Raw genomic sequence first — 57,671 nt, 5'->3', positions numbered from 1 at the left:
CATACGTATTTGTGATCACAAGCCACAGCCACGTCAAGCGCAGAAACCCGCATGCCGAACCAGTTCAAAACTTATACCGGTGCAAGGTGTTACCATTTGCCCGCAGCCAGTTACGCGGCGCTGCGTAGTCGCCGTAAATCTTTGTCACTTCGGCCCAGAATGCGGGCGAGTGATTCATCTGCGCCAGATGCGCCACCTCATGGGCTGCCACATAATCCAGCACCTCTGGCGGCGCCATGATCAAACGCCATGAATACATCAACCCGCCGTCCGACGTGCACGACCCCCACCGTGACCGTGTATCACGCAGCGACAGCCGCGCATAACTGCGCCCCAACAGCGCTGCGTAGTCATCGCTGGCCCCCGCCAGCCGGTCACGCGCAAGCTCCTTTAAATGCGCGGACAGCCGTTTGCCTGCACGTTCCGGTGGTCCGGGCACGAATATCCCATCGTCGTTAATCTGCACCCGCCGGCCAGTGCCTGATTGAACCGTAAACACTTTGCCCCCCAGAGGCAGCTCTGCACCTATCCGCACCAACACATCTTCGCCACGCGCATCCAAATGCTGGCGAATCCATGTCTCTTTGCTGCGCGCGAAATCCAGCGCTTCACGCTCGGCCAGCCGTTTTGGAATGGTTAATGTCACACGCCCGTCCAGCTGGCTGATGCGCAAGGAAATGCGCTTTGCCTGCGCAGAACGCCGCAATATCAGGGGAATCGGAGGATCTCCGGGGAGGTGCGGGTCAGACATACGATGCTCACGGAGTGGGGTATGGGGCTTTTGGCTGGACAGCATGCCCTGCATATGGCAATTGCGCTGAATCATCTAGACACAACACCAATGATTAAAGGGGAAATACATGCCCAACGAAGAATGGGGAACCAAGCGCCTGTGCCCCACCACGGGCAAGCGTTTCTATGACCTGAACAAAGACCCGATCATTAGCCCATATACGGGTGAGGTCGTAGAAGTTGACCAGTCCAAGTCCCGCATGATTGCAGCCGACGCCGAAGATGCGGCCACGGCAAAAGCAAAAGCATCCAAAGTCACCGAAGATGATGATCTGGTAGATGACGACGATGTAGATGTGGATCTGGACGACGATCTGCTGGACGACGACGAAGACGATGATGATACAGTTCCGCTCGATGAGATCGCGGATGTGGCATCCAACGACGAAGATTGATAAATCAGGTCGGCGGGAGCGTGCTTTTTCGCTTGATCCCGCCGCCGCTTGTGCCTAGTACACGGCGCATCGGCTCTTCGGAGTCGTCCCTTCGTCCCCTTTAGGGACACCAATACACGCTTGCGTGTTTGGGGCATTAGCTCAGCTGGGAGAGCGCCTGCATGGCATGCAGGAGGTCAGCGGTTCGATCCCGCTATGCTCCACCAAGCGCTTTTCGACAAAAGCGCATTTTTCAGGCATTTTCAGTGCGCGGCAAAGATTGCGGTCGGAATCGCACCACGAGAATTTCTCTAGGCTTGATCATAAATTGTTAATGAGGGCGCTGCTGTTAAGGCTGAAGTTTAGACTTTGGCGATACAGGTAGTGCGAATAGCTTTCACGTTAATGACGCCGACACGGACCCATCAGGCGCATAATCAATCCCAGGCTGCAAAATGGCTTAACTTTAGGAGAGCCGCATCACTTCGATCAATTGTATGGTCCCGCTTTTATCGTCTTTACCAGCGCGCTTGAGGCATCAGCACTCATAGTAAAACCTTGAAAGTACACCGGCCGAGATTTGATTCAGAAATAGAAGACTTAAATAGCGTTCGCCGGCAACATTGTAACAACGCTGCCGACGATCCATCTTAGCTTCAAATGGTATCAGACCATGAACATCGAATCTTCGACATAGTCGAAGCCGGACAAGAAGCCGCTGGTTTCGAAAGCCACGCCTGTGACCTCTTCGTTAACGTGCATGACTTCATCACCAAGAGTGGTTTCTTCACTGATCATAAAGCTAGCTGTTGCAGAGGTACCATCGTTGACCAGATCAGTCATACGCAAGTTGGCCGTATCCTTGCCGTTGAAGCTGGCAATCGTAGCGGCGACAATCGGATCCGTGCCGATGTCTGACTGGAATTCGAATTCATCAGCCGTGTGGTTAACAGTCGTGCCTGTGTTAAAGGCCTGACCCATAATACCTGACCAATCAACAATACCATCCTCACTTGACGCATCCACCGCAGCCCAGCCGACTAGCTCACGCGTATGCCATTCGTCGGAAGCCTCGGCTTCCTGGATCGCATATTCAAAGCTGGTCGTGGTAATGTTCTGCGCGCGCAGAACTTCCCAATCGGCGCCATTGTTGGTTTGAACCTGCAGCAGAATGACCGGGATATCATCAAAAGCTGTATCGAAGGTGACAGTGTGGAACTCATTGTTCAGCCCAGTCTCGAACTTGGTTGTACCAACTTGGAGCCTGCTGCCGTCAGCGAGCTCAAAGTTCCCCTCTTCAAAGACCACCAGTGAGACGGCCTCCTTACGGTGGATGTTGTCGTATCCGTCGGGCTCTTCGAGGTACAGGGTCGCACCGGTCGACGTAATTTCCGAGAATTCGACAGTGACGGCTTCGGGGCCGTTTCTGGTTACAGGAGACGCAAACACAACTGCATTCTCGAATGTAGCGCCGCCTTCAAACGCGACCGTTCTTTCGTTGTGATCAAGACCTGTAATTTTCTGAACCGATCCAATGGTCGTCAGCTCAGGTTCCGGCACACCTTCACCAGGATTGGACACAAAGAAGTCGTCGAGCAGGTCAAGCCCTTCGCCCGCTTCAATCGTCGGCCCGACATTCAGATCAGCCGCCACGCCGGTCAGTGTTGCAACCAGTTGACCATCAACAAAGACAGTCAGGTCATCGCCGGAAACGCCTTGGGAAATGACGGCGGCCTGAGCAACAACTTCCGGATTGAAATCAATCAATTGGTCAAAACCAATCAGACCGATCTTATCCGCGCCGACTTCGAAGTCGGAGATCGTGCTGCTTGTAATGATATCAGAAACAGACGTTCCATATGACACAACAAACAGATCGGACCCGGCCCCACCTTCAAAGACGTTGTTGCCAACGCCAACAAGATAATCATCGGCTGCGCTGCCGACCACTGCAGTGCCCGCATCATGGATAGTGATCTCGTCGTAATCAACCAACAGCTCTGCGCTATATACTGTTGCTGGCTTGATGTCCCCTTTGATGTAGACCGCGATGTCAAAGTCATCGCTCAGATTCACACCATTGACCGAAACCGATCCGGCGTTGTCCTGCCAACCGGCGCTAATGTTCAAAGGTGAAATATTCGTTGCCCAGTCCAGCAGGTTAAGCACCGTCTGCGTTTCTGCACCAACTTCATACTTCTGATCGTCTTGTTGAATTGGCGGAGTTTGGCTGGGGTCAAGCGGGATAACAACGCTTGGCAAGTCCTGACCGTACTTGTCCGGCAGCAGGCGCCAGCGAGGCCCGGTAATATATTCAGTTCCATCTTCGTTCAAAACCGGCTCGAACGGCTCCCGATCCATGGTTGTATACCATGCATTTGTATATCCGAGATCCAGATCCTGTGAGGTGGCACCAATCGTGTCCAGAACCGACCCTGTGACCGCTTCTGCCAACATTGTGTCACGAAGAATGGTACCCGCTTCGTAGAGCGTGCCGTCACCAGCATAGTAGGCATCTGTGGACGCCCAAACCGTGCGACCAATGTCACCATTATAGTTTTCGATGACTTCGTACGTTGGCAGCGTACCGATGGCGGACTCGTTCTCGAAATCTTCCGGACGCACCTGATCATTTGGATTGTTCGTTATCGTATGGTGCATGACCAGTTCGGCAGATGAGATCGAGTACAACTTCTTGAGCGACGTCGTGCTGTCTACCTCGTCCCAGTCATCCGGAGTATCCAGTGTCGCTTCGAGACGGACATCATTTGGCCGTTTGATTGTGTTGCCCCAACGGTACAACAATTTACCGTCGTCTTTCATGGTCACCGAATAATCGTCACCATAGGCAATGTCGTAGGCAATCGTACTTTCGTTTGGATTCAGAAGGTCCTTGATATCAAGAACGCCGTCCAAATTCGCATCAGTCACGCCGTATGTTCCGGGATCACCCAGAAGCGTGCTTACCTTCACTTCGTTCCAATCCGGGTTCAGGCTCAGCAGGGTCAAGTCATCATCAAGAGCATAAACGGCAGCGGGATCTTCTGGATACGCCTGATCGGACAGGACATTTTGCATGACGGTGTAGTGTTCTGTCGATGCTTTGACCGTGTTGCCACCAAGACCGGCAAGCCATGTTCCCAAAAGCGCGGGGGTCTTGAATGTGTCAGTCGGAGAGTCAGACACGACGATACCGGCTTGTTCCCCGTTGACGATCAGGTCTCCGACCCAACCTTCCGTATAAAGGCCGTCAATTGTCTTAGCCTCGGCAGAATCGAAATCAGTAACGTTAAAACCGAACTCGCTGTCGATCGGATAAAGCGTGATGCCCTCTTTGGTTACTATCGTCCCGTTTACGCCGGAAAAATCAACGATACCGCCGTCTTCTCCTTGGGTTGCACCTGCGAAGGTGCCCGTGACGTCATCGGTGCTGAAAATGTGGAATGACGAAAAATCAGGATCTGTGTTGAGAGGCTGATCAAAATCAACAGTTGCTGTTGGGTCAATTGGTGTTGCCACTGGAATATTCCTCCTTCGGTGTATTGCGTCGAAAACCAAGAGCAAACTGTGGCCTTCGTACATAATCAAGAATCATGATGTGTTTTTGAAAATGCGTTTTGACATTTGTCAGTTCATCAAAGCATCGGTTCGAAAGCGCGACAATTTGCACCACCTAAAACCGATGTCGCCGGTCATGGGCGATCCGTCAGCTTTGTGAGGCAACTAAAGCTCCGGAGAATTTCCACGCGTATCGGAAGGCTGTTTTGATGGCGCCCCCCCCGCCGCGACACGCGCAGGTAATCAGACCTGAAAAGCGGCCTGATTGACGGTCGTCAATAGAACGGCACCGCCCGCCGTTACATTCAATGCAGCAACAGCGTTTGGGAGAATCCGAGATGAAGATCAACGATGCAATCCACCACACAGCTTATTGGGCAAGCGCAGATACGCCAGTTAGCGACGTCGCCAAGATGATGCACCAAAATGATATCGGGGCAGTTCCAATTGGCAAAGACGACAAGCTGGTCGGAATGATTACAGATCGCGACCTCGCGCTTCGCGTTGTGGCAGAAGGCCGCGACCCATCTGCAACCTCGGCTGAAGAGGTCATGACGAAAGAGATCATCTATTGCCGCACAACTGAAACGGTAGAAGATGCCATCCACCTCATGGATCAGAAACAGATCCGCCGCCTTCCGGTTCTTGACGACAACAAACGGTTTGTAGGGATGCTGAGCCTTGGCGACGTGTCCCATGCTGTCAGTCGTGAGTTGTCCGGCGAACTGCTTCATGCAGTCGCGGACCATCATCTTTAACCCCAATTATTTAGCTTAACCCAGATCAAGAGGATCAACAAAATGTACAAAGATGTTCTGAAACCGCTCGCTATTAGCGTCCTGATGCTTGCTGGCTGCGAAAACCTAACCGCAGATCAACGCACAGTTGTAGGCGTCGCCGGCGGGGCAGCAGCTGGGCTAATCACAGCAGAGGCGCTTGATGCGGATGACAACTGGCGGCTGATCGCGGCACTTGCCGGAGCCGCAGCAGGTACCATTGTTGCGCAAAATTCGGCAACCGACACATGCGCCTATTCCCGCGGCGACGGCACCTACTATCAGGCCGCCTGCCCTTGATGCCTTGCTGAAACAGCAAATACAGCTTGATCCGGCCACCTTTTAAAAGTCGTTCTTGCGGCGATGCAAAGGAAAATCGTCGCAGCGGCACTGCTTGCTGATCAGCTATAGAATTGCCCGGTTGATTTGCACACAGTGGCGTAGGCCACTCGGCTCTTTCAACGGGCGCACGTAACATTGCACTCAAAAGTAGGTGAGATATGGCAAGAGATATGACATGGGCTTTGATAACGAATGGCGTACGCTGCAGCATTTTGCGGAATATGGAAGGTGGGTTTTCCGAGCCCGCGATCGAGATCGAAAGCAAAGCAAAATCAACGCACCTAAGGGACATCGAATCCGACAAGCCTGGGCGCAGCTTTGCGTCGGGCAATACGGGGCATCGTTCGGCGATGGAGCTTGGCTCAGACCCCATTTTCCGCGGCATGCAGGATTTCGCACGGGACATCTTGCATCGCCTTGAGCGCCATTTGCGCGCAGGCGATCTTACCCGCCTAGCAATCTTTGCTTCACCAAAAATGTTGGGAGTTCTGCGAAATGAGATGCCTGACTCTCTAAGCAACATTCTCATTTTTGAAAAAGATATCAATCTTATGAATCTGTCAGAAGCCGACACAAGCGAAGCAGTGCTTAAAGAAATCGGAAAGAGACCTTTGGCATAAGTCCAGGCCACCGACACTCCTTCCAGTTGGTTGCATTCAGCCTCTGCGCAATTCTGTTAAGCAGGAAATTTCACGTACTGCATGCCAGAATTGCGCCACGCGAAGCCGAGGTTTCCAAACCCATATCTGTACCGCAGTTGAAATAGGTCTGCAGTATCATGGCGACATAGCCGGCTTACTTTGTAGGGCTGGCAATCTTGTTCCACCATAGCCCGCCCATAAAACTGCGCCTTACCCGCAAACTCAGACCAATCATCAGAATAAAAACCGAAAACAGGCACCAGACGGCGGGCATTTCGTTTGGGTTGTCAGTCAAAGCCCAAGCCAGCGCAGGCCCGGCCAGCGCATGCATAAGCACAAAGCGCCAAGCCCCATAGGCCAGTGGCAAAATAAAGACCGTCAGCATGTACGTCGGGAATCCCGAATGGATACCAACCGCGTCTTCCACAGGCAGCAGCAGACCCGAGTAAGGGACATTCCATGCGATATGCCAGTTGCCTGAAACGGTGCAAAGATTGTCTGCACACAACGCGCTTCCCGGCAGGCATTTACCTGCGAATTGCCACGGCATCAGTTGCGCGATCATCGTCACTGCTGACAAGCTGCACAGAGCATAAACCCACAGTTTGATGCGTTGTTTTACACCATCGGGGACCAGCTCCATCGCGAAGGCATTGATGAACAAGGGCTGGAACGCGATGTGCAGGTACGACGCCAATGTCACAGCCCGATTTTCAGTGGTGCCACATTGGTCAAGGACCGCATAGCCAGCAACCTGAAGTGCCTCCATCACAGCAAAATAACCGATCGTGAGCCAGATCGCTGTGGGGTCCTTACGATGATAAGAAATAACAGCGGCGGCCGCGCCTATGCCCGTCATTGCAATTGAGACTTCAGAATTCCAACACATGCAACGGGCTCCTTTTCGCTAGTCTAACGTGCCGTGTTGATGCTGGGTTGATCTGCCTCAAAACCGACAGTGGTCGAAGTGCACGACAGCGCTGTACGCACCAGATCAGCCGCTGCGGCTTATACGTCTAGTCACCATCGTGAAGAGCACGTCGTATGCGCCGCAATACTTTTGCACGGGCCTTATCGTCTGCTGCTTGCTCAAACACATCACGGAGCTCGAAGACCAGCTCCGTCAGGTCATTGTGCCAATCCGGCCCGACCATCGCCGCAGGTGGCAACCGTAGATCCTTGGGCGCCTCCAGCGTCGCGCCTTCTCGTTTAGAAAGCACTAGTTCGTCATCAAGATTAGGGATCAGGATATTCTTGTCACTAAAATTCTTTTCAACCAGCTCGGATTTCATTGCCTGCATTTGCGCTTCTTCGCCATGTGTCAGGATGAGTGCTTGGTTAATCGGAAGTCGCTGGACGATCCAGTCAATCAGCTCGGACCCATCGGCGTGTCCGGAATAGGTTTCAATGGTGCGAATACTGGCTTTAACCCGAATTTCCTGTCCGTGGATTTTGACGGACTTTGCACCTTCTTGCAGGATGCGGCCCAATGTGCCGATCGCTTGATATCCAACAAAAAGGACAGTCGCCTTATCCTGCCAAAGCCATCGTTTAAGATGATGCCTGATACGCCCGGCCTCACACATTCCGCTAGCGGCTAGGATAATCGCATTTCCGTTCACTTTGCCAATCTGTTTGCTTTGCTCTGCCGTCGCAGTAGGCCGGATTGCTGGATTGCTTGTAAACCTCGGCGCGGGCCCAAGGTCTTCTAGTTCTCGCGCGTGCCTTTGAAAGACTTTGGTCACACGGATGGCCAACGGCGAATCCAGATAGATCGGAACCTTCGGAATGTCGCCTGAATCTTGAAGCGCGATAAGGTCGGTGATCAGCTCTTGTGTGCGCTCAACAGCGAACACAGGGATCAACAGCATCCCATTGTGTTCCAGTGCACGAGACACCTCCTGCTGCAAAGTGTTTTTGCGCGCCGCAGTTGTGATGTCAGCGCGTTCACGCCCTCCATAGGTGGATTCCGAAATCACATAGTCAAAATCTGACGGGGCAACCGGATCTGGATGAAACAGCTTATTGTCGGGACCGATATCACCGGAGAAAAGCAATCGCAGGGGCGGCCCGTCGGATTGCTCTATTTCCACCTCAATCGAGGACGACCCTAGAATATGCCCCGCGTTCCAAAATCTTGCGCGCACCCCCGGTCCTACCTCTGTCCAGACCTCGTAATCGATAGTCCGGAACAGGGTCAGGCAATCCTCAGCGTCCTGACCTGTGTAAATAGGTTCGACCGCTGGTTTGCCATGACGAAGGTTTCGAAAATTGAGATGATCAACCTCCATTTCCTGAATATAGCCACTGTCGGGCAGCATGAATGTCAGAAGGTCTTTCGTGCCCGCCGTTGCGTAGATTGGCCCCTCAAACCCCAACTTGCTTAACTTTGGCAAAAGCCCTGCATGATCAATATGGGCATGGGTCTGGAGTACAAAATCGATCTTCGCGGGGCTGAAGGGAAACGGACGGTAGTTCAGCTCTTTCAGCGTCTTCGGCCCCTGAAACAGACCGCAATCGATCAAAAATCTGCACTGATCGGTCTGCAGTAGGTAACAGGATCCCGTCACGGTTCGGGCTGCCCCGCAAAATTTGAGTGTCGTGTTGGCCATTTTGAATTTTCTCCTAGCCAACTACAACTTTGGCTTACAAACCCCCCGCAGGGCGGAGCGGATGTAAAACTTGGTAACGTATACGGCCGTTCGGCGATTGATGCGTATCAATCTGCTTTGTGTTCTCGGGATTTCATTCACGCATCGTCCAGCTTGAGCGTCGCGTGTTACCTACGTCAGTGCGCACGAGAGACCGACCTAAGGAGTTGCCCCAAGAATAATGGAACAAGGCTCATGCCCACGATCAAAAACCAAGCATCCCGCGGCAGTATTTTAAGATCAAGCGGTTCCGCGGCGACAGGTAAAAACAATGCCAAAAGCAAAAGGGCACTGCTTAGGCCCAATGCGATCCAGATATAACCATTTCGGGTGACTTCGTTTATAATCAAACCTGATTTGGGGTCACGCATGCTAAAAACGTGCCAAAGCTGCGCGAATGCCAGCGTGTAAAAGGAAACGGTTATGGCCTCTTGAGACGTCAAAACCAGATATTCTAGCGCTATAACAAATGCACCTAACGTGGCGCTGGAAATCAGAAGAGCATGCAGAACAATTGCGATCCAAATGGCGCGCGTCATAATCGGCTTGGACGGATCGCGCGGCGATCTTTCAAGAACCTCCTTCGTGCCTTCACCGGCCCCTAATGCGAACGCCGGAAAAACATCCGTAACAAGGTTCAGGAACAGAATTTGTAGCGGCATGAGCGGCAAGGGAAGGCCAACCATGATAGCTGCTCCCATGACAAGTATTTCGCTTAGGTTGCAAGAAAGAAGATACATCACAAATTTCTGGATGTTGCGAAAGATCACTCTCCCTTCCCGAATGGCTGCGACGATTGAGCTGAATGCGTCATCTCGCAGAACCATCGCAGCCGCTTCGCGTGCAACTTGCGTACCACGCAACCCCATGGCCACCCCGATATCTGCTTGTTTAAGCGCGGGCGCATCATTCACCCCATCACCGGTCATGGCGACGATCTGGCCACTTCTTTGAAAAGCAGTGACCAACTCAAGCTTCTGGGCAGGGCTTACGCGCGCAAAAACATCGGCTTTCTCTAGCTCAATCAGTTGGTCATCAGACAGTTGCGAAATGGGTGGCAGATTGCGCCCCTCTACGACTGTCGCCTCACCATCGGTCAGGCCAACAGCCGTTGCGATGTTCTTCGCGGTCACCACGTGATCGCCGGTCAACATAACGACCCGAATTCCAGCAGACTGGCATTGCGAAATTGCGTTACGCACATCGCTTCGCGGAGGATCGTACAAACCGATAAGTCCGACGAAGGTCAAACCGGAATAGTCTGCGGCGTCCGGTGTTTGCGGATGGCTGGTAGCGACCGCTAAAACGCGCATCCCTCGTGCGGCCATCCCGTTCGTGCGTGAATTCCAGAATGCCCGGTCCTCAGCCGTCATTTCGGCAGGTCCCCCCTCCGCGCAGAGGTGACTGCTGGACGCGGCCAGCACTTCTTCCGGCGCGCCTTTGACCCACATGACATAGCCATCATCTACGCGATGAACCGTCCCCATCAATTTCGATGTTGAGTCAAAAGCGATTTCACGGACACGAGGAAACCGTTCGAGCAATTGGGATTTATCCAGTCCCTCTGCGTGACCGGCTACAAGCAATGCCTGCTCTAGTGGATCACCAATGTATTGCGTTCCGTTTTGGCTCGGCTCTGCGTTGTTACAAAGCATACCAGCCGTCAGAATATCGTTCAGGCATGATTTCTGTTGGTTTCTTTCGTCGGTGGGAATTCCCTCAAGCCGATGTGTCGCACTAGAAACCGAGTACAGAACAGTGCCGCAATCCAGCTCATGTACCTTCATTTTGTTTTCGGTGAGCGTTCCGGTCTTATCGGTCAGAATAACCGTTGTAGCGCCAAGTGTTTCAACCGCAGACAGGCGTTCGATAAGCGCGTTGTGTTTGGCCATCCGCCACATACCACGTGCCAGGGCCATCGTTGCCACAATGGGCAGCCCTTCGGGAATAGCCGCGACCGCAAGGGCAATAGAAGCCTCGACAACAAGCGCAACATCGCCCCCCTGAAGCACACCCAACACGCCCAACAGTGTGACAACGAGAAGGGTAAATCCGATCAATTGACCGGTAAGATTTTGAAGCTGGACCTCTAGGGGAGAATGTTCTGGCGCGGCTTCTTCTACGAGCTTTGAAATCAGCCCCAATTCTGTGTCCAACCCGGTCGCAACGACAACACCGGTGGCACTCCCGCTCGTAATCGAAGTGCCCTTGAACGCCATGCAGGGCCTGTCACCTGGCCCACTGTCCGCAGCCACAGCTGTGATGTCTTTATCCACGGCAACGGATTCTCCGGTCAACGCAGACTCGTCAATTGTTAGGTTTGAACTTGTGACCAACCTTAGGTCAGCCGTAACAATATCACCGCCTTCCAATATGACGATGTCGCCCGGAACTAGCCCCTCTGCCGACAACAAGGATGTCTGGCCATCTCGACAGACACGTGTCGTCAGATTGCCAAGTGTCCGCAACGCTTCCATCGAGCGAGCGGCACGTAGCTCAGTAAAAAATCCGATTGCGCCATTGATAATAAGGACCAAGCCAATGGCCGCCCCTTCTTTCCAATCCCCGACTGCGATGGCTACAGCAGCCGCGCCGATCAACAGCAGGACAACCGCCCCCTCAAATTGGTGCCAGAGTATTTGTGTCAACCTGGCAGGCCGACGGGCAGCAAGTTGATTTGGTCCGAACTTGAGAAGCCGTGCACGCGCTTCGGCTTCCGATAAGCCAGTCTTCAGGTGTGTACCATAGACATCCATAACCTCCTGCGGGCTGGCGGCATGAGGCACGAACACGGAAGCGGACGAGCGCGAAATTTGCCCGGAAACTTGGCCCATCTGAATTCCTTTTTCGACGTAAAAGCAACGACCTGCGAACAGCTTCGTTATGATCAGCTATCTGACTGACATGGAAATTCGAATGAGAATTGATCAATATCAAACGACAGCACTGTGACCCACAGCCCAACCGCCCGCGACTGAACTTTGAGGACGTTTCGAAAACATCCTGCTCGCCACAAAAGAATCCTAAACACTTTTTCGCCTGCTTCCCTAGGTCGAAACAGACCAACCCTGAGCCGACGAAAAGTCAGAGGCGCAGCTTTGCCCGTTTTAAAGACCGAGGATCAATCCAGTAATGTCCGCAAAGCTTCAGCCAGCTCTTTCATGCCATACGGTTTGCGTAGAATCCTATGGTCCGATTTGGCACTGGCTGCATCGCCTAAAACAGGCGTTTTGGCATATCCCGTCGCCAGCAGGATTTTCAAACCCGGTTTCATGGACAATGCCTGCTTTGCCACGTCGAAACCCGTCATACCCCCGGGCATCACAACATCCGACAAAACAAGGTCAATATCATTGCGTTGCTTCAGTATCTCCATTGCCTTCGGCCCATCAGTTGCCGCGATAACATTGTATTTCAAATCGCGAAGTCGGGTGATCGTCAGTCGCAGAACTTTCGGATCGTCCTCAACAACAAGGATGGTCTCGCCTCCTCCGGCAGATGTTTGTTGCAGCTTTGCGTCCGCGTTTGCGTCAGGTCCCGCATTTATAGCAGGCAGGAATAAATTTACCGTCGTTCCCTGCCCCACTTCGCTGTAAATTGCGACGTGCCCGCCTGATTGCTTTGCAAATCCGTAGACCATGCTAAGGCCAAGCCCCGATCCCGCGCCCGGACCTTTTGTCGTAAAGAAGGGTTCAAAGGCTTTTGCCTTTGTGGCGATATCCATCCCGCCCCCTGAATCAGTTACAGACAGGCAGACATATTCGCCGGACCTTACATCGATTTGTGATGCGACATAATCATCATCCAAGACAATGTTACGCGTCTGGATCATCAATGTTCCGCCATCTTCCATGGCATCACGCGCATTCAAAGCCAGATTAAGGATCGCGCTTTCAATCTGGCCGGGGTCTGCCAGTGTTTGTTTCAGGTCGCCAGCCAGATCGGTCTCAATAAAAACATTCTCATTGAACGTGCGTTCAAGGATCGGCAGCATCGTCTTAACAAGTTGGTTTAGTTCAACTCTTTTTGGCTCAAGCGCCTGTTTCTTCGAGAACGAAAGCAGTTGACTTGTAAGAGACGCGCCCAAATTGGACGCTTCGAGCGCCTCATGGATCAGCGTTTGCATCTTTGCATCTTCAGTGCGCATCTCAAGCAGTTCCAGATTTCCGATAACGACGGTCAACAGATTGTTGAAATCATGCGCCAAGCCGCCCGTCAGCTGACCGACCGCTTCCATCTTTTGCGCCCGTCTGAGTTCGGCCTGCCGTCGTCTCTCGGTCGTTAGATCATGAATAATGCCAAGGTAATGGCGGTTACCGTTCAATTCCAGCTCAGAAACCAACAACTGGATCGGAACCAGTTTGCCATCCTTGCGCAGCGCATTCATTTCGCGCCCTATTCCGATAATCTTCTTTTCGCCGGTTCTGTGGTAGTTCCGCAAATACTCGTCATGGCTACTCTTGTCAGGTTCGGGCATGAGCATGCTGACGTTTTGATTAACTACCTCATGGGCCTTAAACCCAAAAAGGTCCTCCGCGCCAGAGTTGAACATGCCAACCACGCCGTTCTCATCGATTGTCAAAATCGCCTCAGGGGTGGCATCAAGAATGGCCGTTAGCCGCGCCTCGCGATCCTGAGAGGCCTTTTGCACAACAAGCGTTTCGGTCACGTCTTCCACAGCAAGCAGTATGCATTCAGAAGTCTCCGGGCATTTGATTATTCTGCGCGCATTCAGCACCATTTCACGCGTGTCGAGATTGGCTGTTTCCAGTGTCAGATAGAAAGCCTCTACTGTAGTTTGCTCCGATAGAATGCCTTCCATCAGTTGACGTAGTCGCGGCACATCCCATTGCCCGCCCTGAATCGAGAACAGATTTTTTCCGATCAAGTCGGCTTCGTCCGTTTCAAACTGGCTTCTGAAGGAGTTGTTAGCCGACATAATTGTAAAGTCGCCATCAAGCACAAGCATTGCTTCACGCACCGTGCTGATGATACTTTCGGCAAATTGCATTGCTGTATTGGTCTTTTGTTGCAATGCCTTAAGATGCGTCACGTCCGAAAAGGTGACCACAACGCCATCAACCTTGCCAGTTTGCGTACGGTAAGGGAGGACACGGCGGACGAACCACTTGCCGCTATCATCCGTGACTTCGCATTCGGATACGGTAAGGGTTTCGAGAACCCCTTCAGCATCCTTAATCAAATGTGGATCCTTAATTCTGCTGGTGATGTCACTGAACGGGCGGCCGATATCGCTGGTAATCAGGTTGAAAAGCTCTCGGGCTGCCGGCGTGAAGCGCATAATCTTGAATTTGGTATCCAGGAACAGCGTCGCAATGCCAGAACTTGCCAGCAGATTGTTCAAATCATTCGATACCCTGCCTTCATCTTCGATCTTCTGTTGAAGTTGCGAATTCAACGTCGTCAACTCTTCGTTGAGCGATTGCAGCTCTTCCTTGGATGTTTCCAGTTCTTCGTTTGTCGATTGGAACTCCTCGTTCATCGACATTGCTTCTTCATTCACCGCTTTCAGCTCTTCCGTAGACTTTTCATAGTCGCTGATTGTGTTGCGCAAATCGGCACGCGTCGTTTCAAGCTCTTGCTCAAGCTGAAGATTGGCTTCTGAACTGGGAGTGGCAGACCCGGGAGCCATCGATGTTGTCGGTTGGTCCGCGAAAGTCACTAAGAACAACTCCACCCCGTCTAGCGTGACTGGATGGACCTGTATTTCCACCAAAATCTTTTCTTTGGCACGCGTGATCGTCGCGCTTTGTTTGGAGCCATCCTCCCCCATTCGCGCCGCACGGATGGCGCCACTAAGACGCGCCCGCAGCCCCTCCCGCGCCATCGCCAGTAGATTGCGGCTGGTCTCGCCTGATGGCACTCTTAGATAATTGTCCGTTGGTCCCTCAAAATAGAGGGCGTTCGACTGTGCATCGATAAGAACGGCAGCGGGCGCATAGTGCTCTATGAGCAGGCTTTGACTCAGCTCCGCTAATTTGTCGCTCCTGGCGCGGAACTGGCCTCTGGCAGGAGCAATTGATGTGTTCGGCAAGCGACGGCGCACCACCGGAAAATCAAAAGCATGACTATGCACATGGCCAATTCGTTTGAAAATTCGGTACTTCTTTGACAGCGGCTCAAATAAGGTGTCATGGTTGTTCGTTGTTTCGGACGAGCCCAAATACAGAATGCCATCGTAGTTAAGTGCAAAATGAAACATCTTGATGACACGCGCCTGAGCATCCGGCGTGAGATATATCAGCAAATTGCGGCACGATATCATATCCAGCTTTGAGAACGGCGCGTCTGACAGAATGTCTTGATTGGCAAAAACAACTGTATCGCGCAGCTCCGACGTGACTCGATAGCTATGGTCTTCCTTGGTGAAAAACCGTTTCAGTCGCGCAGCCGAGACATCTTCGGCAATGGAATCCGAATAGACGCCATTTCGTGCTATTGATAGGGCATGTTCATCAACATCGGAGGCAAAAATCTGAAGCTTCACGTCTTTGCGTAGAGAAGAAATATTCTCAATGATGAGCATAGCTAAAGAATAGGCTTCTTCTCCCGTGGCGCATCCAGGCACCCAAACACGCAGCGGACGCGAAGAGTCATGCGACTTTACAAGCTCTTCCAGGACGTCCTTTTCCAGACACTCCATAGCTTCACTGTCCCTGAAAAAGGATGTCACGCTAATGAGAAGATCAGAACACAAGCAACGTGCTTCTTCCGCCGAGTCCTTCAATAGGGCAAGATAGTCGCCCGAGCTTTCCATGTGCCGCAACGCCATGCGCCGCTCGATCCGGCGTAGCAATGTACCTTCTTTGTAAAGATCAAAATTGATAGCCGAATGGGTCTTTAGAACATTGATTATCTCCGCCAGAGATCCCTTTGCTTTCTCACCTAGAGCTTTCTTAACAAACCCCTTTTGGCTGGAGATATGCTGGACATAGTTGGCAATAATTTCCGGCATCTTGGCAATCGCAACAACGTGATCTGCCGCCAATGTCGCAACTGCGCTGCGCGGCATCCCGTCATGCTCCGCCTCGGACGGTTCCTGCACCAGTACGATACCACCGTTGTCTTTGATCTCACGTATGGCTGCAGATCCATCGCTGCCGGTGCCTGACATGATGACTGCAATAGCATGGTGAGACAAATCTTTGGCCAGAGACCGCAAAAAAACGTCAATTGGCATTCTCGCGCCGCGACGGTCTTTAGGCTCCGATAATTTCAGGACGCCATCGGCGATCTCGATGAATTTATTTGGTGGTATGAAATAGACATGGTTCGCCTGAACCACGCTCTGGTCTTCAGCCAGCACCACGGGCATTTCCGTTCGGTTGGCAAGAATATCAGCCATAAGGCTTTTGTGGTCCGGATCGACGTGATGAACAAAGATGAAGGCCGCACCACTGTCTGCGGGCATGGCATCAAGCAACGTGCTGTATGCTTTCAGGCCTCCAGCAGATGCCCCCACACCAACAACAGGAACTACACCATTTGTTTTCTCGTCTAAGGTCTTTTCGGAGCCTGACAGATCGGCAGACTTGAGCTTTCCTGTTGCAGCAGTGCTCTTCGTGTTTCGCGCCATGTAGTGTCGACTTCCTGCCACAAGGACTATTGTTCTGTTCTGAGCCGCCCGCGGTTTCTGCACCTCAACAGACCTTAGAAGACCGTCTGTGGACACGTTAGTAAAGAAAAACTGACGAAGATCGACTGACAAAGATCAATTTCGTATCGGCGAAACCAGCTATGCTTAGAATCGTATTTTAGCAAATAATATCTACTTTCTGCGCACCCTTCATGGCCATCGCAGCGTCGCTGGGGGTGCGAAATTCAAGCTTCTCGGCCAGTTTATGTGCCTACGAGCGCATAGCTGGCCGAACTGAGCGGTGCAATTTACCCAGAAAATCAACAGTTTTTCAGTAGTTGAGCAACCTAGGGCCAGCAGGTGATCACGCGGTTTCGTGTCTAACAGCCTATCTTGTGTGCTTAGTTTCCGAATGCTGAATTTGATTGATGGCTTCGGTCGGGAATGTCTGCCGATGGTTGGGTGATCATTCTCAGGGGAGGGGCGCGTAGACTTCGACAATTTACCGCAGACATCCAAAAATTTCGGATAAGACAAAACGCCGCTGCGCGGACCAAATAGGTCAAATGGCGAACGCTTGGTGCGCCGATCATGATCTCCTGCGGAGCACGACGGTATCTCAGCTTTCGCCGTTGATATGCCAGACCTCCCGCAGGTCTTTCACGATACCTTTCGGTATCTTCAAATACCGCGCGATCTCTGGATTAGACAGGCCAAGATCCGCGAGCGCTTCAAGACAGCGCTTCGGCGTTGGTCCAAGAGCATGCATGTATTTCTGCGTTTCATAGGTAAGCTCGGCACGTTTGTAAGGAATTTGACACGGCATTGATTGCCCGCCCGGTCCAAGCAGCTGCATGATATCCAGATTGATATGTTTGTCAGTCATAATGAACGCCTCCCCCCTGCTACGGTAGCCTTCATAGCTTGGGACCATTCGTAGGCGACATTATTTCAGCCAGCATTGATCAGGATCAATACCTACGCCAAACAGCATACTTTCAGCAAGATTCTGCTCACCCGAAGGCTTCCCAACCTGCAGTACCGGTCGAAGCGAGCTGCCCGAAAAATTGCGACCTGTTTAGCCCACTGCCAGCAGCTTGGGCGTATGCAAACCGTCGTTCGGTTTTCTCAGATTGATAAATATCAAGAACCCTGCCCTGCCCCAAGATACATTTACTTGGTGCCTCAGGTGGATCGCATGACCCGTCCTGATGGCCCGACCTAAATTACCAGCTTAGCCGTCTGAACATCAGACCGCCACGCACCCCGCGGACAAGAGCTGCGGCACGCAAATCCGGCAGAACGGCCAAGCCTCTACCGAAGATTGCTGTTCGCAAAACATAATTTGAAAATTTCAGGAGTGGAAAATGGAAGACGTTGACAGACTACTAAAAGGCACCGTGGAAGAGCTTGACCGGTTATTGAATGCCAAAAATGTCCTTGGCGACCCGATAGAGCGCGAGGGAGCCACCGTAATCCCGATTGTCAGCTACGGTTTCGGCTTTGGCGCGGGCGGGAATACGGCTCAGAAATCCGGCAATTCAGCAGGCACCGGTGCGGGTGGCGGCATCAAACCATTGGGTGCGATTATCTTCGACAAAGATGGAGCACGGGTGGAATCCGTGAAAGGCACGTTGACCAATATCACCGAAATCGCCGCCGAAGCCGCGACCGTTGTTTTTGACAAAATGGCATCCAGCAAAAACAAAACCAGCGACTGAAGTCATATGGAACTGATGCTCGCGATCCTTTTCTGGTTGGTGATGACAATCGTGACCTTGGTCGTTTTGGCCCTGATCACTCCGGTCCTTGTCAGTGTTCACCTGAACAACTCCTCAAGGCCTTTCTACCGGATCGAAATACGTGCATTTTCCGGGATCGCACCCCGCCTGACCGTAGGCCAAAAGCGTCAAGGCGGGGCTGACAAAAAGTCCGGTCAAAAGCCGCAGCAAGCTAAGAAGCACACAATTTCCAGGCTCAAGCGTGTTGATGGTGCCGCAGTTCGGGCTTTGCCAAAGCTTATCCTAGGTGTTTTGCGTCGCATCCATCTGGTAGAATTGCATATAGACGGCGTTTATGGCCTCGGCGATCCCGCCGAAACCGGGCAGCTCTGCGGTATGTTGATGCCTCTGCAATACGCCAACTCTCTGCCTTCTGTAATGTCGCTGGATCTACGGCCGGATTTCCATCAGCGGACATTGAGGTGCAATATGACCGCAGTGGTCCGCGTCACGGTGGCCGCTCTTTTCGTCCCTGCAGCGGAGTTCGTATGGCGCATTTACGGACCGCGTCGATGACCGTATCGCTAGAGCAGATCATCAAGGTCGGGTCATATTGGGTTGCGATGATATCGGAACGCAAAATCACGGCGGAGCACACAAACGAGGCCGTGTTCGTCTCCGGCTACAAACAGCCGCTCGTGATCTTGCTTAGACACGGCACAGCGATGGCAGCATTTGCACCAGAAGGTCTTCCAGTAACCCGCGAAGAATTAGAAACGCTTTGCCCCGGCGCGTGGGACGCCGCAATGAAGGCCGAGTAACCGCGGGGAAGCAGACGCAGAAAATTCGGCACCTTCAACTTTGAAATAGTGATCGACAGGTCCGAAGCCCATCGCAGTCTGGAGATAATTCCATACCTAGAGCACGAACATGTCAGGCCTTTGGTGATTGACCGACGTCAATGCAGCTTTTCTTAATGTGCATTATGCTCAGGACGGAAATTTACCGGAGAAATCCATGGCTCCCCTATCTGCGCAAACCGATGCACTCTCTGAAAATCACTTTGTCGCAGGCAAGCTCGACGACGTGGCCGATCTTTTGGACAAACAGAACGCTTCGCTCTTTCGCGTTAGGGCGTACCGTGATGCGGCTAGTTATCTACGTGGATTGTCCCATCCCGTCCGGCTTGATTATGAACGCGGGGGAAAACGCGGCTTGGATGAATTGCCGACAATTGGGCAATCCATCGCAGCCACAATCGCCGAAATTTTTGATACTGGGCGCTCAAGCCTGCTAGATAGATTGCGGGGGGCGGCAGACCCTGAAAAGGTACTTCAAACCGTTCCGATGATTGGCCCAGCGCTGGCACACCAAATCCATGATCAACTGGGGATAGAGACGCTGGAAGCGCTGGAAGCTGCTGCGCACGACGGGCGGCTGGCCAACATCAAAGGCTTTGGGCCACGCCGGGTAGAGGGCCTGCGCCACTCGCTATCCGACATGTTGGCGCGCAGACGCCCCCGACATGTATCTGCGGATCAGCAGCGCCCACCCGTTGCGGAAATTCTAGCCGTCGATCAGATTTATCGCAGCACTTTGGACCAACTTCCAACGATCAAGCCACGCAGGTTCAATCCATCGGGCGAAACCCAGCTACCGATCCTGCATACGGAAAGGGACGGATGGCAATTCACTGCGTTATTTTCCAACAGTCCGGCGGCGCACCGTTTCGGAAAGAACCGCGATTGGGTTGTTATCTATTTTGAACGCACCGATCAGCCTGAAGGCCAGGTGACAGTCGTTACCGAGCAAAAAGGCACACTGGAAGGAAAACGCGTTATTCGCGGACAAGAGGTAGCTTGCAAGAGCCATTACGCTACGCAACAGACAGGACAGCAAACCTATGACGAAACATAGGAAATGGATATTGATCGCCTTGGCCTTGGCAGCCTTACTGGCGTTTTGCGCAGTTCCCGTAAGGACATCGGCAGAACCTTACAAAATGCGGCTGGATATATCAGGCGTTCCCGAGATATCCGCAACATTGAAGATGTGCCAGATTTGATCTGATTGCGGAATCCGCCAGTGCCCATGCTGGTATCTTTTGGCTGTGCGCAATGTATTAGACCCGCGCGACACCAACCATATAATTTTCGCCGTACGCCTTGGCGCATTTGGGGCATGTCGTATAGAAAAAGAACACGTCCTTGGCTGTCTTACCCATGGCCTTTGCTGCGATCCGCATGTCATGTTCGAAGTCCTTGGCGCGGCGATACGGCCCTTCAAAAACACGCGTAATGAAATCGCCTGATAGCGTGGTCATTTCTTCGGCGGGAACATCTTTTGGAACGGCGAAAAAATGCTCTGCTTGCCACGCGGACAGATCATGGCTCAGGACGATTTCTGTTGTCGGATCAGCGGCACCAGCGCCCTCTATGTGTTCTTGGACACGGGTAAAAACAGCCCCCATATTCCATGGAACATGCATTGCACTGCGCGTCGTAGCGCGAACAAATTTCTTATCCTCGAAATGCAGCTGCTGGTTGTCCCACCCTTCCGGTTTGAAACGCGGACAACACCCTGTGGTGTTTTCGCTGACGTCGTATTCGGGAAACGCGTTGATCTTCATCCGAGCCACCTCTTTCTGACTTAGGCTGATTGATAGCGGTCAGATTATTCCGGTTTGGATCACTCCAATTGACATCGCTCAATCAGACCAGCGTGCGCATCAGGCACTCTGGTCCGAGAAATCTACAACTTGCCACTCAAATACATAGGGGACTGGAATGGGACTCGTTGATGGACTGACGGTCGTTATCACTGGTGCGGCGGCTGGCATCGGCCGCACGACAGCGCTTTGTTTTGCAGCTGAAGGCGCGCAAGTTGTCGTATCAGATATCGACAGCAACGGCGCCGCCGAAACCGTAGCGCTGATCGAAAAGAAACACGGCAAAGCAACGATGGTGGTCGCGGACGTGTCAAAGCCCGCCGATGTCACAAACCTGATAGATCAAGCTGTTGCTACCTACGGCCAGATAGATTGCGCTGTGAATAACGCCGGTATCGAAGGCAAGATAGCGCCTTTGGCGGAGCAACCGGACGAGAATTTTGATGCGATCATATCGGTCAATCTAAAGGGTACGTTCTTGTGCCTGAGAGCCGAAATCGCCGCGATGCTAAAGACGGGCGGCGGTACGATCGTAAACCTATCGTCGGTGGCAGGATTGATCGGCTTCCCGGGATTATCGCCCTATGTTGCGTCCAAGCACGGCGTGGCAGGCTTAACCAAGAACGCCGCGCTCGAATATGCCAAATCCGGCATCCGTGTAAATGCGGTCTGCCCGGGTGGCATTGATACCCGCATGTTGGATTCTTTGGCCGAACAGGCAACAGGCGGCGCACAATCAACCGGCGAGATGATGGACCCGCTGCATCCCATCGGCCGCATTGGCACGCCGCAAGAGGTAGCCGAACTGATCGTCTGGCTATGCTCACCCCGCGCATCCTTCATGACGGGTGCGGTCATCCCTGTCGATGGCGGGTTTGTAGCCCAATGACCGAAACTACTGCGGCAAAGGACATCATCTCAAAGACCGCAGCCCAACGCGCTGCGGCGAATATGCCCGATTATCAGCAGCGGTATGACAGTTTTAACTGGGCTGATGCGCAAGCGTCGCTCGAATGGTTGCCGAACGGCCACCTCAACATCGCGCATGAGGCGATCGAGCGCCATGTCGCAGTTGGCCATGGCGACCAAATTGCGCTGCGCTGGATCGCCAAATCGAGTGAACGGACCGATTACACCTACGGCGATCTTTCCGAGTTAACCAACCGTTTTGCCAACATTCTTCAAGAGATGGGCCTGAAAAAGGGCGACACGGTCTACACATTATTGGGCCGCGTGCCCGACCTTTACATCGCGGCCCTTGGCACAATGAAAGCGGGCTTTGTTTTTTGCCCGCTCTTTTCAGCATTCGGGCCCGAGCCCATTCAGGCCCGGATGGAGATCGGCGGTGCCAAGGCGCTGATTACATCAACTCGATTATACAAACGAAAAGTCGCAGGTATTCGCGACACGCTGCCCGGTTTGAATAGGGTTCTTACGATTGATGGTGAGACCTCTGGCACGACAGCGCTAAAGCCGCTGATGGATGCCGCATCCAGCACGTTTGCCACTGCGCAAACCGATCAAGAAGATCCGGCGCTGTTGCATTTCACGTCTGGCACAACCGGCAAACCCAAGGGCGTCGTTCATGTGCATCAGGCCGTTGTTGCGCACACCGAAACCGGACGCACTGCATTAGATTTGCGTACCGACGATATCTATTGGTGCACGGCTGATCCCGGATGGGTGACGGGCACATCCTACGGCATCATCGCTCCGCTCACCAATAGATGTACCATGATCGTGGACGAAGCCGAATTCGATGCCGCCCGATGGTACGACATTCTGGAAACCGAAGGTGTCAATGTCTGGTACACGGCCCCCACCGCGATCCGAATGTTGATGAAGGCGGGGACAGAGGTCATTGGTCAGCACCGTTTTCCAGATTTGCGGTTCATGGCAAGCGTCGGTGAGCCGCTGAACCCTGCGACCGTGATCTGGAGCAATCAGGCATTCGGCAAACCATTTCATGACAATTGGTGGCAAACCGAGACCGGCGGCATCATGATCGCCAACTACGCATCCATGGATGTAAAACCGGGATCAATGGGCAAACCGCTGCCCGGAATTACCGCAGACATTGTTGAGGTAGAAGGTGACACCGTCACCGAATTAGCGGCGCCGATGAGCATTGGCGAACTGGCGCTACGGCTCGGTTGGCCGTCGATGATGCGCGCCTACCTGAATGAACAAGCACGCTATAACAAATGCTTTAAGGATGGTTGGTATCTGACCGGTGATCTCGCGATGCAGGACGCTGACGGCTATTTCTGGTTCGTTGGGCGCGCAGATGATCTCATCAAAAGCGCGGGGCATCTGATTGGACCGTTTGAGGTTGAAAGCGCCTTGATGGAACACGGTGCCGTTGCCGAAGTAGCGGTGATCGGTCTGCCAGATGAAACCGCCGGTGAAATCGTGAAAGCCTTCGTTGCGCTGAAACCCGGTCATGAACCCACTGACGATCTGCGTCTTGATCTTCTGGGTCACGCCCGCAAACGGCTGGGACCTGCCGTGGCACCGAAGGAAATCGCGTTCCGCAAAAACCTTCCCAAAACCCGCAGTGGCAAGATCATGCGCCGCCTGTTGAAAGCCCGCGAATTGGGGCTGCCCGAAGGAGATATCTCAACCCTCGAAAGTGATGAGAAATGACAGTGACCCGCGCCAAACCCCGCCTTGATACAGCCCACGTTCGCGATTTGCTCAAGACGATGCTGCGCATTCGCCTGTTTGAGGAAAAATGCGCCGAAAGCTATACGCAGGAAAAGATACGCGGTTTTCTGCATCTGTATGACGGTGAAGAGGCGATTGCGGCTGGAATCATCCCTCTTCTTGAAGCGCAGGACCGTCTGGTCGCGACATACCGCGAACATGGCCATGCATTGACGCGCGGAGTGCCGATGGGGGCAATCATGGCCGAGATGTACGGCAAAGCCGAAGGGTGCGCAGGTGGTCGCGGCGGATCCATGCACCTGTTCAGCAAGGATCACAATTTCTACGGCGGCAATGCCATCGTGGGCGGCGGCATCCCAATGGCAGTCGGGCTGGCTCTCGCCGACAAAATGACTTCAAGCAACGCAGTCACAGCCTGTTTCTTTGGCGAAGGCGCGGTTGCGGAAGGTGAGTTTCACGAAAGTCTTAACCTTGCATCCCTTTGGGATCTTCCAATTCTTTTTGTGTGTGAAAACAACGGTTACGCAATGGGTACCGCCCTTGATATATCTGAGGCGGAAACTGACATTTCCACAAAGGCGCGCAGCTATGCCATACAGTCCGAAGTTGTAGACGGCATGGACGTCGTCGCTGTTGAGGCGGCCGCACGTCGCGCCCTGCAAACGATTGCAGAAACAAACGAGCCATATTTTCTGGAATGCCGAACCTACAGGTTTCGGGCCCATTCGATGTTTGATGCCCAGCTTTACCGCGACAAAGCCGAAGTTGCGGAATGGCGGGATAAGGGCCCGATAGCCAGATTTGAAAGTTGGGCGATCAAAAGCGGAATGATTCAGCCGGCTGATCTGCAGGACATCAGGACCGAGATCTTGGTAGAAATAGACGAGGCGGTCAAATTTGCCGAAGCAGGCACTGATGAGCCGGTAGAGAGCTTGGCGCGCTATGTTATGGCCCCTGACCGCCCTGCTCCTCCTGTCGTGCCCGAACCGGGCCCGATGATCCAGACGACCTACCGCGATGCAGTTAAATCCGCGATCACTGACGCGATGGAGCGCGACGACCGGGTCTTCCTGATGGGAGAGGACGTAGGCCGATATGGCGGCTGCTACGCAGTCAGCAAGGGGTTGCTGGACAGGTTCGGGCCCGTGCGTATCCGCGACACACCATTGTCTGAATCCGGTTTTACAGGCGCGGGCATCGGGGCCGCTATTGCAGGAATGCGCCCGATTGTCGAAGTCATGACAGTTAACTTTTCCCTGCTGGCTCTGGATCAGATCATGAATACCGCCGCTACCTTGCGGCACATGTCTAACAACCAGTTCGGCGTACCTGTGGTGATCCGTATGGCGACTGGTGCAGGCAAACAACTCGCCGCGCAACATTCCCACAGCCTTGAGGGGTGGTATGCCCATATCCCCGGTTTGAGAGTACTGGCCCCTGCCACGCTGGAGGACGCGCGTGGCATGCTGTGGACTGCGCTTGAAGATCCGGATCCAGTCCTGATTTTCGAAAATGTCATGCTGTACAATATGGCAGGTGACATCGCTGAAAACGCGGGCCCCGTCGATATTGACCGCGCCGTCGTACGCCGCGCTGGTGACGATATCACTTTGGTGACTTACGGGGGGTCACTTTTCAAAACTCTGGATGCTGCAGACGTCTTGGCCCAATCCGGCATTTCAGCCGAGGTGATTGACCTGCGCAGCTTGCGCCCTCTTGATATGGACACCATCCGCGCGTCATTGGCGCGCACCCACCGTGTTCTGGTGGTTGATGAAGGCTGGCGCAGTGGCAGCCTGTCTGCGGAAATCGGAATGCGTCTGGCAGAAAAGTCGTTCTTCGAACTGGATGCCCCCATTGGAAGAGTGTGCAGCGCAGAGGTCCCGATCCCCTACGCGCGCCATCTGGAACAGGCCGCGCTGCCACAGCCCGCCACCATCGTGGACGCGGTAAAGCAACTAATGAAGCAAGTCCCATGAAGCCGTTTTTAATGCCTTCGCTGGGTGCAGATATGGAGGATGGAATTATGGTCGAACAGCTTGTCGAACCGGGAAGCCCCGTCAAACGGGGCGATATCATCGCAGCGGTGGAAACCCAAAAAGGGACAATCGAAATCGAGGTGTTTGAAGACGGCATTCTGGACAGTTGGACGGTACCGCTGGGCCGCAAGGTTCCCGTCGGCACACCCATTGCAATGATCCGCGCCAGCGACATTCCGGATCCGCCATCCGAACCGGAAATACAAGAGCCCGCTGATCCGATACAGCAACCGGAAGGTCCGGAGATTCAACCGCCGCCACCGGAAAATGCGCCGCCGATCGAGCCTGAAATTGTGCCTCCTGCGTCAAATCTATCGCCCAGAAGGCCCGAACGAACGCGACAGCGGGTGACACCAGCCGCACGCCGCCGCGCGGCGCAGGCAGCCATTGACCTTAGATCATTTGGCACGGAAAAAATTATCTCACTGCGAGACCTATCGCCACTTGAAGAGTTAGATGAAACCACGCCCATGTCTGCCATGCGACAGGCAATTTCAGACGCAATGTCGCGCTCCAAAAGAGAGATTCCGCACTACTACCTGTCCGACACCATCGATCTGACCGCAGCCGAAGAATTTGTCGCCGTCCAAAATGCCGAACGCCCACCTGACCAGCGACTAGTAGCGGGTGTGCTATTCCTGCGCGCGATTGCACGCGCCGTGAAGAAGTATCCTGAGTTCAATGGCCACTTCACGGATGGCCAGTTCGTTCCTGCGGACGCGCCCCATGTGGGAATGGCTATAAACCTGCGTGGCGGCGGTTTGGTTGCCCCCGCTATTCACGACACTGACACGGGCAGCCTGGATCACCTGATGGTACGATTGCGCGATCTTGTTGAGCGTGTACGCCAAGGCCGGTTTCGTGCCCGTGAACTGTCAGATCCGACCATTACCCTGACAAGCCTTGGTGAGCGCGGCGTCGCTGGTATCACTGGCGTTATTTTCCCACCGCAAGTCGCGATCATCGTTATCGGAACACCAAGCTGGCAGCCCGCTGTGCTTGACGGTGGAGTCATTGCACGCCGGAGCGCTACGATCACATTGGCAGCAGATCACCGGGTCAGTGACGGTCATCGCGGCGCCCGCTTCCTGCGGAATATCATCAGCCAGTTGCAAACGCCGGATACACTATGAGCCCCGCAAATCTGCGCGAAGCCCTCATCAAACATCTTGGCCGGATCGCCCCGGAAATTGACATCGACACAATCGATACAAAGGCTGATCTGCGCGATGAATTCGATATCGACTCCATCGATTTTCTGAATTTGGTCACCGCTTTGGGGCGCGAATTTTCCCTGCCAATGCCCGAGGCGGATTATGATCAGATGCAAAGCTTTGACAGTTTGCTCACCTATCTCGAAAACCATACCGCCTGATCCGGTATGATCTTCGCCCCCGGACGGCAGTCAACTCTGCGCCACAGAATTGAGTTCGGTCAATCGCGTCTATCTAACACCCGATAAACCAACCCAAGATAGGAGAGTTTTGTGGCTGGCATGATCTTTAAGACCGAGGGTGTCACCAAGGTTTATGAAACTGGGGAAGTAAAAATTTTCGCATTGGCAGGTGTTGATCTTGCATTGTACGAAAGTGAATTCACTGTGCTTCTCGGCCCGTCTGGCAGTGGTAAATCAACCTTACTAAATATTCTTGGTGGATTAGATCACGCAACAGATGGAAGGGTCTGGTTTAAAGACATCGAATTGACGAACATGTCTGAGCGCGCGCTGACCAAATTTCGCCGCGACCATGTGGGATTTGTGTTTCAGTTCTATAATCTGATGCCAAGCCTGACCGCGCTCGAGAATGTACAACTGGTGACCGATGTGGCGCCCGACCCCATGCCTGCCGATGAAGCACTGGAAATGGTGGGACTAGGCAAGCGGATGAACCACTTCCCCTCCGAGATGTCCGGCGGAGAACAGCAGCGCGTCGCTATCGCACGTGCCATTGCAAAGCGCCCCCAGATTTTGCTGTGTGATGAACCCACCGGCGCACTCGACAGCAAAACCGGCGTTCAGGTGCTCGAAGTGCTTCGCGATATCAATGAAAAGTTCGGGACCACCACAGTCGTGATCACGCATAATGCCGATATCCAACGGATGGCCCACCGCGTCATCTTTTTCCAAGATGGCAAAATTAGTGAGGTGCGCGTGAACGAAAACCGCCTTGCCCCTGCAGAAATCACATGGTGATCGGGATGCGAGCAATAAACAAAAAACTCCTTAGGGATTTTCGACGGCTCTCACTACAGGCCGTTGCGATTGCTCTCGTCCTTGCCTGTGGCGTTGCTATTCTTTTGACATCGGTCGGGATGCATAAGGCGTTGTCCGAAACGCGCGATGCCTACTATGAGCGCAACCGGTTTGCAGACGTTTTCGCTCAGGCGAAACGCGTACCCTTGTCCTTGCTGCCAGAGATAGAGCGTATCGACGGGGTAATCGGCGTCGAAGCACGCATATCAGGGGCCGCGATCCTCGACATAGCTGGCAGTACGCGCACGGCGGTAGGCCACATCATTTCATACCCTGAATCGTCCGAACCCCTATTGAATGTCCCCGTTCTCGTTTCGGGGCGCCTGCCAGACCCACTCAAGAGCGATGAAGTCCTGGTCAATGCACCTTTCGCAGAAGCCAACAAATTTCAATTGGACGACACGTTCGGGGCCAATATCAACGGCCAGAAACGTGAACTTGTCATCGTTGGAACAGCATTGTCGCCTGAATTTGTTTACACCATCGGACCGGGGGCACTGATGCCCGACAATGAGGCCTTCGGAATAATCTGGATGCCCGAACGTACGGTCGCTGCGGTCTTTGATATGGACGGCGCGTTCAACGATGTGTCGCTTTCACTGGCCGCGGGCATCCAACAGGATGCGGTGATCGACAGGCTTGATATACTCCTAGCGCCCTACGGGGGCTTGGCGGCCTATGGTCGGTCCAATCATCAGTCAGATGCCTTCCTTGATGCGCAATTGAAAGAACTCAAAGGGATGGCGATCGTCCTACCGCCTGTCTTTTTTGCGATCTCGGGGTTTCTGGTCAGCATGGTCATGAGCCGCATCATCACGCTGGAACGCAGCGAGATTGGCCTGTTAAAGGCCGTTGGCTATACGAACGCTGAAATTTGCCTGCATTACCTGATGCTGGCCGCGTTGGTTGCGGTGGTAGGTGTTGTGATTGGCTGGATTACCGGCACGGCACTGGCACGGGCAACGGCTTGGCAATATGCCCAGTTTTTTGATTTTCCTTATGTGATCTTTCAGGTTCCTTATTGGGTTTATGCGGTGGCCGGACTGGCAGGCGTTGCCACGACCAGCTTAGGGGCCGCGCAGGGCGCGCTAAAAGCAGCAACTCTTGCACCAGCAATCGCAATGCAACCCCCGTCCCCACCTAGGTTCAAGCGGACATTCATGGACGATGCCATGGCTCGCATGCGCCTAACACAATCGACCGTGATGATCCTGCGGTCCCTGCTGCGCTGGCCATTGCGCAGCACGTTAACTGCGCTTGGGCTTGCTCTGGCCGTTGCGTCCGTCATTTCAGCAACTTTCATCAGCGATGCGCTGGACGAAATTATCGATTTCGCCTTTCACCAGACAAACCGACAAGACGCGATGCTGCTGTTTGCTGAAGACCTACCCGAGGCTGCGTTAGAAGATGTGCGAAACCTGCCCGGGGTGTTGCAAGCTGAAGGCCAACAGTTTCATGCAGCCAAATTGCGCAATGGTCATCTGGAAAAACGCGTGACGATTGAATCGCGCCACCCTGACAGTAACCTAAGCCGCATTCTGGATACGGATGGCAACACAGTGGATACCCCAGCGGGCGGCATCGTTCTTTCAGAAAGGCTCGCGGAGCAGCTGGGCGCACAGGTAGGTGAACAGATCCAAGTCGAATTCCTGAGCGGCAGGCGTGAAACCGTTCAGGTTGGTGTGACAATGATAGTCGAGTTGCACTTTGGCTTGGGCGCTTACATGGATTTTGAGTATATGAACGCGCTCTTTCGTCAGGCCCCGCGTATATCAGCCGCGAACATCACGCTGGACAAAAGCCAGACAAATGCCCTGCACGCGGCGATCAAGAACACCCCGCGCATCGCGGGATTAGCGGAAATGACCGAGAACCGCAGATCATTTCAAGCTACCATTGAGCAGAACGTCTTTGTCATGAACACCATTTACGTCGTGATTGCTGTGTTGATCACAATTGGCGTCACTTACAACGCGGCGCGCATACAGCTGTCGGAGCGGGCCAGAGAACTGGCAAGCCTACGCATTCTCGGGTTTGGACGGGGCGAAGTATCCTATATTCTGATGGGCGAAATGATGTTGATCGCGGTAATTGCACAACCGTTTGGCTGGCTAATCGGATCATGGATCGCGCAGCTGATGACCAATGCCTTCACCAGTGATCTGTACGCGATACCTTTGATTTTAAAGCCGGCGACTTTCACGAAAGCCAGCCTTGTGGTTCTGATCGCATCAGCTTTATCGCTGCTGATCGTGCAACGTAGACTGGATCGGCTGGATTTGGTGTCGGCCATGAAGACACGGGAGTGACAATGACACATTCAACACGCACGATATCCTTGATCTTACTTGGCATCGCCCTGATTACAGGGCTGACATATGTCAGTTTTCGCACGCAACCTGTGCCGGTTGACGTTGCCACAGTTTCGCGCGGCCCACTTGAAGTCACGATCAATGCTGACGGCCAAACCAAAGTGCGCGATTTGTACGAAGTCGCCGCACCGATTTCAGGAACAGCAATGCGATCACCAGTGCATGAAGGGGATACCGTCTTCGCCGGTGAAACAATCGTTGCAATCTTGCGCCCTTCATCATCGGTCCTTCTGGACGCACGGTCGCAGCTTCAGGCCGAAGCCGCTTTGGACGAAGCAATGGCCGCGCGGGTCGTCGCCGAGGCGGATCTGAAACAGGCGCAAGAAACCAGCACCTACGCACGGTCACAATTTGAACGGACGCGAACGATGGTGGAACGTGGTGTGGCATCAGTCACACGACTGGAGGATGCCAGCCAACAGCTTGCCGTAGCAGATGCGGCGATTGAAGCCGCTCAAGCCCGCATAGATATGGCTGATGGCAAAATTCAACGCGCGCGCGCCAACCTGCTGTTACCCACCGATGGGCGGTTGGCACAAAATGACTGTTGCGTTGAAATAAAGTCCCCCGCCGACGGCATCGTGCTTTCAGTTGCCGCCATAAGCGAACGGCCTGTCACAGCCGGTACGCCGCTTTTGAGTATAGGCGACCCCGAAAAACTGGAGCTCGTCGCCGACATCTTGTCCAATGACGCGGTCCGGCTGCCCTCTGATGCGCTTGCCTATGTTGAACGCTGGGGAGGCGATGCCGTGCTTGAAGCAAAGCTGGACCGGATATACCCGCAGGCCCGAACCAAGGTTTCAGCGCTCGGCATCGAAGAACAGCGCGTCGATGCTTATTTCACCCTGACAAGCGAAAGCGATGCACGTGCAAACCTCAATGACGGGTTTTCTGTATTCCTGCGAATTGTCGAATGGCGCGCGGATGATGTCTTACAAGTCCCACTCAGCGCCGCGTTCCGCAAAGGGCCTGAATGGGCTGTTTTCCTGCTGCAAGACGGCATCGCGGAACTGCGCGTCGTAAGCTTGGGCCGCCGCAATGACAGAATGGTAGAGGTGCTGGCCAACCTGACCGAAGGCGAAAAAGTCGTCACACACCCCAGCGATAAAATCAGCGCGGGGGTCCCGTTGGTAGAACGGAGGCAACCATGACCAAATAAGAAATGGCCCTGAAAAGGGAAAACACGCCGTCGCATTGGTTTTTGAACCAGTTGATAGACTGCCGATTTCACCAGAATAGGTCGACGACAAGAAATAGCTCAGCCCACTCAAAAATGCGGGAAGATCGTTAGCATAGCGCTGGCAGGTCAGATGTTCGAATGACTCTAGTTCGTTTTGCCATCGCTTATCGAAGCTTGGGACGCCTTGCCAATCGCAAGCAGTTTATGGGTCTCGGCCTGATATTGCTTCATCGCCTTCTCCATGAATTCACCCTGAACGCGCTGCACGTCAGCGATGGTTTTACAATTCATGATATCCTGCTGCGTTTTCACGTCTTCTCTAATCCGGTCCACAACGAAGCTTGAGACTTCTGCACGCATGTCATTGATCATTTCAGTCCAGGCAGCGCTCATTTCAATCATGTTACCGAGCAAAGTTTCCTGAACTTTGCCGAACATGCCAAAAGGGTCGCTGCTTTTACTGGGTGTCGGATTTGGTGTCTCTGATTTGGTGGTCATTTTTCGGCCTCTCCGGCTTGTGCAGTTACCGGTTGAACCTAGGCTGTTTATCCCGACTTCCATTGACAATTCTCAATGCAGCACAGCGATTGGCGCAAGAAAATATAGGTATTTATGCAACACACCTAGTGCTAGATGACAGGTTTTGTCATCCTAGCGGATCACGATTGATCCATGTCACTCGGGCAGCTTCAACGCTCGGTAATATTCTCTTAAAAATGAGAGTGCCATGTTTTCTAACGCGATCAAAATATTCACGTTTAATCGGTTCGACATAAAAGTCGATCCAAGCTGGCTGATCATTGCTGCGCTCATAACTTGGACCTTATCACGCGAGTTCTTTCCAAGTGTGATGCCCAACGCGAGCCCCCTTATCTACTTCATAGTCGCCGTCATCGCGATGCTGGGTCTGTTTGCTTCTCTGCTATTGCATGAGCTGGCGCATTCCATTGCTGCGCGTCGTCTTGGCGTTCAAATCAAGAGCATAACGCTTTTCCTGTTTGGAGGCGTGGCCGAGCTTGAATCTGATCCTCCGTCGGCGCGCGCAGAAATCCAGATAGCAGCAGCAGGCCCCCTGATGTCGCTTTGCCTTGCCGCAGGCTTTTGGGTACTGGAATATCTTGCCGCAGTGCTTGGCCTGCCCATCGCATTCATCGAAATCGCCTCTTACCTTTCGACCATCAATCTTGTGCTTGCTATATTCAATCTGCTGCCGGCCTTTCCACTTGATGGTGGGCGGATTCTACGCGCAGCGTTGTGGGCGCGATCTGGCAATGCCCTCTCTGCTACCCGCATCGCCACGCAAGCAGGCACATTTCTCGCGTATTCCTTGATGGGTTTGGGCATCCTAGTGCTGTGGCAAGGCGCGATAGTTGCCGGACTTTGGCAACTAATAATAGGCGGGTTTGTTTTGTTGGCCGCCCGTGCCAGCTACTCCCAAGAGCTCGCTAAGGTTGCTTTTGGTGACCAGACAGTCAAAGCGCTGATGACGCATGACCCCGTTACAGCAAGCCCTGAGATGACCATTTCTGAGCTGGCGGATGACATCATCCTGGAGAAACGTTTGACCTTTGTTCCAGTTGTCGAAGGCGATGTACTTCTTGGTCAGGTAGACCTGTCCATTCTGGCGGGGATTGAACGTGAAAACTGGAAATCTATACGGGTCGATGATGTCTTTGTTAACTTGGGAAGTTCGTCCACCATTGATGAGAGCACCCTGATAAAGGACCTTTTCGAAACCATCTCGAAAACTGGGCAGCGCAAGTTTTTGGTCCTGTCGAACCATAAACTGGTCGGCGTGGTCACTTTCTCTGATTTAATCCGACATCTGGCTATTCATGATCAGCTACAGCAACCGGTTTATGCACCCGTAAAGCACGTCAAAACCTAACAGGACAATTTGGAAACGAGAGTTCAGGGCCCCCGGTACTGAAGCCTTTAGCTGATCATGATTGCTCACTGATCTGCACCTTGAACCGATGCGTTCCTAAGTTCGCCTAGAAGGCAAAGCAGACTGATCAAGCGTCTTCACATCGCAAGAAAGCGTATATCCAACGCCGCGGACAGTCTTGATCAACTTCGGGGCTGAAGGATCCCGTTCAATTTTCTTGCGCAGTCGGGCAACCTGATTGTCGATTGTACGATCCAACGCATTCCACTCGGTTCCCCCCGTCAGGTCCATCAGCTGATCCCGCGACAAGACGCGCTTCGGGCGTTCCAAGAATGCCATAAGCAGTTTGAAATCACCGCTGGTCAAACCGATATCCTTGTCGTCTCTATCAAGTATTTCAAGACTATCAGGGTCTACAATCATACCGTCGAAACAGTATTTCGGGCTACCCTCTCTATGGGATGCCTCCGCTTTGAACGGGTCCGAGAATGCCGGTGCCGCGTTGCTTTCACTGCGGCGCAAAACACTTCTGATACGGGCTGTGACTTCGCGGATGTGAAATGGTTTTGTGATATAATCATCTGCTCCGACCTCAAGGCCCACAACGCAGTCGATCGTATCGTTTTTTCCCGTCACCATGATGATAGGCACTTGGGAAATGCGCCTGATCTCGCGTGCGAGCGCAACCCCGTTATCCTTTCCCAGATGTACGTCCAGGGTGATGAGGCTAACGCGCTGATTCTCGAATCTGTCGAAAGTTTCGGCTGCGTCTTTCGCTTCGACCACCAAAAATCCGTCATCCTCCAGTACATTCCGCAAGACGGCCCTGATTTTGGGGTCATCGTCAACGACCAGAATTGTCTGAGCTTTCATAGTATCCTCATTGAAATGATTTGAGAATTACGTGCCGGAGGCCCGCCCCTTACTCGATACTGCGCCGCGATTACAATTTGATACAAAACTATACTTAGCCACAGTAACCCACATTACATCGAACTCTCAAGGTGATCTCAATATCAACCTGGAGTATCGCCAAATGTACGTCACACACCCCACGGACCATTTGTCCGAAAATCCTGTTTCAGCGTTTTCCAACAATCGTGCCAAAGCACGCGAAGCCCGGCTAAAGCCCGGAGACTGGCTCTTTTTTGAAGGCGACGAGGTTGAGTGGCTATACCTGATCAAAAGCGGTGTCATTCGTCTGACCCGCATGCTCGAAAACGGGCGCAGGCAAGTCATATCTTTTGGTTATCCCGGGGACATCATCGGTTTTCCGGCGGACGGCCTGCATCACACCGACTGCGAAAGCCTGACCATAGCGCGCCTACAACCAATCCGGCGGGCCCATCTGGAAAGCGGGCGTGATGACCCGACTATGCACCGCGCCCTGCTACAGTCCGCACTGCATGAAATCTGTTCAATGCAGGACCACTTCATGATGCTTGGCCGGAAATCCGCCACTGAAAGGCTGACATCTTTCCTTTATGTCCTGTCAGAGCGGGTGGGTAAGAAACTGGATTCAGGTTATGAAATCCATCTGCCGATGAGCCGTGCCGACATTGCCGATTTCCTTGGCCTTGCAACTGAAACTGTTAGCCGGACCTTTACCCAATTGCGGATGAGCAAGGTTATCGAGATCGAAAACATTCAAACAATTATTATCCCCAATCCCGAGATGCTTCTGGATTTGTCCCTTCAGGACTAAACCAGCCACCCGTTCGAAACAGAGGTCATGTTGGGTCAGATTTAGCTTTGCGATCCCTTAAGGAACGGTCCAGAGCGATCGTATATCTTCCGACATGACCGAACGGACATTTTCGATTTCCCCTCTGCTGATGCGCGCATTGAGCAGATCAAAGACGCATTTGATGTCTTCGCGCCCCCTGTATTCTTCGCATTCGTTCATAAGACCATTAATGTATGCAACAAAGTCAGCAGCGTGTCGCTCCTTGATCGGCGTTGTTTTGGGCACCCATTCTTCAAAAAAGAACCCTCGAATAAGTATCGGCAATTGCGCTGAAAACTGGGCCAGTTCATCCACATGCAAATGATCGCGGATGTGGTGCAAAGTGACACGCAATAGGCGCAAAGCGCTGCGTTTCGAAGACCAGTCAAGCCGACCAGCAAGCTCATTGATCCACTCATGGGTCAAATGGACACTATGATCGATCACTTCCAATCCTTGAGCCGTCATTGTCGTTCTCCTTTTTCAGGTTCAGTCTTCGTTAGGTTTCATGTCGACATTCAGGGCGATATCAGGGTTGCTGCTCAGCCTTTCGAACATCGCGCGCGTCATCGCACCAACGCCCAGCAAGACGAGCGTATAATTAACGCCCCAACCGACGAACGGGATGAAGTTCAGCAGGCCGACCACGATAAGAGCAGCCCCAAACACGACCAGCCGCGAGATCGCGCTTGGATCATCTGGGCCGCCAAAGCCCTGCCAAATCCGCATCGCCACACCGTAGGTACCCAAGGCGTACCCAAAGGTCCAAGCCACGATGATTATAAGCAACACAATCGGTACAAACGGCAGTCCGATCACAGTGAGCGCCGTGATTGGAACTAGGCCAAACAAGATCGACAGACCAATTACACCAAGCACGATTGTCTTGCCCATGGAGTCTGAAATACTGCGACGCAACCGTGAAAGGCGCTTGGGCATGAACCCCAACATCAGCGCGCCAAGCACCAAGAAGAATAACAGCGATAGAACAAAGCCAAACAGAATGGATGCAAAGGTCGGAAAGACCGGCATCTCTTTTCTGACAGCCTCCCATTCGGCCCATGCATCACCTGCGGTTCGGGCCTTGAATACGACCCGTTCGCTTTGCGCCACCCGCGCAGGAACCGCAATTTTATCCTTCAATGATAAGGTCAACGTCCCGTTGATTTGTGCATCAGGGCCAAAGGACAATGTTTTTGCCGAAATTCGGGCATCTCCTATGACCACTGAATTCAAAATCACGTCTTGCCCGGCCACCATCAAGGTACCATCGACAGCACCTTCGACAGTGACGGAGTTTCCAAACAATCTTGCGTTGCCTTGCGTTGCGGATGAAGGCGTTGTGCGCACCGAAAAACCGGCGGCCGTGAGATCGTGCCCAACTGTGCTGCGGATCAGCACGTTGGCACCGACTGCATATAGATCTTCGGCTGTCGCAGTGCTTACGGAAACATCCAGACCTGTGGCGTGCAAATCCGCACCAACTGCACCCGTTGCTTCGATGGTGCGGGCAGCAAGGAACATGTCACCGCTTGACTGGACCGTTTCGTTAATCTGCTCTCCGGAGACATAGGTATCACTTCCGAGCGTGACCAAATTAGTTTCGGCCAACGACGCGCTAACCAAGCATAGCAACGCAGTGAACATGAAGGTCACAACCTGCGTGATCCTGAACATTTGGCCGCTCCTTTCAACTGTCTGACGTCGATACAAATACAACAGGAAAGCACGGTTCGATTGACGCGGGTCAATCGAATGGCCCCGCATTTCGCTAAACGGAAAGGAGCACAGAAGCGGAAATGGGCAAGGCGGGAAAGTCTGTTCGGTCAACCGCGATTGGGCAGAATACCTTCAAAGGAGCGTCACTATGAGACCCAAGACTATTCTGATTTGCCTGACGACACCGGAGCACGCCGGAACACTTCTATCAGTCGCTGTTCCACTCGCGCGCAAATATAACGCCCACTTAATTGGCCTACACACACTAGAGGCGTTGGTCGTTTATCCCGGCATTGCCATACATGTACCTCCGGAAACCTTTGTCGCGTTTGATGAAAGCCAAAAGAAGTCCGCCGAAGCCATCTCGACCATTTTTTCCAACCATACCCGAAACGAAGATTTCGTCAGTGAGTTCCGACTTGTTAAGGCAGAGTCTTCTTCCGCAGTTGAGCGTATGATCGAAAGCGCGCGCGGCGCGGATCTGGTTATTATGGCCCAGGAAGACAAAAACAGCGATCGCTTCGATCAACGCCGCGCACAGGCGCAGGTTATTCGCGAAAGCGGGCGTCCTGTTCTTGTCGTGCCACATGACTATGAGGGACCCGAGATAGGCAAAAACATTCTATTGGGCTGGAGCGACACTCGGGAAGCCACACGCGCCGCGCATGATATGCTATGCATTGCCGATGAAGGCGCCGAACTGACAGTTTTACGTGTGCAAAGCGCTTCTCAAGAGGTTCTCCACGACTCTGATGCCATTGACGTCACAGAAATGCTGTCGCGACATGGATTAAAGCCCACATTGGAATATCGGGATATCGTGGGGGATGGGATCGCACAGGTACTGAATACAGTTGCCTTTGAAAAAGGGGCCGACATGATTGTCACAGGCGCGTTCGGGCACTCAAAAGCGTTCGACTTTGTTATCGGCGCGACGACCTTTAGCCTCCTGAAAGACCACAAGGTACCTGTCCTGTTCAGCAAGTAGACTTCTGCACAGTTGCCTTACTTTTCGCGTCGGCCAGACCCAAGCAGCACTGATGGTCTGGCCGACCTACTGAAACGCGCGCGATATGGAGAGGATCTGGTGCCATCAGGGAAAGTCAGCCTGTAAAGTGATCACGGTTCATGGGAAAGCTTCATGAATGAGCATGAATTGATATTCTGAATGCAGAAGAATGGGGCCGGAGCGCACATATCTGGATCAGCCCTCCATGGCTACGCTATGACTGGCTCCGATTTGGTTGCGAGCAGGGTGGCCGCAGCATGGCCAGCACCAGTATTCACACCATCCGGAGAACCCGATTGGGATAGCGGCTACCCGACGATCAGAAACTTCGCGTAAGGCTTTGGCCGAGCCCTAAAAGACAAATCCACCTTCATCACGTCACAAACCAAACGGATACGTTTCGTCTTCTGCTGTGTTGGATAATGTGGGCAACGCGGTCACAGCACGCGTTTTGTCAAACCAGACGAAAGCGTCATATTGATCCACCAGATTGGCATAACTGTAATGGCTCGACCGTTCAGTTTCTGGCCGATAAATGACACCGATATACCGCTGCAAAAGTTGTTGGTTCATGAGCTTTAAGAAGTCCGGTGACTTCTCTTCTTTGAAATCCCATAGAAACTGTTCAAGGTCGACGCTGTGGCACATCGCTTCGCAGCTTTCTATGCGAGGCGGGCGGATGTCTTTTGTCTCCATCGGCTCGTCCCATTCTGACGCTGCGGCAACCGTGCCCGATGCAGTTCCAAATCCGATCAGGGCAGCCGTATCACCATATGCCTCGCGACAAAGCTGTCCGATGTTCAGCTCGCCACGAGTGCGGCCCATATCGGTATGGCGCGCATCCCCTATGTGAGAATTATGCGCCCAGACCACGACTTTTTTGTCTTGTCCCGCATGTGCCATGATCTGCTGCAATGTCTGGAACATATGTTGATCGCGCAAATTCCAAGACAATTGTGAACCGTAGTACATTATCCGGTAATAACGTTCCGCATTGGCAACCAGCCGTGCGTTTTGGGCAGCATCAAAGAACTTGTCACCATCCTTCAGAGAATACTCCAGCTGCTGTTTGAGAAGGTCCAGCAGGATTTGCGTCACTGGTTTTTCGCACTCCGAGAACCCCGGCGAAAGAGCCGCACGTCCATACGCTGCGGGGTTATGTGACCAAGCCGACAGGCACGCATAGCGGGATCGGGCAACTTCGGCTGCGGATTGATCTACGCAGTCAAGATACGACAGAACCGCTGCAATTGACGCATTCATGTTGTAAAGATCAAGCCCGTAGAACGCGACGCGTTCACTGCTGTTCTGTGCACCATTAAACTGATGCAAATATCGCGTGAATGCATCAAACTCGACGTTGCGCCACATCCATGTGGGAAAGCGCGAAAAAGGGGCCGGTCGCATCGTCATTTGCGGGCGGTGCTGGATGTAGTTATTGACGGCTGCGGCATCCGGCCAGTCCGCTTCTACGGCAACGATGGAAAAGCCGTGTTCTTCGATCAATCGTCGGGTAATCGCGGCTCGGGCGCGGTAAAACTCCGAAGTTCCATGAGAAGCTTCCCCCAGAAGCACGACCCGCTTTGACCCAAATCTGTCAAATGCTTTGGCGAAATCAGGGTCGGAAATCGACGGAAGAGGTTCAGCCGCTGTTCTCAGGATGGAAGGCGCCGTGACTGCTGTTTCGCTTGATACGGTTGGCTTTTGCGTCGGGTTGTTGTGACGAAGGTATTTTTTGAACCAATTTGCAGCATGGAGAGTGGCACTATCCAATGCGCCCGGTTCTTCAAAGAGGTGCCCAGCGCCCGTAACAATCTCAAGTTTCTTGGTGCATGTCAGCTCTGCCAGAGCAAGCCTGTTCAACCCTATGACTTCGTGGTCCAGACTACCGATCACCAAAAGCGTGGGGCTGCTGACCTGAGGTAGGAAAGCCATCGCCAAGTCCGGCCGCCCGCCGCGAGACACAACAGCTGAAATCCGGTCTTTAAGTTCCGCCGCAGCGGCAAGAGCCGCTCCTGTGCCCGTGCTCGCACCAAAAAGGCCAAGCGGCAAATCTTCTAGGTCAGGTTCTGACGTGATCCAGATCGAAGCTTCAACCAAGCGATCACCCAGCAAAGGGATATCGAATACATTGCGGCGATCCTGCCCTTCTTCGGGTGTGAGCAAATCGAACAGGAGCGTTGCAAAACCTTCAGCATTAAGCTTTTCAGCCACATAAGTATTGCGTGGACTGAGACGGCCGGAGCCGCTGCCATGGGCAAACAGAACAATGCCTTTAGGGTTCGGCGGGACTGTCAGATCGCCAGTTAGGCCGACGGGTGGAATGGACACCTGTCGCTTGTGTGGTTTCGCCGTAGCCACAGGTGTGCCTGCATCAGGGCAAGCCATAGCTTGTTCCAACCAAGCCATTGTTTCGGCGTCAGTCAATTGGTGGAAATCTAGGTAAAAGCTACCGACACTGTTGAATTTGGTGGCTGGATGTAGACAGATAATATCATCGCAAAGGACAGATATTTCTTCTAGGGCCGCTTTTGGCGCAACCGGAAGGGCCACGACGATCCGTTTTGGGTTGCTGCGTTTCAATCCTGTCAAAGCTGCCTTCATGGTCGCACCAGTGGCAAGGCCGTCATCGACAACAACCACGGTTCGCCCCTTTGGATCGGGCCTTGACCGATCACCAAGATATAGCTTCTTCCGCCGTTCAAGTTCGATTCTTTGTTTGTCTACCGCGCTTGCGATGTCATCATCGTCAGCGCCGATTAAGTGCATCACACTTTTGTTGATGACAATTTCCTGAGTGGCGCCTTCGACGATCGCGCCCAGGGCAACTTCTGGATTTCGTAGGGCGCCGATTTTGCGCACAAGAAGCAGATCAAGCGGCGCATGAAGCGACGTTGCAACTTCGACAGCGACAGGAACGCCACCACGCGGCAGCGCATAGATGAGCGGCTGTTCAAGCTCTAGCGCCGCCAAAGCCTCGGCCAGTTGCCGCCCCGCAGCAGCACGGTCAATAAACTGATGAGCCATATGTTCCATAGCTTCAAAGCTACGTCCCCTCAGCCCCACCGAATTGAGTTTTGTCAATCCAAGCGAGTAATCATGAGGGCCGTACCTTACCACGAAGCCATCGAGCCTGCGCAGATAGGAGGTCTGACACATCGTAGGCAAAGTCAGGATCAGGGCGCAGAGGGTTCAGCCCTTTGAACTGCATCTCCCTTCCAAAATAGTAACAACAGCGCGCTGATAGCGGCGCGAGCCTGCTTTGACACGCATCAATGCTGCCGGTTTCCAACAAGGTATCTATGTCTTTTATCGGCAATTGTGGGATAGAAGCATTGACCGGGTGTGATCTTAGACTGAGCAAAAACGAACCATATAGACGGCTCTTTTCTTCCAGCCGACATCGAAATTTTCGAACTGTTATCGAGCATATGGCTCTTATCGGATCGCATGGGTTTGTCGCATTGCCAATCATCGCCCATGCAGAGGCAGCTACATACGGCTTTTTATTCCGGTACAGAGTACGTCACTCATTTTTGCAGGCAAAGCTTTCTCAGGTGTACATATGAACATCATCGCCCTGGGTTTCATAGGTAGCCTCGGAGCAGGGTTGATGACTGCGGTCGGGGCATTTCCAATCCTGATTGGTCAGACCGTCTCGCGCAGGATGAATGACGCGTTCTTGGGCTTCGCGGCGGGGATCATGCTGTCGGCCTCTTATTTTTCGCTGATAATCCCCGGACTGGACATTGCAGCCGAGCAGTATGGCACCGGTGCAATCCCCGCCCTGATCGCTTCGGGCGGCGTGCTTCTCGGCGCCTTCGTCATCCAATTTCTAGACAAAACGGTTCCTCACCAACATTTCATCAAGGGCTATGAAGGGCCAAAAGCCAAGGCTGTTGGCAAAATCTGGCTATTTGTCATTGCGATCACGTTGCACAATGTCCCCGAAGGTCTGGCCGTTGGGGTTGGTTTTGCTGGAGGTGACATAGGTGCGGCGACGAGTCTCGCGCTTGGCATCGGATTACAGAACGCGCCCGAGGGATTGGCTGTCGCGCTAGCCCTGCGGTCCGAGGGATACAGCAAAATCTATGCCTTTCTGGTGGCCGCTGCTACCGGGCTTGTCGAACCTGTCGCGGGGTTGGCTGGCGTCGCAGCATTCAGCGTATCGCAATTCTTCCTGCCACTGGGCTTAACCTTTGCAGCCGGGGCAATGATATACGTGATCAGCAACGAAATCATTCCCGAAACCCACCGGCACGGCCATCATACGGGTGCCACAACGGGCCTAGTTCTGGGGGTGGTGGTTATGATGTTTCTGGATGTCTTATTCGGCTAAAGGGTAGCCGCGACCTGATATCAACAGCGGGGTCGCAGCAAACAGGCGAAGTCGATAAATGCGGATCAACTAATCCGAATTTGGTCGATCACTCTTTTGACGCCCGGCGCAGACCATGCTGCGTCTTCTGCCAACTTACGCTCATACCATGCGTGCACATGCCCCTTCAGGGTGACTATGCCATCGGCGACGTCTACGTCGATTTTTGACGCTTCAGCTGTAGCGCTACGGTGCAATGCCTGCGAAATCTTTCGCTTCACATCCACCTCTGACAGGTGCGGCCGCATGGCGATCAAATTCACCACACCGGTCACGCCGCTCAAGCGCGAAACCTGATCACTGATATCCTCACGTTGGTATTGCCAGTCTACCTCGCCGGTCAACGTAACACATCCATTTTTCACTTCGGCTTTGATGTCGTATCTCCGAAATGTTGTGTTCCACTCACACAGATGAGCGATATGTTCGGCAATGTCCGTATCGCCGATTTGTGGGTCTGGTAGGTATTTGATCCTTATCTCTTCAACCACGGTATGCACACCCTTGATGCGTTTCGCCGCTTTGATAACATCCAGTTCCTCGAAATAGCTCTGAACAGTCCCATGAAGCGTGACGGCACCATTTTTTACAGTGACACCAATGTCTGTTGCTTCGACTTTTGGATCAAAATCAATTTCTTCCAGAATGTCATCTTTAATGAGTGCATCACTTCGCATTTTGACTCTCCTGATTGAGGGTTTGATCGTTTCCCGGTGCCGCATAGACCTGAAAAGCTATCGCCGTTTGTCGATGGAAATCGGGTGTTTTGTTTTGGCTTTACGTTGGCTCATGTGGTCCTGCCCCGGCACAACTGCGACAAAGCAAGGCGTACGGCACTGCATCAAGGCGCGCCTCGGAAATTTTCTCTCCGCATTTCTTGCAGATGCCGTAAGTGCCTTTTTCGATACGGGCCAGCGCTGCATTCAGCAGGTTGCGCTCTTTGACACCGGCGCGGCCAATGTTTTCAAGGACTTCATCATCTTCCAGTTCGATGGCTTGATCTTCAAGATCCTGATCCGCAGGTTCATCAAGAGCCGCCTCTACCTTTTCAAGGCGGCCTTCCAATTCAGCCAGCTGGGCCTGAATCTTTTTCTTATGTTTTTCGTAGTCCATACGTCGGTTCTCCCAAGGCAGATGTGAAAGGCAACAAAAGCCGCTGCAATATTAGTGGTCGGTTACAGGGACATTGATGATCGCCGTCCAATTGTGATTGATTAGTCATTCCACACTAGCACCGCCCACTATTGATCCGGATCAATTGTCTTGGCGATCTCTTGGCTCGATCGCCATTGATGCGGAATAAATCAAGCGACAGGATGGACTGAAGGCAGCAAGCCAAATCAAGGATACGCGCGCGGGATTGATGGTTATCAATCAGCCCTGCACTCTGACATCCGATTGAGAGCCGCTTGTGTCTGGGACGGCGCAACTTACATGATCATTCCAGCCTGCGGATAAAGAAAAATGCAAGCCTCGCGATAAAATCCAAACGCCCCGTCAGCAGCAACAATCCCAGCGTACCGCGCACCTCTGGACACAAGTGTCTAGACATAGGAAAATCTGCTCGCTAGCGTTTCTTTAAACAGCTCAACGGGAGATCCTCATGAAGTCTCATTACCGCGTGGTCGTAATCGGGGGCGGCGTTGTTGGCGCTTCGGTTCTCTATCATCTCGCCAAACTGGGATGGACAGATGTGGCTCTTGTTGAGCGTTCTGTGCTTACGGCAGGGTCCAGTTGGCATGCTGCGGGCGGCATTCACGCGCTGAACGCCGACCCCAATATCGCAGCGCTTCAGGCCTATACCATCGACCTTCTATCCGAGATCGAAGAGGAATCGGGCCAGAACATCGGGCTGCATATGACCGGAGGCCTTACCATGGCCGGCACGCCCGACCGTTGGGAGTGGTTGCAATCGGCCTACCGCACCTTCCAGTCGATCGGCATTGATGACTGTCGTCTGGTCAGCGTCGAAGAAGCCGTAGCGCTGAACCCGATCATGTCTGGCGACGGTCTACTGGGCGGCATGTGGGCGGATCGCGAAGGATATGTAGACACCACCGGCACAGTTCACGCCTATGCTACGGCCGCTAAAAAACGCGGTGCGACCGTGATCGAACACAACCGAGTTCTGGAGCTAAACCAGACACTTGCAGGGTGGGAGGTTGTTACTGAAAAGGGGACGATCAACTGCGAACACGTAGTGAACGCCGGAGGTCTATGGGCCAAGCAAGTTGGCCGAATGGCAGGGATCGAACTGCCTGTCTCCCCGCTCAAACACCACTACTTTGTGACCGACACCGTACCTGAACTGGCCGAACTGGATTTTGAGGTGCCAATGACAGTGGACCTAGAGGGGTTCACCTATACACGTCAGGACCAGAAAGGTCTGTTAGTGGGCATTTATGAGGTCAACCACGAACACTGGGCCATGGACGGCGCACCTTGGGATTATGGCATGGAGTTGTTTCAGGAGCAGACCGACCGGATCGAACATGAGCTGATGATGGGGTATGGCCGCTATCCTGCACTGGAGAACGTCGGGATAAAGACGTGGGTAAACGGCGCATTTACATTCTCGCCCGATGGCAATCCGCTGGTCGGCCCCGTACCCGGCAAGCGCGGCTATTGGTCTGCCTGTGCGGTCATGGCAGGGTTCCTGCAAGGCGGCGGTGTGGGAAAATCTCTGGCCGAATGGATGATACACGGCGAACCTGAGGCAGACGTCTATGGCATGGATGTTGCCCGCTACGGCCTCTGGGCAGAAAACAAACAATACATCAAAGAAACGACCGGACAGTTTTATTCCCGCCGGTTTGTGATGACTTACCCGAATGAACAGCTTCCAGCAGGGCGCCCGATCAAGACCGCGGGTGCCTATGCGGACATGACTACAGCGGGCTGCCGATGGGGCCAAAGCTGGGATTTGGAAACACCTCTCTACTTTGCGCCCGAAGGGTTCACAGAGGTCCCTTCCCTAAAACGTTCAAACGCTTTTGACATTGTTGCAGCCGAATGCCGCGCGGTGCGTGAGAGCGTCGGCCTGCTCGACATCACGGGCTTTTCACGGTTCGAAGTTTCAGGCGCCGGTGCCGAGGCCTGGCTAAAGTCAATCTTTGCCACCAAACTGCCCCAACCGGCTCGCGCCCGCTTAGCTGTCATGCTTGGTAAAGATGCACGCCTGAAAGGGGATCTAACCCTGTTTAATTGGGGTAATGGCACATACTGGATCATGGGCAGCTATTATTTGCGCACTTGGCACATGCGTTGGTTTAAAGACCACATGGGTAAACATGTGCAGATCAAAGACCTCGGTGAGGAAGTCTCGGGGTTCTCGCTATCAGGCCCAAAATCCCGCGCGGTGATAGAGCGTCTGAATGCGGAAGCGGCGCAATTGCCTTTCATGGGCTGCGGCCAATTTGACATCGGATTACTGCGGACCAAGATCGGTCGCCTTTCGGTGACCGGTGAACTTGGCTACGAAATCCACTGCCGCGCAGGGGATCATGCCATGCTTCGCAAGACCCTGCTGGAGGCAGGTTCGGATGACGGCATGATCGAATATGGCTTTAACGCATTGCTCTCGCTGAGGTTGGAGAAAAGCTATGGCATATGGTCTGCTGAGTTCACCCAGGGATACACAGCGGCTATGACCGGAATGGATCGCTGGATCGAGTGGGAACGGAGCGACTTTATCGGCCATGATGCCGCCGTTGCAGAGCGCGAAGGGAACGGCCCCGCCCAGCGGCTGGTGACCCTTGAGATTGACGCGGGCGATGCGGATGCAAGCGGCTATGAACCGATCTGGCACAACTCCAAACAGGTTGGTTTTGTGACATCGGGCGGCTATGCCCACACGCTGGGCAAATCCTTGGCAATGGGACTGGTAGACGTGGCGCATGCGGACGAACACACAATGCTAAGCGTGCATGTCGTCGGCGTTGAACGGGCAGCAAAGGTTGTCCCGGCCTCGCCTTATGATCCGTCAGGCAAGGCAATGCGTGTATGACACCTCAGGAGACAGAAAGGGGAGGCGCATCCTCCGGCAATATCAAAGCCACCCGCGAAGACTGGACAAATGCAGCGCTTGAAACCCTGATCGTGGACGGGATCGAACGTGTGAAGATCCTGTCGCTTGCTGCACAGCTCAATGTGTCACGATCCAGCTTTTATTGGTACTTCACCTCGCGCAACGACCTTCTTGAGGCCTTGCTGGATCATTGGCATGAGACCAACACGGCAGCAATCGTAACAGCAGCCCAGCGCCCTGTCCCCACAGTCACCAGCGCTGTCTGTCAGATATTCGAATGTTTTCTGGATCCTGCCTTATTCAACAACCGGCTTGATTTTGCCATCCGCGACTGGTCCCGCCGCGATGCAAATGTAAGGCGAAAACTGCTTGCGTCGGATGCTGAACGGATAAAGGCGCTGACCGAGATGTTCGTCCGCTACGGCTATGTCCCGACCGAGGCGCTAATCCGTGCGAGGGTCCTTTACTACATGCAAATCGGGTATTTTGATGCCGGATTGGACGAACCGATTTCACAACGCCAAAGTTTTACAGCCGATTATGTTTTGACCTTCACAGGGCAGCGTCCCACTGCAGCTGAAATTGCGCAACTGGATGCCGCACTGGCACGCATCTTTCCAGATGCATCCGCTTAAGGCGCAATCAGAATTGCGCGGAAATCATTCACATTTGTGCCGGTGGGACCGGGTACAAACAACGCACCAGCCGCATCGAATGCGCCCCATGCATCATTGCGCCGCAGCGCGTCCGCCGGATCAACCCCAGCAGCGCGCATCCGTGCGGCAGTCTTACCATTAGCGAACGCACCGGCGTTATCTTCTGATCCGTCAATCCCGTCAGTATCGGCAGCAAGCGCGGTGATCCCCTGAAGCCCTTCAATTGCCTGCGCGAAGCCGAGCAAAAAGGCTGTATTCCGTCCACCGCGACCATCCTTGTGGCGCAAGGTCACGGTTGTCTCGCCCCCCGACAAAATCACGACCGGTGCCTTAAAGGGGCGCCCCTGTATCGCCACTTCGCGCGCGATGGCCGCATGCATCTGTCCTATTACATCTGCCTCACCCTCAATCGCGTCAGACAGGATTACCGCAGGTATTCCTTTTGCTTCGGATGCACGTGCCGCTGCCTCCAGCGACAAACGGGCTGAGGCAACGACCCGCACTTCATTGCGCTCGAATACCGGATCGTCAGGTGACGGCGCAGGCGCCATACGCTCCAGTACGGCAGGCGGCAGCAACAAACCGCGCGCTTCGATCATGCTGAGCGTATCCGCAAGTGTGACAGCATCCGGCACCGTTGGGCCAGATGCTACCTGCGCCGGATCGTCTCCTGGCACGTCCGATACAACAAGGCTGATCACCCGCGCGGGGTATGCTGCCGCTGCAAGGCGCCCCCCCTTTATCCCGCTGGCATGTTTGCGGATTGCATTCATCACGCCAATCGGCGCGCCAGACGCTAGCAGTGCCTCATTCAATGCCTGCTCATCTGCCAGTTCGAGGCCATCAGGCGGACAGGGAAGCAATGCAGACCCGCCACCGCACACCAAAGCAACCACCAGATCATCAGGCCCCAGCCCATCCACGGCTTCGAACAACGCGCGTGTGGCAGCAATACCGGCACTATCCGGAACCGGATGCGCGGCCTCCATCACGCGTATCTGACGCGTCGGACAAGCATAGCCATAGCGCGTGACAACCACACCACTAAGTTCGCCATTCCACAGATCCTCGAAGGCTGCGGCAAGCTGCGCAGCCCCCTTGCCCGCCCCGATAACCACGGTTCGCCCTTTTGGCTTTGAAGGCAGGTTTTGCGACAACGCTGCATGTGCATCAGCCGCTGTAACCGCAGCTTCGAACAAGCCCGTTAGGAATTCTTGTTTTTCAGTCTCGATCATGTCCCGAACTCCGCCCGCAATGCCACTTTTTGGACTTTTCCCATCGTATTGCGCGGCAGCGCTTCCACGATGCGGTAATCGCGGGGCTGTTTGAATCGCGCAAGTGCCGTAGCTGTAGCAGCTTTGATCGCGTCCAGATCAATTTGCGCGCCTGCATCAGGCACCAAAACCGCCAGCGGCACTTCTCCGAGGTCCGCGTGAGGAACGCCGATTACTGCACTTTCCATGACACCCGCCTGCGCGTCCAAGATCAGCTCCAGCTCTTTGGGGTAGATATTGTAGCCCCCCGAAATGATCAGATCCTTGCCGCGCCCGACGATGGTCACGTAGCCGTCAGCGCCCTGCACACCAAGGTCTCCGGTGATAAAGAACCCGTCAGGCCGCATGTCTTCTGCAGTTTTCTCTGGCATGTTCCAATATCCCTGAAACACATTGGGTCCACGCACTTCGACAACGCCGGTCTCACCGCGCGGCAGTTCGGCTCCGTCCGCATTGGCAACCCGAAGTTCCACATCTGGCAACGGCAGCCCTACCGTCCCTGCACGGCGGTCCCCCTCATAGGGATTGGAGGTATTCATATTGGTTTCGGTCATGCCATAGCGTTCAAGGATACGGTGCCCCGTGCGTTGCTCGAATGCGATATGCGTGTCGGCCAGCAGCGGCGCAGATCCAGAGATAAACAGCCGCATATCCGCGGTCAGCGCACGGTCAAACCGTGCATCGTCAAGCAAGCGGGTGTAGAACGTCGGAACCCCCATCATGGATGTTGCACGCGGCATCCATTCAATCAGCTGGTCGATATCAAGCTTTGGCATAAACACCATGGCGCCCCCCGCCATCAGCATCACATTGGTCGCCACAAACAGCCCGTGCGTGTGAAAGATCGGCAACCCGTGCAGCAACACATCCTCACGGCTGAACTGCCAAAGGTCGGTCAGTGTGGCAGCATTGCTGATAAGGTTTTTCTGGCTCAACATCGCGCCTTTGGAACGGCCGGTGGTGCCCGAAGTGTAAAGAAAAGCCGCCAAATCGTCTTCGCTCCGCGCGACCGTCTGGAATGTATCAGCCTGCGCATCCGCGCTGTCACTTAGGCTACCGCCTGTCGCGCTCAGCGTGGCGAAGGCAGCGCCGCTATCGTGCGCCACAGCGGCCAGCTCAGCCGACCGCGCCGGATCACCCACCAGAAGCGTTGCCTGGCTATCCCTGACGAAATAGGCGACCTCGGCGGCGGTGTAGGCGGTGTTCAGCGGCAAAAAGATCGCGCCCAATTGCGCACAGGCGGCATAAAGCGCAAGCATATCCGGGCATTTTTCAACCTGCACGGCCACGCGGTCACCGGTAGAGATCCCCTGTGCCACCAATGCATGGGCCAGTTGTGCTGCGCGACGCACAAACACCGCGTGAGTGATGACCTCTGCGTTGGGCAGCAATAAAAACGGCGTGTCTTTGCCTGCGTGCGGTGCAAACATCGTGTCATAAAGCGGGTTATTCATCGGGAGGGCCTTCGTGTAATTTGACCCATCTTAGCCCAGCCTTCCGTCAGTGAAAATCACGAGATTTCGGGATGACGCGCACATCGCGTGGATGCCTGCGCCCGCCGCCCACATGGCTGGGCAGCGGATGGGTGGCGTGATCTCCACGCACTTGGGTTGCCGGCACCCTGTCTTCTGCCAAAGCATCCAGACGCTCGGTTCGATCCTCAAGCCGGTCCGCCACCACGTGGATCACACGACCATCGGTTTGCACACGGCCATGCACCACCAACAGCCGCGCCGTCATGATCAGCGCACGGAAATGCTCGAACAACTTGGGCCAGATCACAAGGTTCGCGACCCCATCCTCATCCTCTAACGTGATAAAACAAACACCCTTGGCGCTACCGGGTTTTTGCCGCACCAGCACCAACCCGGCCAGCGACACCCGTTGCCCATGGGCCATGTGGATCAGGTTATGCGTGCCCGCGAACCCCTGCGTGCGCAACGAGCTGCGGAAAAAGCTCATCGGATGTGCTTTGAGACTTAGGCGTAAGGTCTGGTAATCTGCTACGACATGTTCCGCCTGCGCCATTGCGGGCAAAGCCACCTCAGGCTCCATGCCTTCGCCTGCGGCTTCTGCATGTTCGAATATCGGCAGGCTGGGCGCATCCCGTAGCCCTTGCGCCTGCCACAACGCCTGCCGCCGATCGATCCCGCAAGAGCGGAAAGCATCCGCTGCGGCCAGCTTGCCGATCATCCCTCGGTCCAGTCGCGCCCGCGCTTTCATATCCGCCACATCAACAAACGGATCGTTCCGCGCAGCCATTATGCGGCCAGCGGCCTCCTTGCGCATCCCATCCACCTGCCGCAACCCGAGGCGAAGCGCGAACCCTTCGGCACAAGGCTCTAACGTACAATCCCAATCCGAGTAATTCACATCGACCCCGCGTACTTCCACCCCATGTTCGCGTGCGTCCCGCACAATCTGGGCAGGCGCGTAGAACCCCATCGGCTGACTGTTGAGCAAACCACACGCAAAAGCAGCCGGATAATGGCACTTCATCCAGCTTGAGACATAGACCAGCTTGGCAAAGCTTGCGGCATGACTTTCGGGAAAACCGTATTCGCCAAAACCCTTGATCTGGTTAAAACACCTTTCGGCGAACTCTTGGGCATAGCCCCGCTCGGTCATCCGACCCACCATCTTTTGCTGCAACAGCTCAATTGTCCCGCGTGAGCGGAAGGTGGCCATGGCTTTGCGCAGCTCATTCGCCTCTTTGGGGCTGAACCGCGCAGCATCAATGGCGATCTTCATCGCCTGTTCCTGAAAGATCGGCACGCCCAAGGTACGCCCAAGGATTTTGAGCAACTCATCCTGCGGATACTCCGGCCCCGGCGCTGGATAGGAAACACCCTCAATCCCCTGACGTCGGCGCAGATAGGGATGCACCATATCACCCTGGATGGGGCCAGGCCGTACAATCGCCACCTCAATGACCAGATCATAGAACCGGCGCGGGCGCAGTTTTGGCAGCATCGCCATCTGCGCACGGCTTTCCACCTGAAACACGCCCAGACTGTCACCCGCGCAGAGCATGTCATAAGTATCCACATCATCAGACGGTACGCTCGCGAGATCATGGCGCACGTCATAATGCGCCCCCATCAGATCAAAAACCTTTGCGATGCAGGTCAGCATCCCAAGCGCCAGAATATCCACCTTGAAAATACCCAGCGCATCGATGTCATCTTTGTCCCATTCGATAAAGCTCCGCTCTGGCATGGCACCATTCCCGATCGGCACCATCTCAGTAAGGGGGCGTTCGGTCAGGATGAACCCTCCCACGTGCTGGGACAGGTGCCGTGGCATTCCCGTCATCTGACGTGCCAGAGCAATCACACGGCGCAGGTAGGGATCGGACATGTCCATGCCTGCATCTTTCACCCTCTCGTCCCCCATCTGCGCCTCAAAGCTACCCCAGACGGTGCTGGCCAGTTTTGATGTCATATCCTCGCTCAACCCCATCGCCTTTCCCACTTCACGAATGGCCGATCGGGGGCGGTAGTGAATCACCGTCGCACATAGCCCGGCGCGCTCCCGCCCATATTTGGCGTACATGTACTGGATCACTTCCTCACGGCGCTCATGTTCAAAATCCACATCGATGTCAGGCGGCTCGTCCCGCTCTTCACTGAGGAACCGCTCAAACAGAACGTCATGTTCTTCGGGGTCGACGGCCGTGATGCCCAAGCAAAAGCACACCACCGAATTCGCGGCAGATCCCCGCCCCTGACACAGGATCGGTGGGCTGGCCTCTTTGCGCGCAAAACGCACTATGTCGTTGATCGTCAGGAAATAGCGCGCGATCTCTTTTGAGCGGATAAGGTCGAACTCTTTCTCGATGATAGCACGCACACGGTCTGTCACGCCTTCGGGGTAGCGCCATGCCGCACCCTCCCAAGTCAGGCGCTCCAGCTCTTCCATTGCGGTGCGGCCCTGCGGCACAATCTCGTGCGGGTATTCGTACTTCAGATCATCCAGACTGAAGCAGCAGGCATCTGCCACAGTCCGCGTTGCCACGATAGCATGGGGCCACTGCGCAAAAAGGCGGCACATCTCGGCGGGTGGTTTCAGATACCGCTCGGCATTCGCCTCCAACAGAAAACCGGCGGTATCAATCGTCTTGCCGTGGCGGATGCAGGTCATGACATCCTGCAACGGTCTACGCGCAGGTGTGTGATACAGCACATCATTGGTCGCCAGCATCCCAAGACCATGCGCCCGCGCGATCCGGTCCAGGCGGTTGATCCGTGCCACATCATCCCCGCGATACAAATAAGCCGCGCCGATGTGGCGCAGCGTGGACAGCGCGTTGCACAGCCGCCCCAGCCCTGCTTCGAACACATCCAGATTTTCAGGCGGCATTACTATCAACTGCACCCCCTCGCTTTGCGCGGCCACCATCTCCAAGGTCAGATGCGTCTCGCCCTTAGCCTGCCAGCCCCCGTCCGCATCCGCCATCTTGCCCCGAGACAGCAGCGTGGATAGGCGCGCATAACTGTCACGATCCTGCGGGTAGGCCAGCAACTCGGTCCCGCACAGCAGCACCAAACGCACGCCGATCAACGGCCGCACCTTGGCGGTGCGGGCCTCCGCGTGCATGCGCACAACACCGGCCAGGGTGTTATGATCGGCCACTCCGATGCTGTGATACCCCAACACATTCGCCGTAGCAGTGAGGTCCACAGCATCAGAAGATGCCCGAAGAAACGAAAAACACGTGGCCAGCCCCAGCTCCACATAGGGGCCGGGATCGTTCCAATGAAACGGATCGTCATCCCCTAAAGTATGACGTTTATGTCCTTCCTGTTCTGGCATCAGGTGGCAGCCTTTACCGTTCGTTAATAAGGTCTAACGAGCCTCATCACTCAGCTATCCCTATGGCCTAAGTGAAAGGCGCTTTTCGCTCTGTTTGCGCATGTCCTTGAGGGTGCGGGGTGGTGGGCGGGGCGTCGTTGCAGACGCGCGATGAACACCATCACCCGAACACCCCATGAACAAACCAGCACGGATCACCGCCACGCGCATCCCCCACGATGCCGTCACGAAAAATCCAGAACCGCCGCCCGTCTGTGACCTCAACTTTGTAATAATCGCGCAGCCTTGTGCCGCTGCGGTCGCGCCACCACTCTGGCGCGATCCGTTCAGGGCCCTCGAACCGCGCCATCAAGAACGCCACACGCCGCCAAGCGAACCGGGCCGGTGGCCCCTCCGGTACAGCATAAAGCACCGCAATCTCTTCGGGCGGATCAAACAAACGCAAAGGCCGGGCTCTGGGCACGTCCGGCGCGCCCTGCGCGGTTCCGGCAAGGGCGGGTACGCCTGTCTCTACGCGCTCCGGCTTGTGGCTCTCGATCCAGGCGGCCCATGTCACCTTGGATGGGCCCAACTTGGCAGTCAGCCGATCAAGCAGTGCCGCAACATCTGCGCCAGCAACGCGGCCACCATCCAGACGATCCTGATGCAAGGTCAGAGGCTCTGTTCTCAGCGCCTCTAACGTCATCAGGTCAAAGCCGAAACCAGGATCAATCCCGTCAAGCTTCCGCGTGACAAGCCGTACAAAATGCGCCGGATCACGGCTGGCGCTGGCGGTCGACACATCGCGCCAGCGCCACTCTCCGTCCACACGATAGATCGTCAGACGCAAGCGTCGCGCGCCCTGCTCAGCCTGCGCCAGTTGTCCGGCCAAATCTTCTGCAAGCCCTTCCACCCATGGCAGAGGATCGATCACAGGCTCTGCCATGCGCACCCGCGCGAGCATCACCTGCCCGTCAGGTGGCGCATCCAGCGGGTCAGCACTGCGGCCCAGCGCGCGATCCAGCAACACCAGCGGATTAACCGCCTCTGCTACACCTGCAAATCGTCGCATCAACCCCACCCGCGGCACGCCCTCCAGCGCGCTGATTGTCTTAAGGCCCAACCGCTCTAACAGCCTCACCGTATCACCGGGTAAGCGCAGCGCAGACACAGGCAGCGGCGCCAGTACGCTGACCAGATCCTCTGGTCCGCAGATCGCCCCCTGAGCACCAAAGCGCGCCAACATTTGCGCGGCACCCCGCGTCGGCGCCAAAGCCAAACGTGCGCGCAGGCCCTGCATCGCAAACCGGCTGTGCATGTCTCGCACCATCTGTGCCTCGCCCCCAAACAGATGCGCTGCACCGCGCACATCCATAAGAATTCCGTCCTGCTCTGCCACAGTCCAGGGACACCAGCGCCGCGCCCAATAGGCCAACCGCTCCAACAGAGCCTGATCCCCCTGAGGGTCCGCCTGTTCTACATGAAGGTCGGGGTGGATTGCCTGCACATCCACCACCCGCGCGCCCGCGATGATGCCGCGCGCATCACCTGCCGCGTTCACCGCATGAACCACTGGTCCGTGTCTGCCCGCAGCGGTCAACACCAAAGGCACTGTCTCATCCGGCAGCGTGCGCTGTGCGGCCGTGATCCGCTTCCAGCGGTCCATCGCCAGATCGGGGAAGAAAACGGAGACGATTCTCGCGTCCTTCATGATTGACTGTCCATGTGCCGGGGCTGCGACCGCGTGCCCGAAACAGTTCGGCCTCCCATACTGGTGCGCCAGGCGCAGCAGCATTGTAGGTATGAATTTGTGAAGGCAAAGAACCTATGCGCCACCGCTCGCGCGCCGCGCTCAATCCCTCCACTGCACCGGACCGGATCATCCACACGGGCACCCCGGATGCCTCTGACCGCATCGCCAATCGTTTGGTCGCCGTGAAATCCAGCACGGGTGGTGCACCATGCACCTCCCCTACAACAGCGGACAGGCCGGCACAGGCCGCGCCCTCCTCCATTGCCCACAGCACATCGCGCGCATGGCTGACTTCGACGCGCAACAGCGTGACGCCTTTCAGCGCCGGACCGTAAACGCGCCCGTTCTCCAACCGCGAGGCACGGTCCTGCACCCACAACACGGGTGCTTTGCTGCGTGGCAAACACGACAGCACAAAAGCCGTTACCGCCGCATCGAACGGTCGCGCTGACAGCGCGTCCTTCAGCACCGCCTGCGCCGCATCGGGCGCAGGCAAATCCGCCACACCACGCGTATCGCCCAGCCGTACCAACTGACCCAAAGAAGAATCGTTCATCATCCATCCCTCCATTTTGTTCTCTTTTTGTTCTACATGAAAAGCCCCAATTTAACACCCCCGTTTTGCAGCTCTGCCTTTGGCTACTTCAGGATCACCAACAGCAAATTTCCGTTGCGTCTTGCGCCTCACGCAGGTCTGACCGTGCGAAATCACCCGTATACAAACGCGCCACAACCTATTAGGGGCAAGCCAACTCCATCTCTTATCCGCTCAGGAACACCCCTTGATTCAAACGATCGCAGACGCACTGGCCGAGCAAGGCTACGACAAAATGACCCCCGTACAGGAGGCCGTGACAGAGGCTTCTCTGGAAGGCGCTGACCTTCTGGTCTCCGCCCAGACCGGTTCCGGTAAAACCGTGGCCTTCGGCCTCGCCATCGCCCCCACGCTGCTGGGAGAGCGGACAACTTTTGGTCCCGCAGGCGCCCCGCTGGCCCTGGTAATTGCGCCCACGCGCGAGCTGGCGATGCAAGTTAGTCGTGAGCTGACATGGCTTTACGGCAAAGCAGGCGCCATCGTCACCACCTGTGTGGGCGGCATGGACACCCGCACGGAACGCCGCGCGCTGGATCGTGGTGCACACATCGTTGTGGCCACACCGGGCCGCCTATGCGACCATATCAAACGGAACAACATTGACCTGACAGACCTGCGCGCCGTCGTCCTTGATGAGGCCGATGAAATGCTGGATCTGGGCTTCCGCGAGGACCTCGAATTCATTCTGGGCGAATCCCCCGAAAGCCGCCGCACGCTAATGTTCTCGGCTACTGTGCCAGCAGCAATTGCCAAGCTTGCACAAGGCTATCAGCGCGATGCGCAGCGCGTATCGGTTGTATCCGACGGAAAACAGCACGCGGACATCGAATACCGCGCCCTGACCGTGAACCCGCGCGATACGGAAAACGCGATCCTCAACATTCTACGCTTTTATGAAGCGAAGAATGCGATCGTATTCTGCAACACCCGTGCCGCTGTGGCGCGCCTGACCACCCGCCTGACAAACCGCAACTTCTCTGTTGTGGCGCTGTCGGGTGAATTGACGCAGTCCGAGCGTACAAATGCGCTGCAATCCTTGCGCGATGGCCGCGCCCGCGTTTGCGTCGCAACCGATGTGGCCGCGCGCGGCATCGACCTGCCCAACCTTGAGCTGGTCATCCACGCCGATCTGCCAACAAACGCCGATACACTGCTGCACCGTTCAGGCCGTACAGGCCGCGCTGGTCGCAAGGGCGTCTCTGCGCTGATCGTTCCACCCAAGATGCGGTCCAAAGCGACCCGCCTGTTGGGCTGGGCCAAGCTGTCCGTCGAATGGGCGCTGCCGCCCTCCGCCGCGGAAGTGAACGCTGCCGATCAGGAACGCCTGCTGAACGATGACGCATGGACAACACCCGCGCCGGAAGACGCGGTAGAATTTGTCGGCACCTTGGTTGAACGCTACACCCCCGAGCAGTTGGCAACCGCATTTGTGAACCTGCACCGATCACGTGGTTCCGCGCCTGAAGAACTCTCCAATCCCGGTGACGGCAAAGAATCCGCACCGCGCATGGAATTCGGCAAATCAGTTTGGTTCACAGTGTCTACCGGACGCAATGATGGGGCAGAACCGCGTACCTTGCTGCCAATGCTGTGCCGCGTTGGCGACATGACCCGCGATGACATCGGTGCGATCCGCGTCCAGCCACGCCATTCATACGTCGAAGTTGCCGAAGGTGCGGTTTCAAGGCTGGTGTCAGCGCTGGGTCCGGACATGAAAGCAGAAGACGGCGTGACACTGACCCGTCTTGATGGCGTGCCGGACTTTGGTCCGAAATCCCCACGCCCCGACCGTGGGGATCGCCCCGCGCGCGGCCCGAAACCGGCCTACGAAAAATCATCCAAGCCTGCCCATCGCGGCAAGCCTGCATATGATCCGGATGGTGCAAAACCTGCTTATAAGCCAAGGGCACCGCGCGACGATGCTCCAGCCGCAGAATACAAACCCCGCACTACAGACAGCAAGCCACGTGGCGCCCCCGCCAAGTCAAAGCGCGATGCCACGCGCCCGCCCAAGTCACACAAGACAGAGCGGACCCCGATGAAAGCAAGCGATAAGCCCGCCGCAAAGTCCGGTGCGAAAGCTGTGTGGAAAAAACCGTCCAAGGATGGGGCAACCAGCCGCGATGCAAAACCCGAAGGCGGCTACAACCGCGCGTCGGATGCATCCAAACGCTTCGTCCCCCCCGGCAAAGCGAAAAAGCCTGGCAAGCCGTCCACCCG

At 54.6% G+C, this 57,671-nt stretch carries 44 protein-coding genes and 1 tRNA gene (2 of these 45 only partly in view); 24 read left to right on the top strand and 21 right to left on the bottom strand.

Annotated elements, in window-relative coordinates; genetic code table 11:
- Together K3757_RS02160 and K3757_RS02155 are read right to left on the bottom strand one after the other, a co-directional pair.
- Nucleotides 1-3, bottom strand: partial view of a GntR family transcriptional regulator gene (locus K3757_RS02160; RefSeq protein WP_259998888.1) — the beginning only. The gene continues 648 nt to the left of window position 1, outside the view; only the first 3 of its 651 coding nucleotides appear in the window; its start codon is at nt 1-3; its stop codon lies off the left edge, out of view.
- 61 nt (nt 4-64) lie between these two features.
- Entirely contained in the window at nt 65-751 is a 687-nt protein-coding gene (locus tag K3757_RS02155) for a M48 family metallopeptidase (protein ID WP_259998887.1), read from the bottom strand.
- 109 nt (nt 752-860) lie between these two features.
- Between K3757_RS02155 and K3757_RS02150 the strand changes: the two genes are divergently transcribed.
- Nucleotides 861-1,187: a TIGR02300 family protein gene (locus tag K3757_RS02150; protein WP_259998885.1), complete on the top strand. Its 327-nt coding sequence runs from the start codon at nt 861-863 to the stop codon at nt 1,185-1,187.
- Between the two features lie 130 nt (nt 1,188-1,317).
- Nucleotides 1,318-1,393, top strand: a tRNA-Ala gene (locus K3757_RS02145).
- Between the two features lie 439 nt (nt 1,394-1,832).
- Here K3757_RS02145 and K3757_RS02140 read toward each other — a convergent pair.
- On the bottom strand, nt 1,833-4,685 hold the full coding sequence (locus K3757_RS02140; protein ID WP_259998883.1) for a hypothetical protein: 2,853 nt from the start codon (nt 4,683-4,685) through the stop codon (nt 1,833-1,835).
- Nucleotides 4,686-5,062: 377 nt separating this feature from the next.
- Between K3757_RS02140 and K3757_RS02135 the strand changes: the two genes are divergently transcribed.
- The 3 genes from K3757_RS02135 to K3757_RS02125 all read left to right on the top strand — a co-directional run bounded on the left by K3757_RS02135 (nt 5,063) and on the right by K3757_RS02125 (nt 6,462).
- Nucleotides 5,063-5,482, top strand: a complete 420-nt coding sequence (locus K3757_RS02135; RefSeq protein WP_259998881.1) for a CBS domain-containing protein — start codon at nt 5,063-5,065, stop codon at nt 5,480-5,482.
- A gap of 42 nt (nt 5,483-5,524) precedes the next feature.
- Complete coding sequence (locus K3757_RS02130; protein ID WP_259998879.1) at nt 5,525-5,800, top strand: glycine zipper 2TM domain-containing protein; 276 nt, start codon at nt 5,525-5,527, stop codon at nt 5,798-5,800.
- A gap of 200 nt (nt 5,801-6,000) precedes the next feature.
- Entirely contained in the window at nt 6,001-6,462 is a 462-nt protein-coding gene (locus K3757_RS02125; RefSeq protein ID WP_259998878.1) for a host attachment protein, read from the top strand.
- A 175-nt stretch (nt 6,463-6,637) separates the two neighbouring features.
- On the opposite strand, the gene K3757_RS02120 is transcribed toward K3757_RS02125, so the two are convergent.
- From K3757_RS02120 to K3757_RS02100, 5 genes are all read right to left on the bottom strand, one after another.
- Nucleotides 6,638-7,372, bottom strand: a complete 735-nt coding sequence (locus K3757_RS02120) for a DUF5765 domain-containing protein (protein WP_259998876.1) — start codon at nt 7,370-7,372, stop codon at nt 6,638-6,640.
- A 127-nt stretch (nt 7,373-7,499) separates the two neighbouring features.
- On the bottom strand, nt 7,500-9,095 hold the full coding sequence (locus K3757_RS02115) for an MBL fold metallo-hydrolase RNA specificity domain-containing protein (protein WP_259998874.1): 1,596 nt from the start codon (nt 9,093-9,095) through the stop codon (nt 7,500-7,502).
- Nucleotides 9,096-9,271: 176 nt separating this feature from the next.
- Complete coding sequence (locus K3757_RS02110; RefSeq protein ID WP_259998872.1) at nt 9,272-11,968, bottom strand: cation-transporting P-type ATPase; 2,697 nt, start codon at nt 11,966-11,968, stop codon at nt 9,272-9,274.
- Nucleotides 11,969-12,255: 287 nt separating this feature from the next.
- Entirely contained in the window at nt 12,256-16,863 is a 4,608-nt protein-coding gene (locus K3757_RS02105) for a CheR family methyltransferase (protein ID WP_259998870.1), read from the bottom strand.
- A 487-nt stretch (nt 16,864-17,350) separates the two neighbouring features.
- Nucleotides 17,351-17,617: a hypothetical protein gene (locus K3757_RS02100; protein WP_259998868.1), complete on the bottom strand. Its 267-nt coding sequence runs from the start codon at nt 17,615-17,617 to the stop codon at nt 17,351-17,353.
- A 481-nt stretch (nt 17,618-18,098) separates the two neighbouring features.
- Between K3757_RS02100 and K3757_RS02095 the strand changes: the two genes are divergently transcribed.
- The 4 genes from K3757_RS02095 (at nt 18,099) to K3757_RS02080 (ending at nt 20,369) form a co-directional block, all read left to right on the top strand.
- A complete protein-coding gene (locus K3757_RS02095; protein ID WP_259998866.1) occupies nt 18,099-18,452 on the top strand; it encodes a GerW family sporulation protein in 354 nt (117 codons plus the stop codon).
- 6 nt (nt 18,453-18,458) lie between these two features.
- The gene (locus K3757_RS02090; protein WP_259998864.1) at nt 18,459-19,028 is read left to right on the top strand and encodes a DUF2953 domain-containing protein; all 570 of its coding nucleotides are present in this window, start codon (nt 18,459-18,461) and stop codon (nt 19,026-19,028) included.
- Nucleotides 19,025-19,273 (top strand): hypothetical protein, encoded by a 249-nt coding sequence (locus K3757_RS02085; protein WP_259998862.1) that lies wholly within the window; start codon nt 19,025-19,027, stop codon nt 19,271-19,273. The genes K3757_RS02090 and K3757_RS02085 overlap by 4 nt, the downstream gene beginning before the upstream one ends.
- Before the next feature lie 196 nt (nt 19,274-19,469).
- Nucleotides 19,470-20,369, top strand: coding sequence for a helix-hairpin-helix domain-containing protein (locus tag K3757_RS02080; protein ID WP_259998860.1), 900 nt, complete (start codon nt 19,470-19,472; stop codon nt 20,367-20,369).
- A gap of 205 nt (nt 20,370-20,574) precedes the next feature.
- Here K3757_RS02080 and K3757_RS02075 read toward each other — a convergent pair whose 3' ends face one another.
- Entirely contained in the window at nt 20,575-21,081 is a 507-nt protein-coding gene (locus tag K3757_RS02075; RefSeq protein ID WP_259998858.1) for a hydrolase, read from the bottom strand.
- Between the two features lie 157 nt (nt 21,082-21,238).
- On the opposite strand from K3757_RS02075, the gene K3757_RS02070 reads away from it, so the two are divergent.
- The 8 genes from K3757_RS02070 (at nt 21,239) to K3757_RS02035 (ending at nt 31,603) form a co-directional block, all read left to right on the top strand.
- A complete protein-coding gene (locus K3757_RS02070) occupies nt 21,239-22,009 on the top strand; it encodes a glucose 1-dehydrogenase (RefSeq protein ID WP_259998856.1) in 771 nt (256 codons plus the stop codon).
- Entirely contained in the window at nt 22,006-23,766 is a 1,761-nt protein-coding gene (acsA, locus tag K3757_RS02065) for an acetate--CoA ligase (RefSeq protein WP_259998854.1), read from the top strand. The genes K3757_RS02070 and acsA overlap by 4 nt, the downstream gene beginning before the upstream one ends.
- A complete protein-coding gene (gene pdhA, locus K3757_RS02060; protein WP_259998852.1) occupies nt 23,763-25,766 on the top strand; it encodes a pyruvate dehydrogenase (acetyl-transferring) E1 component subunit alpha in 2,004 nt (667 codons plus the stop codon). The genes acsA and pdhA overlap by 4 nt, the downstream gene beginning before the upstream one ends.
- Complete coding sequence (locus K3757_RS02055) at nt 25,763-26,959, top strand: dihydrolipoamide acetyltransferase family protein (protein ID WP_259998850.1); 1,197 nt, start codon at nt 25,763-25,765, stop codon at nt 26,957-26,959. Before pdhA ends, K3757_RS02055 begins: the two co-directional genes overlap by 4 nt.
- Nucleotides 26,956-27,201, top strand: a complete 246-nt coding sequence (locus K3757_RS02050; RefSeq protein ID WP_259998848.1) for an acyl carrier protein — start codon at nt 26,956-26,958, stop codon at nt 27,199-27,201. The genes K3757_RS02055 and K3757_RS02050 overlap by 4 nt, the downstream gene beginning before the upstream one ends.
- Nucleotides 27,202-27,321: 120 nt before the next feature.
- Nucleotides 27,322-28,020 carry an ABC transporter ATP-binding protein gene (locus K3757_RS02045; RefSeq protein ID WP_260001167.1) on the top strand — a complete coding sequence of 233 codons (699 nt, stop codon included), beginning with the start codon at nt 27,322-27,324 and terminating at the stop codon, nt 28,018-28,020.
- Nucleotides 28,021-28,025: 5 nt separating this feature from the next.
- Nucleotides 28,026-30,389, top strand: a complete 2,364-nt coding sequence (locus tag K3757_RS02040) for an FtsX-like permease family protein (RefSeq protein ID WP_259998846.1) — start codon at nt 28,026-28,028, stop codon at nt 30,387-30,389.
- 2 nt (nt 30,390-30,391) lie between these two features.
- Nucleotides 30,392-31,603: an efflux RND transporter periplasmic adaptor subunit gene (locus tag K3757_RS02035; RefSeq protein WP_259998844.1), complete on the top strand. Its 1,212-nt coding sequence runs from the start codon at nt 30,392-30,394 to the stop codon at nt 31,601-31,603.
- A 173-nt stretch (nt 31,604-31,776) separates the two neighbouring features.
- Here K3757_RS02035 and K3757_RS02030 read toward each other — a convergent pair whose 3' ends face one another.
- A complete protein-coding gene (locus K3757_RS02030) occupies nt 31,777-32,130 on the bottom strand; it encodes a phasin family protein (protein WP_259998842.1) in 354 nt (117 codons plus the stop codon).
- 229 nt (nt 32,131-32,359) lie between these two features.
- On the opposite strand from K3757_RS02030, the gene K3757_RS02025 reads away from it, so the two are divergent.
- Nucleotides 32,360-33,520 (top strand): site-2 protease family protein, encoded by a 1,161-nt coding sequence (locus tag K3757_RS02025; protein ID WP_259998840.1) that lies wholly within the window; start codon nt 32,360-32,362, stop codon nt 33,518-33,520.
- A 96-nt stretch (nt 33,521-33,616) separates the two neighbouring features.
- On the opposite strand, the gene K3757_RS02020 is transcribed toward K3757_RS02025, so the two are convergent.
- Nucleotides 33,617-34,393, bottom strand: coding sequence for a response regulator (locus tag K3757_RS02020; protein WP_259998838.1), 777 nt, complete (start codon nt 34,391-34,393; stop codon nt 33,617-33,619).
- A 163-nt stretch (nt 34,394-34,556) separates the two neighbouring features.
- Between K3757_RS02020 and K3757_RS02015 the strand changes: the two genes are divergently transcribed.
- Nucleotides 34,557-35,225, top strand: a complete 669-nt coding sequence (locus K3757_RS02015; protein WP_259998837.1) for a helix-turn-helix domain-containing protein — start codon at nt 34,557-34,559, stop codon at nt 35,223-35,225.
- 57 nt (nt 35,226-35,282) lie between these two features.
- Here the strand turns inward: K3757_RS02015 and K3757_RS02010 are convergent, their stop codons facing one another.
- Together K3757_RS02010 and K3757_RS02005 are read right to left on the bottom strand one after the other, a co-directional pair.
- The gene (locus tag K3757_RS02010; RefSeq protein ID WP_259998835.1) at nt 35,283-35,714 is read right to left on the bottom strand and encodes a DUF2267 domain-containing protein; all 432 of its coding nucleotides are present in this window, start codon (nt 35,712-35,714) and stop codon (nt 35,283-35,285) included.
- Nucleotides 35,715-35,735: 21 nt separating this feature from the next.
- Nucleotides 35,736-36,923 carry a hypothetical protein gene (locus tag K3757_RS02005; RefSeq protein WP_259998833.1) on the bottom strand — a complete coding sequence of 396 codons (1,188 nt, stop codon included), beginning with the start codon at nt 36,921-36,923 and terminating at the stop codon, nt 35,736-35,738.
- Nucleotides 36,924-37,113: 190 nt separating this feature from the next.
- Between K3757_RS02005 and K3757_RS02000 the strand changes: the two genes are divergently transcribed.
- Nucleotides 37,114-37,953 (top strand): universal stress protein, encoded by an 840-nt coding sequence (locus tag K3757_RS02000; protein ID WP_259998831.1) that lies wholly within the window; start codon nt 37,114-37,116, stop codon nt 37,951-37,953.
- Nucleotides 37,954-38,352: 399 nt separating this feature from the next.
- Here K3757_RS02000 and K3757_RS01995 read toward each other — a convergent pair whose 3' ends face one another.
- Entirely contained in the window at nt 38,353-41,001 is a 2,649-nt protein-coding gene (locus K3757_RS01995) for an erythromycin esterase family protein (RefSeq protein WP_259998828.1), read from the bottom strand.
- A gap of 538 nt (nt 41,002-41,539) precedes the next feature.
- Between K3757_RS01995 and K3757_RS01990 the strand changes: the two genes are divergently transcribed.
- On the top strand, nt 41,540-42,313 hold the full coding sequence (locus K3757_RS01990) for a ZIP family metal transporter (protein ID WP_259998826.1): 774 nt from the start codon (nt 41,540-41,542) through the stop codon (nt 42,311-42,313).
- Between the two features lie 65 nt (nt 42,314-42,378).
- Here K3757_RS01990 and K3757_RS01985 read toward each other — a convergent pair whose 3' ends face one another.
- The gene (locus K3757_RS01985) at nt 42,379-43,029 is read right to left on the bottom strand and encodes a BON domain-containing protein (RefSeq protein ID WP_259998825.1); all 651 of its coding nucleotides are present in this window, start codon (nt 43,027-43,029) and stop codon (nt 42,379-42,381) included.
- Nucleotides 43,030-43,129: 100 nt separating this feature from the next.
- On the bottom strand, nt 43,130-43,465 hold the full coding sequence (locus K3757_RS01980; protein ID WP_259998823.1) for a TraR/DksA family transcriptional regulator: 336 nt from the start codon (nt 43,463-43,465) through the stop codon (nt 43,130-43,132).
- A gap of 490 nt (nt 43,466-43,955) precedes the next feature.
- Between K3757_RS01980 and K3757_RS01975 the strand changes: the two genes are divergently transcribed.
- Nucleotides 43,956-46,358 carry an FAD-dependent oxidoreductase gene (locus K3757_RS01975; protein WP_259998821.1) on the top strand — a complete coding sequence of 801 codons (2,403 nt, stop codon included), beginning with the start codon at nt 43,956-43,958 and terminating at the stop codon, nt 46,356-46,358.
- Nucleotides 46,355-47,014, top strand: a complete 660-nt coding sequence (locus K3757_RS01970) for a TetR/AcrR family transcriptional regulator (RefSeq protein ID WP_259998819.1) — start codon at nt 46,355-46,357, stop codon at nt 47,012-47,014. Before K3757_RS01975 ends, K3757_RS01970 begins: the two co-directional genes overlap by 4 nt.
- Here the strand turns inward: K3757_RS01970 and K3757_RS01965 are convergent.
- The 5 genes from K3757_RS01965 to K3757_RS01945 form a co-directional block, all read right to left on the bottom strand.
- Nucleotides 47,011-48,270: a glycerate kinase gene (locus tag K3757_RS01965; RefSeq protein WP_259998818.1), complete on the bottom strand. Its 1,260-nt coding sequence runs from the start codon at nt 48,268-48,270 to the stop codon at nt 47,011-47,013. The two genes, K3757_RS01970 and K3757_RS01965, sit on opposite strands and share 4 nt — an antisense overlap.
- Nucleotides 48,267-49,763, bottom strand: a complete 1,497-nt coding sequence (locus K3757_RS01960) for a malonyl-CoA synthase (RefSeq protein WP_259998817.1) — start codon at nt 49,761-49,763, stop codon at nt 48,267-48,269. The genes K3757_RS01965 and K3757_RS01960 overlap by 4 nt, the downstream gene beginning before the upstream one ends.
- A gap of 46 nt (nt 49,764-49,809) precedes the next feature.
- Nucleotides 49,810-53,124, bottom strand: a complete 3,315-nt coding sequence (locus K3757_RS01955) for an error-prone DNA polymerase (RefSeq protein ID WP_259998815.1) — start codon at nt 53,122-53,124, stop codon at nt 49,810-49,812.
- A 160-nt stretch (nt 53,125-53,284) separates the two neighbouring features.
- Complete coding sequence (locus K3757_RS01950) at nt 53,285-54,814, bottom strand: DNA polymerase Y family protein (RefSeq protein ID WP_259998813.1); 1,530 nt, start codon at nt 54,812-54,814, stop codon at nt 53,285-53,287.
- Nucleotides 54,720-55,415, bottom strand: a complete 696-nt coding sequence (locus K3757_RS01945) for an ImuA family protein (protein WP_259998811.1) — start codon at nt 55,413-55,415, stop codon at nt 54,720-54,722. The genes K3757_RS01950 and K3757_RS01945 overlap by 95 nt, the downstream gene beginning before the upstream one ends.
- Nucleotides 55,416-55,638: 223 nt before the next feature.
- Here K3757_RS01945 and K3757_RS01940 point away from each other — a divergent pair, with 223 nt between their 5' ends.
- On the top strand, nt 55,639-57,671 hold the 5' portion of the coding sequence (locus K3757_RS01940) for a DEAD/DEAH box helicase (RefSeq protein WP_259998809.1). Its footprint extends 46 nt past the window's final position; the window shows 2,033 of its 2,079 coding nt (coding positions 1-2,033); it begins with the start codon at nt 55,639-55,641; the stop codon falls past the right edge of the window.

It is taken from the genome of Sulfitobacter sp. S223, assembly GCF_025143825.1.
In the GTDB taxonomy this organism is placed as follows: domain Bacteria; phylum Pseudomonadota; class Alphaproteobacteria; order Rhodobacterales; family Rhodobacteraceae; genus Sulfitobacter.
This window is presented reverse-complemented; position numbering and strand designations above follow the sequence as displayed.

Bases quoted from the DNA above. Each gene is read 5' to 3' on its own strand.
- K3757_RS02155 (WP_259998887.1), bottom strand. From the start codon at position 751: ATGTCTGACCCGCACCTCCCCGGAGATCCTCCGATTCCCCTGATATTG.
- K3757_RS02150 (WP_259998885.1), top strand. From the start codon at position 861: ATGCCCAACGAAGAATGGGGAACCAAGCGCCTGTGCCCCACCACGGGC.
- K3757_RS02135 (WP_259998881.1), top strand. From the start codon at position 5,063: ATGAAGATCAACGATGCAATCCACCACACAGCTTATTGGGCAAGCGCA.
- K3757_RS02130 (WP_259998879.1), top strand. From the start codon at position 5,525: ATGTACAAAGATGTTCTGAAACCGCTCGCTATTAGCGTCCTGATGCTT.
- K3757_RS02125 (WP_259998878.1), top strand. From the start codon at position 6,001: ATGGCAAGAGATATGACATGGGCTTTGATAACGAATGGCGTACGCTGC.
- K3757_RS02120 (WP_259998876.1), bottom strand. From the start codon at position 7,372: ATGTGTTGGAATTCTGAAGTCTCAATTGCAATGACGGGCATAGGCGCG.
- K3757_RS02115 (WP_259998874.1), bottom strand. From the start codon at position 9,095: ATGGCCAACACGACACTCAAATTTTGCGGGGCAGCCCGAACCGTGACG.
- K3757_RS02110 (WP_259998872.1), bottom strand. From the start codon at position 11,968: ATGGGCCAAGTTTCCGGGCAAATTTCGCGCTCGTCCGCTTCCGTGTTC.
- K3757_RS02100 (WP_259998868.1), bottom strand. From the start codon at position 17,617: ATGACTGACAAACATATCAATCTGGATATCATGCAGCTGCTTGGACCG.
- K3757_RS02095 (WP_259998866.1), top strand. From the start codon at position 18,099: ATGGAAGACGTTGACAGACTACTAAAAGGCACCGTGGAAGAGCTTGAC.
- K3757_RS02090 (WP_259998864.1), top strand. From the start codon at position 18,459: ATGGAACTGATGCTCGCGATCCTTTTCTGGTTGGTGATGACAATCGTG.
- K3757_RS02085 (WP_259998862.1), top strand. From the start codon at position 19,025: ATGACCGTATCGCTAGAGCAGATCATCAAGGTCGGGTCATATTGGGTT.
- K3757_RS02080 (WP_259998860.1), top strand. From the start codon at position 19,470: ATGGCTCCCCTATCTGCGCAAACCGATGCACTCTCTGAAAATCACTTT.
- K3757_RS02075 (WP_259998858.1), bottom strand. From the start codon at position 21,081: ATGAAGATCAACGCGTTTCCCGAATACGACGTCAGCGAAAACACCACA.
- K3757_RS02070 (WP_259998856.1), top strand. From the start codon at position 21,239: ATGGGACTCGTTGATGGACTGACGGTCGTTATCACTGGTGCGGCGGCT.
- acsA (WP_259998854.1), top strand. From the start codon at position 22,006: ATGACCGAAACTACTGCGGCAAAGGACATCATCTCAAAGACCGCAGCC.
- pdhA (WP_259998852.1), top strand. From the start codon at position 23,763: ATGACAGTGACCCGCGCCAAACCCCGCCTTGATACAGCCCACGTTCGC.
- K3757_RS02055 (WP_259998850.1), top strand. From the start codon at position 25,763: ATGAAGCCGTTTTTAATGCCTTCGCTGGGTGCAGATATGGAGGATGGA.
- K3757_RS02050 (WP_259998848.1), top strand. From the start codon at position 26,956: ATGAGCCCCGCAAATCTGCGCGAAGCCCTCATCAAACATCTTGGCCGG.
- K3757_RS02045 (WP_260001167.1), top strand. From the start codon at position 27,322: ATGATCTTTAAGACCGAGGGTGTCACCAAGGTTTATGAAACTGGGGAA.
- K3757_RS02040 (WP_259998846.1), top strand. From the start codon at position 28,026: ATGCGAGCAATAAACAAAAAACTCCTTAGGGATTTTCGACGGCTCTCA.
- K3757_RS02035 (WP_259998844.1), top strand. From the start codon at position 30,392: ATGACACATTCAACACGCACGATATCCTTGATCTTACTTGGCATCGCC.
- K3757_RS02030 (WP_259998842.1), bottom strand. From the start codon at position 32,130: ATGACCACCAAATCAGAGACACCAAATCCGACACCCAGTAAAAGCAGC.
- K3757_RS02025 (WP_259998840.1), top strand. From the start codon at position 32,360: ATGTTTTCTAACGCGATCAAAATATTCACGTTTAATCGGTTCGACATA.
- K3757_RS02020 (WP_259998838.1), bottom strand. From the start codon at position 34,393: ATGAAAGCTCAGACAATTCTGGTCGTTGACGATGACCCCAAAATCAGG.
- K3757_RS02015 (WP_259998837.1), top strand. From the start codon at position 34,557: ATGTACGTCACACACCCCACGGACCATTTGTCCGAAAATCCTGTTTCA.
- K3757_RS02010 (WP_259998835.1), bottom strand. From the start codon at position 35,714: ATGACGGCTCAAGGATTGGAAGTGATCGATCATAGTGTCCATTTGACC.
- K3757_RS02005 (WP_259998833.1), bottom strand. From the start codon at position 36,923: ATGTTCAGGATCACGCAGGTTGTGACCTTCATGTTCACTGCGTTGCTA.
- K3757_RS02000 (WP_259998831.1), top strand. From the start codon at position 37,114: ATGAGACCCAAGACTATTCTGATTTGCCTGACGACACCGGAGCACGCC.
- K3757_RS01995 (WP_259998828.1), bottom strand. From the start codon at position 41,001: ATGGCTCATCAGTTTATTGACCGTGCTGCTGCGGGGCGGCAACTGGCC.
- K3757_RS01990 (WP_259998826.1), top strand. From the start codon at position 41,540: ATGAACATCATCGCCCTGGGTTTCATAGGTAGCCTCGGAGCAGGGTTG.
- K3757_RS01985 (WP_259998825.1), bottom strand. From the start codon at position 43,029: ATGCGAAGTGATGCACTCATTAAAGATGACATTCTGGAAGAAATTGAT.
- K3757_RS01980 (WP_259998823.1), bottom strand. From the start codon at position 43,465: ATGGACTACGAAAAACATAAGAAAAAGATTCAGGCCCAGCTGGCTGAA.
- K3757_RS01975 (WP_259998821.1), top strand. From the start codon at position 43,956: ATGAAGTCTCATTACCGCGTGGTCGTAATCGGGGGCGGCGTTGTTGGC.
- K3757_RS01970 (WP_259998819.1), top strand. From the start codon at position 46,355: ATGACACCTCAGGAGACAGAAAGGGGAGGCGCATCCTCCGGCAATATC.
- K3757_RS01965 (WP_259998818.1), bottom strand. From the start codon at position 48,270: ATGATCGAGACTGAAAAACAAGAATTCCTAACGGGCTTGTTCGAAGCT.
- K3757_RS01960 (WP_259998817.1), bottom strand. From the start codon at position 49,763: ATGAATAACCCGCTTTATGACACGATGTTTGCACCGCACGCAGGCAAA.
- K3757_RS01955 (WP_259998815.1), bottom strand. From the start codon at position 53,124: ATGCCAGAACAGGAAGGACATAAACGTCATACTTTAGGGGATGACGAT.
- K3757_RS01950 (WP_259998813.1), bottom strand. From the start codon at position 54,814: ATGAAGGACGCGAGAATCGTCTCCGTTTTCTTCCCCGATCTGGCGATG.
- K3757_RS01945 (WP_259998811.1), bottom strand. From the start codon at position 55,415: ATGATGAACGATTCTTCTTTGGGTCAGTTGGTACGGCTGGGCGATACG.